Source organism: Pseudomonas sp. RW10S2, from assembly GCF_014268985.1.
In the GTDB taxonomy this organism is placed as follows: domain Bacteria; phylum Pseudomonadota; class Gammaproteobacteria; order Pseudomonadales; family Pseudomonadaceae; genus Aquipseudomonas; species Aquipseudomonas wayambapalatensis.
Window position 1 is genome coordinate 56,830 of record NZ_JABWRO010000003.1, and the last position, 56,434, is coordinate 113,263.

General features: G+C 62.8%; 45 protein-coding genes (1 of these 45 cut by a window edge). 24 read left to right on the forward strand and 21 right to left on the reverse strand.

What is annotated here, in order from left to right:
- The 5 genes from HU729_RS01595 to gloB form a co-directional block, all read right to left on the reverse strand.
- Positions 1-543, reverse strand: the 5' portion of a protein-coding gene (locus HU729_RS01595; RefSeq protein WP_186666183.1) for a microcin C ABC transporter permease YejB. It extends 531 nt beyond the left edge of the window; the window shows 543 of its 1,074 coding nt (coding positions 1-543); the start codon lies at positions 541-543; its stop codon lies beyond the left edge, outside the window.
- A 1-nt stretch (position 544) separates the two neighbouring features.
- Positions 545-2,386, reverse strand: a complete 1,842-nt coding sequence (locus tag HU729_RS01600; RefSeq protein ID WP_186708004.1) for an extracellular solute-binding protein — start codon at positions 2,384-2,386, stop codon at positions 545-547.
- The gene (locus tag HU729_RS01605; RefSeq protein WP_186708006.1) at positions 2,383-4,212 is read right to left on the reverse strand and encodes an extracellular solute-binding protein; all 1,830 of its coding nucleotides are present in this window, start codon (positions 4,210-4,212) and stop codon (positions 2,383-2,385) included. The genes HU729_RS01600 and HU729_RS01605 overlap by 4 nt, the downstream gene beginning before the upstream one ends.
- 183 nt (positions 4,213-4,395) lie before the next feature.
- Entirely contained in the window at positions 4,396-5,829 is a 1,434-nt protein-coding gene (locus HU729_RS01610; RefSeq protein ID WP_186708008.1) for a lytic transglycosylase domain-containing protein, read from the reverse strand.
- A gap of 100 nt (positions 5,830-5,929) precedes the next feature.
- Positions 5,930-6,709: a hydroxyacylglutathione hydrolase gene (gene gloB, locus HU729_RS01615; protein ID WP_186708010.1), complete on the reverse strand. Its 780-nt coding sequence runs from the start codon at positions 6,707-6,709 to the stop codon at positions 5,930-5,932.
- Between the two features lie 86 nt (positions 6,710-6,795).
- On the opposite strand from gloB, the gene HU729_RS01620 reads away from it, so the two are divergent.
- From HU729_RS01620 to HU729_RS01635, 4 genes are all read left to right on the forward strand, one after another.
- On the forward strand, positions 6,796-7,554 hold the full coding sequence (locus HU729_RS01620) for an SAM-dependent methyltransferase (protein ID WP_186666175.1): 759 nt from the start codon (positions 6,796-6,798) through the stop codon (positions 7,552-7,554).
- Between the two features lie 46 nt (positions 7,555-7,600).
- Positions 7,601-8,047 carry a ribonuclease HI gene (rnhA, locus tag HU729_RS01625; RefSeq protein ID WP_186666174.1) on the forward strand — a complete coding sequence of 149 codons (447 nt, stop codon included), beginning with the start codon at positions 7,601-7,603 and terminating at the stop codon, positions 8,045-8,047.
- A 97-nt stretch (positions 8,048-8,144) separates the two neighbouring features.
- On the forward strand, positions 8,145-8,897 hold the full coding sequence (dnaQ, locus tag HU729_RS01630; RefSeq protein ID WP_346655280.1) for a DNA polymerase III subunit epsilon: 753 nt from the start codon (positions 8,145-8,147) through the stop codon (positions 8,895-8,897).
- 72 nt (positions 8,898-8,969) lie between these two features.
- Positions 8,970-11,222, forward strand: coding sequence for an Orn/Lys/Arg decarboxylase N-terminal domain-containing protein (locus HU729_RS01635; protein ID WP_186708012.1), 2,253 nt, complete (start codon positions 8,970-8,972; stop codon positions 11,220-11,222).
- Here HU729_RS01635 and HU729_RS01640 read toward each other — a convergent pair.
- Positions 11,206-11,424 carry a hypothetical protein gene (locus HU729_RS01640; RefSeq protein ID WP_054894341.1) on the reverse strand — a complete coding sequence of 73 codons (219 nt, stop codon included), beginning with the start codon at positions 11,422-11,424 and terminating at the stop codon, positions 11,206-11,208. The two genes, HU729_RS01635 and HU729_RS01640, sit on opposite strands and share 17 nt — an antisense overlap.
- 156 nt (positions 11,425-11,580) lie before the next feature.
- On the opposite strand from HU729_RS01640, the gene HU729_RS01645 reads away from it, so the two are divergent.
- On the forward strand, positions 11,581-12,141 hold the full coding sequence (locus HU729_RS01645; protein ID WP_186708014.1) for an NAD(P)H-dependent oxidoreductase: 561 nt from the start codon (positions 11,581-11,583) through the stop codon (positions 12,139-12,141).
- An 84-nt stretch (positions 12,142-12,225) separates the two neighbouring features.
- Here the strand turns inward: HU729_RS01645 and phnX are convergent, their stop codons facing one another.
- Together phnX and HU729_RS01655 are read right to left on the reverse strand one after the other, a co-directional pair.
- Positions 12,226-13,053 (reverse strand): phosphonoacetaldehyde hydrolase, encoded by an 828-nt coding sequence (gene phnX, locus HU729_RS01650; RefSeq protein ID WP_186708016.1) that lies wholly within the window; start codon positions 13,051-13,053, stop codon positions 12,226-12,228.
- A gap of 35 nt (positions 13,054-13,088) precedes the next feature.
- A complete protein-coding gene (locus HU729_RS01655) occupies positions 13,089-14,195 on the reverse strand; it encodes a 2-aminoethylphosphonate--pyruvate transaminase (RefSeq protein ID WP_186666168.1) in 1,107 nt (368 codons plus the stop codon).
- Between the two features lie 110 nt (positions 14,196-14,305).
- On the opposite strand from HU729_RS01655, the gene HU729_RS01660 reads away from it, so the two are divergent.
- The 11 genes from HU729_RS01660 to HU729_RS01710 all read left to right on the forward strand — a co-directional run bounded on the left by HU729_RS01660 (position 14,306) and on the right by HU729_RS01710 (position 35,594).
- Entirely contained in the window at positions 14,306-15,169 is an 864-nt protein-coding gene (locus HU729_RS01660; RefSeq protein ID WP_186708018.1) for a LysR substrate-binding domain-containing protein, read from the forward strand.
- Positions 15,170-15,254: 85 nt separating this feature from the next.
- Positions 15,255-19,727, forward strand: coding sequence for an NEL-type E3 ubiquitin ligase domain-containing protein (locus HU729_RS01665; protein ID WP_186708020.1), 4,473 nt, complete (start codon positions 15,255-15,257; stop codon positions 19,725-19,727).
- 69 nt (positions 19,728-19,796) lie between these two features.
- On the forward strand, positions 19,797-20,834 hold the full coding sequence (locus HU729_RS01670; RefSeq protein WP_186708022.1) for an AraC family transcriptional regulator: 1,038 nt from the start codon (positions 19,797-19,799) through the stop codon (positions 20,832-20,834).
- A gap of 54 nt (positions 20,835-20,888) precedes the next feature.
- Entirely contained in the window at positions 20,889-24,515 is a 3,627-nt protein-coding gene (locus HU729_RS01675; protein WP_186708024.1) for a leucine-rich repeat domain-containing protein, read from the forward strand.
- Positions 24,415-25,344: an NEL-type E3 ubiquitin ligase domain-containing protein gene (locus HU729_RS01680; RefSeq protein WP_186708026.1), complete on the forward strand. Its 930-nt coding sequence runs from the start codon at positions 24,415-24,417 to the stop codon at positions 25,342-25,344. The genes HU729_RS01675 and HU729_RS01680 overlap by 101 nt, the downstream gene beginning before the upstream one ends.
- Before the next feature lie 100 nt (positions 25,345-25,444).
- Complete coding sequence (locus tag HU729_RS01685) at positions 25,445-29,899, forward strand: NEL-type E3 ubiquitin ligase domain-containing protein (RefSeq protein WP_186708028.1); 4,455 nt, start codon at positions 25,445-25,447, stop codon at positions 29,897-29,899.
- A gap of 139 nt (positions 29,900-30,038) precedes the next feature.
- Positions 30,039-31,685: an AMP-binding protein gene (locus tag HU729_RS01690; RefSeq protein ID WP_186666158.1), complete on the forward strand. Its 1,647-nt coding sequence runs from the start codon at positions 30,039-30,041 to the stop codon at positions 31,683-31,685.
- A 12-nt stretch (positions 31,686-31,697) separates the two neighbouring features.
- The gene (locus tag HU729_RS01695; RefSeq protein ID WP_186708030.1) at positions 31,698-32,465 is read left to right on the forward strand and encodes an SDR family NAD(P)-dependent oxidoreductase; all 768 of its coding nucleotides are present in this window, start codon (positions 31,698-31,700) and stop codon (positions 32,463-32,465) included.
- 12 nt (positions 32,466-32,477) lie between these two features.
- Positions 32,478-33,671 carry an acetyl-CoA C-acyltransferase gene (locus tag HU729_RS01700; RefSeq protein ID WP_186708032.1) on the forward strand — a complete coding sequence of 398 codons (1,194 nt, stop codon included), beginning with the start codon at positions 32,478-32,480 and terminating at the stop codon, positions 33,669-33,671.
- 8 nt (positions 33,672-33,679) lie between these two features.
- Positions 33,680-34,807 (forward strand): acyl-CoA dehydrogenase, encoded by a 1,128-nt coding sequence (locus tag HU729_RS01705; protein WP_186708034.1) that lies wholly within the window; start codon positions 33,680-33,682, stop codon positions 34,805-34,807.
- 13 nt (positions 34,808-34,820) lie between these two features.
- On the forward strand, positions 34,821-35,594 hold the full coding sequence (locus HU729_RS01710) for an enoyl-CoA hydratase (RefSeq protein WP_186666154.1): 774 nt from the start codon (positions 34,821-34,823) through the stop codon (positions 35,592-35,594).
- A gap of 36 nt (positions 35,595-35,630) precedes the next feature.
- On the opposite strand, the gene HU729_RS01715 is transcribed toward HU729_RS01710, so the two are convergent.
- A complete protein-coding gene (locus tag HU729_RS01715; protein WP_186708036.1) occupies positions 35,631-40,160 on the reverse strand; it encodes a DUF6543 domain-containing protein in 4,530 nt (1,509 codons plus the stop codon).
- Positions 40,161-40,531: 371 nt separating this feature from the next.
- On the opposite strand from HU729_RS01715, the gene HU729_RS01720 reads away from it, so the two are divergent.
- Both HU729_RS01720 and HU729_RS01725 read left to right on the forward strand, forming a co-directional pair.
- Positions 40,532-40,936, forward strand: a complete 405-nt coding sequence (locus HU729_RS01720) for a TraR/DksA C4-type zinc finger protein (protein ID WP_186666151.1) — start codon at positions 40,532-40,534, stop codon at positions 40,934-40,936.
- Positions 40,937-41,123: 187 nt separating this feature from the next.
- Entirely contained in the window at positions 41,124-41,318 is a 195-nt protein-coding gene (locus tag HU729_RS01725; RefSeq protein ID WP_186666663.1) for a hypothetical protein, read from the forward strand.
- Here the strand turns inward: HU729_RS01725 and HU729_RS01730 are convergent.
- A complete protein-coding gene (locus tag HU729_RS01730) occupies positions 41,315-41,512 on the reverse strand; it encodes a hypothetical protein (RefSeq protein WP_186666683.1) in 198 nt (65 codons plus the stop codon). The two genes, HU729_RS01725 and HU729_RS01730, sit on opposite strands and share 4 nt — an antisense overlap.
- A gap of 314 nt (positions 41,513-41,826) precedes the next feature.
- Between HU729_RS01730 and HU729_RS01735 the strand changes: the two genes are divergently transcribed.
- Both HU729_RS01735 and HU729_RS01740 read left to right on the forward strand, forming a co-directional pair.
- Positions 41,827-42,297 (forward strand): hypothetical protein, encoded by a 471-nt coding sequence (locus HU729_RS01735; RefSeq protein ID WP_186666150.1) that lies wholly within the window; start codon positions 41,827-41,829, stop codon positions 42,295-42,297.
- Positions 42,294-42,506 carry a hypothetical protein gene (locus HU729_RS01740; protein WP_186708038.1) on the forward strand — a complete coding sequence of 71 codons (213 nt, stop codon included), beginning with the start codon at positions 42,294-42,296 and terminating at the stop codon, positions 42,504-42,506. Before HU729_RS01735 ends, HU729_RS01740 begins: the two co-directional genes overlap by 4 nt.
- 30 nt (positions 42,507-42,536) lie before the next feature.
- On the opposite strand, the gene HU729_RS01745 is transcribed toward HU729_RS01740, so the two are convergent.
- From HU729_RS01745 to HU729_RS01775, 7 genes are all read right to left on the reverse strand, one after another.
- Positions 42,537-42,902, reverse strand: a complete 366-nt coding sequence (locus HU729_RS01745) for a Na+/H+ antiporter subunit G (RefSeq protein ID WP_186666148.1) — start codon at positions 42,900-42,902, stop codon at positions 42,537-42,539.
- Positions 42,899-43,177, reverse strand: a complete 279-nt coding sequence (locus HU729_RS01750; protein WP_054894322.1) for a K+/H+ antiporter subunit F — start codon at positions 43,175-43,177, stop codon at positions 42,899-42,901. The genes HU729_RS01745 and HU729_RS01750 overlap by 4 nt, the downstream gene beginning before the upstream one ends.
- Positions 43,174-43,662, reverse strand: a complete 489-nt coding sequence (locus HU729_RS01755; RefSeq protein ID WP_186708040.1) for a Na+/H+ antiporter subunit E — start codon at positions 43,660-43,662, stop codon at positions 43,174-43,176. Before HU729_RS01755 ends, HU729_RS01750 begins: the two co-directional genes overlap by 4 nt.
- Complete coding sequence (locus HU729_RS01760) at positions 43,659-45,335, reverse strand: monovalent cation/H+ antiporter subunit D (RefSeq protein WP_186666146.1); 1,677 nt, start codon at positions 45,333-45,335, stop codon at positions 43,659-43,661. The genes HU729_RS01755 and HU729_RS01760 overlap by 4 nt, the downstream gene beginning before the upstream one ends.
- Entirely contained in the window at positions 45,332-45,676 is a 345-nt protein-coding gene (locus HU729_RS01765) for a Na+/H+ antiporter subunit C (protein ID WP_186666145.1), read from the reverse strand. The genes HU729_RS01760 and HU729_RS01765 overlap by 4 nt, the downstream gene beginning before the upstream one ends.
- Positions 45,676-48,588 (reverse strand): monovalent cation/H+ antiporter subunit A, encoded by a 2,913-nt coding sequence (locus HU729_RS01770; RefSeq protein ID WP_186666144.1) that lies wholly within the window; start codon positions 48,586-48,588, stop codon positions 45,676-45,678. Before HU729_RS01770 ends, HU729_RS01765 begins: the two co-directional genes overlap by 1 nt.
- Before the next feature lie 150 nt (positions 48,589-48,738).
- The gene (locus tag HU729_RS01775) at positions 48,739-49,689 is read right to left on the reverse strand and encodes a DMT family transporter (RefSeq protein WP_186708042.1); all 951 of its coding nucleotides are present in this window, start codon (positions 49,687-49,689) and stop codon (positions 48,739-48,741) included.
- An 83-nt stretch (positions 49,690-49,772) separates the two neighbouring features.
- Between HU729_RS01775 and HU729_RS01780 the strand changes: the two genes are divergently transcribed.
- Positions 49,773-50,336 carry a helix-turn-helix domain-containing protein gene (locus tag HU729_RS01780; RefSeq protein WP_186708044.1) on the forward strand — a complete coding sequence of 188 codons (564 nt, stop codon included), beginning with the start codon at positions 49,773-49,775 and terminating at the stop codon, positions 50,334-50,336.
- An 8-nt stretch (positions 50,337-50,344) separates the two neighbouring features.
- On the opposite strand, the gene HU729_RS01785 is transcribed toward HU729_RS01780, so the two are convergent.
- Positions 50,345-50,893 carry a cysteine hydrolase family protein gene (locus HU729_RS01785; protein WP_186666141.1) on the reverse strand — a complete coding sequence of 183 codons (549 nt, stop codon included), beginning with the start codon at positions 50,891-50,893 and terminating at the stop codon, positions 50,345-50,347.
- A gap of 85 nt (positions 50,894-50,978) precedes the next feature.
- Here HU729_RS01785 and HU729_RS01790 point away from each other — a divergent pair, with 85 nt between their 5' ends.
- Positions 50,979-51,962: a helix-turn-helix domain-containing protein gene (locus tag HU729_RS01790; protein ID WP_186708046.1), complete on the forward strand. Its 984-nt coding sequence runs from the start codon at positions 50,979-50,981 to the stop codon at positions 51,960-51,962.
- Here HU729_RS01790 and soxR read toward each other — a convergent pair.
- On the reverse strand, positions 51,932-52,423 hold the full coding sequence (soxR, locus tag HU729_RS01795; RefSeq protein ID WP_186666139.1) for a redox-sensitive transcriptional activator SoxR: 492 nt from the start codon (positions 52,421-52,423) through the stop codon (positions 51,932-51,934). The two genes, HU729_RS01790 and soxR, sit on opposite strands and share 31 nt — an antisense overlap.
- Before the next feature lie 87 nt (positions 52,424-52,510).
- Here soxR and HU729_RS01800 point away from each other — a divergent pair, with 87 nt between their 5' ends.
- Together HU729_RS01800 and HU729_RS01805 are read left to right on the forward strand one after the other, a co-directional pair.
- On the forward strand, positions 52,511-52,891 hold the full coding sequence (locus HU729_RS01800; RefSeq protein WP_186666137.1) for an antibiotic biosynthesis monooxygenase: 381 nt from the start codon (positions 52,511-52,513) through the stop codon (positions 52,889-52,891).
- Positions 52,892-53,050: 159 nt separating this feature from the next.
- The gene (locus HU729_RS01805) at positions 53,051-54,859 is read left to right on the forward strand and encodes an aminopeptidase P family protein (protein ID WP_186666135.1); all 1,809 of its coding nucleotides are present in this window, start codon (positions 53,051-53,053) and stop codon (positions 54,857-54,859) included.
- A gap of 46 nt (positions 54,860-54,905) precedes the next feature.
- On the opposite strand, the gene HU729_RS01810 is transcribed toward HU729_RS01805, so the two are convergent.
- Positions 54,906-55,187 (reverse strand): hypothetical protein, encoded by a 282-nt coding sequence (locus HU729_RS01810; RefSeq protein ID WP_054894309.1) that lies wholly within the window; start codon positions 55,185-55,187, stop codon positions 54,906-54,908.
- 184 nt (positions 55,188-55,371) lie between these two features.
- The gene (rhtA, locus tag HU729_RS01815) at positions 55,372-56,259 is read right to left on the reverse strand and encodes a threonine/homoserine exporter RhtA (protein ID WP_186666133.1); all 888 of its coding nucleotides are present in this window, start codon (positions 56,257-56,259) and stop codon (positions 55,372-55,374) included.
- Positions 56,260-56,434: the final 175 nt, after the last annotated feature.

Sequence of the window (56,434 nt, forward strand, 5' to 3'; positions counted from 1 at the left end):
GATCAGCAGGATGGCGAAGAGGAACGCGGGGATGGCGTAGCCGACGATGATCGCCGAGCTGGTCCAGACGTCGAAGTGGCTGCCGTGGCGCACTGCCTTGGCAATCCCCAGCGGGATCGACACCAGGTACATGATCAATGTGCTCCACAGCCCCAGCGAAATCGACACGGGCATCTTCTCGGCGATCAGGTCGATGACCTTGGCATCGCGGAAGAAGCTGTCGCCGAAGTCGAGCTGGGCGTAGTTCTTGACCATGATCCACAACCGCTCGGGGGCTGATTTGTCGAAACCGTACATACGTTCGATTTCAGCGACCAGCGCCGGGTCCAGGCCTTGGGCCCCTCGGTAGTTGGAGCCGGCCACCGACACTTCGGCGCCGCCACCGGCGATGCGGCTGGTGGCGCCATCGAAACCCTCGAGCTTGGCGATCATCTGCTCGACTGGGCCGCCGGGGGCGGCCTGGACGATGATGAAGTTGATGATGAGGATGCCGAACAGGGTCGGGATGATCAGCAGCAGGCGGCGCAGAATGTAGGCAAGCATGTCAGTTTGCCTCGTCCACGAGTGGCACGCGTGCTTCGCTGATGGCAGGGGTCACGTCGGGCTTGATCCACCAGGTGTCGATGCCGATATCGTATTTGGGTGACACCTTCGGATGGCCAAGGTGGTTCCAGTAGGCGACGCGCCAGGTCTTGATGTGCCAGTTGGGGATGACGTAGTAACCCCACAGCAGCACACGGTCCAGCGCACGCGTGTGGGCGACCAGGCTCTGGCGCGAGTCGGCGTTGATCAGGTCTTCGACCAGTTGGTCGATGGCCGGGTCACGCAGGCCGATGGTGTTGCGGCTGCCCGAGCGGTCGGCGGCGGCGCTGGTCCAGTATTCGCGTTGTTCGTTGCCCGGCGAGTTGGATTGCGGGAAGCCGCCGACGATCATGTCGAAGTCGCGCGAGCGCAGGCGCGTGATGTATTGCGAGACATCGACGCGGCGGATGGTCAGGTCGATACCCAGGTCGGCCAGGTTGCGCTTGAACGGCAGCAGGATGCGCTCGAACTCGGTCTGTGCCAGGAGAAACTCGATCGACACCGGCTTGCCCTGGGCATCGACCATCTTATCGTTCTCGATCTTCCAGCCGGCGTCCATCAGCAACTGGTAGGCCTTGCGTTGCTGCTCGCGAATCATGCCACTGCCGTCGGTGACGGGGTTGTGGAACACCTCGGTGAAGACCTGCTCGGGAATCTTGCCGCGCAGCGGTTCGAGGATCTTCAGCTCGTCGGCGGAGGGCAGGCCCGTAGCGGCCATCTCGGAGTTTTCGAAGTAGCTGCCGGTGCGGGTATAGGCGCCGTTGAACAGCTGCTTGTTGGTCCATTCGTAATCGAGCAGCAGGCTCAGGGCCTGGCGCACGCGGATGTCCTGGAACACGGGTTTGCGCAGGTTGAAGATGAAGCCCTGCATGCCGACCGGGTTGCCGTTGGGCAACTCTTCCTTGATCAGGCGCCCGTCGCGCACCGCCGGGACGTTGTAGGCGGTGGCCCAGTTCTTCGCGCTGACTTCCAGGGCATAGTCGAACTGCCCGGCCTTGAGTGCTTCGAGGGCGACGGCGGTGTCGCGGTAGGAGTCGAAGGTCATGGCGTCGAAGTTGAACATGCCGCGGTTGATCGGCAGGTCCTTGGCCCAGTAGTCCTTGACCCGCTCGTAACGGATCGAGCGTCCGGCCTTGACCTCAGCGACCTTGTACGGGCCACTGCCCAAGGGGATCTCGAGGTTGCCGCGGGTGAAGTCGCGGGTCTCGTACCAATGCTTGGGCAGCACCGGCAATTGGCCCAGGATCAGCGGCAGCTCACGGTTGTTGCTGTGCTTGAACTTGAACAAGACACGCAGCGGGTCCTCGACGATCACCTCCGAGACATCACCGTAGTACTGGCGGTACAACGGCGCACCTTGCTGGGTGAGGGCGTTGAAGCTGAACACGACATCTTCGGCGCGCATGGGATGGCCGTCATGGAAGCGTGCTTCAGGTCGCAAGTAGAAGCGTACCCAGCTGTTGTCGGGGGCCTTTTCGATCTTGCCGGCGACCAGCCCGTACTCGGTGAAGGGCTCGTCCTGGCTCTGGCGCATCAGGGTGTCGTAGATGATGCTGATGTTGTCGGCCGATACACCCTTGTTGATGAAGGGGTTGAGGCTGTCGAAGCCGCCGAAGCTGGACTGGCGGAAGGTCCCGCCCTTGGGGGCATCTGGATTGACGTAGTCGAAATGCTTGAAGTCGGCGGGATACTTGGGCGGTTCGTCGTAGAGCGTCAGGGCATGTTGCGGGGCGGCCAGAGCGGGCAGGCTCAGGCAGGCGAGCAACAGGCTGCAGGCCAGGCGCAGGCGAGGCGTCGGCATCATTTGGCTTTCTCCGAAGTCTTGAGCCACCAGCTGTTCAGGCCCAGGGTGTAGGGCGGCGTGGTGACGAAGGCGAACCGGTTGCGGTAGGCCAGGCGATGGTTGTCCAGGTACCAGTTGGGAATCATGTAGTAGTGCCACGACAGCACCCGGTCAAGCGCGCGTGCAGCGGCGACCTGGTCATCGCGGGTGCGGGCGGCCATGAGCGTGTCGAGCAGGTGATCGACCACAGGGTCCTTGATGCCCGCGTAGTTCTTGCTGCCCTTGACGGTGGCCTGGCTTGAGTGGAAGTACTGCCACTGCTCGAGTCCGGGGCTGAGGGTCTGGTTCAGGGTCATCAGGATCATGTCGAAGTCGAATTGGTCCAGCCGTTGTTTGTACTGGGCTCGGTCTACCGTGCGCAAGCGCGCGTCGATGCCGATGCTGGACAGATTTTCGACATAAGGTTGCAGGATGCGTTCCAGATTCGGGTTTACCAGCAGCAACTCCAGGCGCAACTGGCGGCCTTTTGCATCGACCAGGCGCTGCCCGTCGAGCTTCCAGCCGGCTTCGCCGAGCAGGCCCAGGGCTGTGCGCAAGGTCTGGCGGTCGATGCCGCGCCCGTCGGTCTGGCTGACCTGGTAGGGCTCGGTGAAGAGCTTGGCGGGCAACTGTTCGCGAAACGGTGAGAGCAGCAGCCATTCCTTGCCGGTGGGCAGCCCGCTGGCGGTGAATTCACTGTTGGGGTAGTAGCTGGTCGAGCGACGGTAGGCGCTGCTGAACAGGGCGCGGTTGGTCCACTCGAAATCGAGCATCAGCCCCAGGGCCTGGCGCACCTTCGGGTCGGCGAAGGCCTCGCGTCGGGTGTTCATGAACAGGCCCTGAGTCTGGGTCGGGATCCGGTGCGGGATTTGCGCCTTGATCACATCGCCACGGCGGATTGCCGGGAAGTTGTAGCCATTGGCCCAGTTCTTGGCCTGGTGTTCGATGTAGATATCGAACTCGCCAGCCTTGAAGGCTTCGAAGGCCACGGTAGCGTCACGGTAGAACTCGAACTCCACGCGGTTGAAGTTGTACTTGCCGCGGTTGACCGGCAAATCCTTGCCCCAGTAGTTCTTCACCCGGCTGAACACCAGGCGCCGACCGGGCTGCACTTCGGTGATGCGATACGGGCCGCTGCCCAGCGGAGGCTCGAAGGTGGTGGCCTTGAAGTCACGGTCTTGCCAGTAGTGCTTGGGCAGCACTGGCATTTCGCCCAGGCGCAGGATCAGCAGCGGGTTGCCGGCGCGCTTGAAGACGAAGCGGATACGCAGAGGCCCCAGAATGTCGACGCGCTGCACTTCCTGCAGGTTGGTGCGGTACAGCGGGTGACCCTCCTTGAGCAGGGTGCGGTAGGAGAAGGCCACGTCGGCCGAGGTGATGGGGTGTCCGTCATGGAAACGCGCCTCGGGACGCAGGTTGAACACCACCCAACTGCGGTCTTCGCTGTATTCCACCGAGCGGGCGATCAGGCCGTAGCTGGAGGTCGGTTCGTCGCCTGAAGGATCGTACTGGCCGGTGCCGACCATCAGGGTCTCGTTCAGCTCGTTGACGCCGTACTGCTGGAAGTTCGGCGTCGAAACAGGGCTGGTGCCCTTGAAAGTGTAGGGGTTGAGCGTGTCGAAGGTGCCGAATGCCATGGCCCGCAAGGTTCCGCCCTTGGGCGCCTGCGGATTGACCCAGTCGAAATGGGTGAACGTGGCCGGGTACTTGAGCGTGCCGAACTGCGCATAACCGTGGCTTTCGGTCACGGTGGCGGCTGCGGGGAAGCTCAAGGCCAGGCTCAGTGACAGGAGGAGGGGTCTTATCAAGTCTGGGATCCGGTCAAGGCGGCGTTGGGCTTGGTCCGGCGTACAGTAACAGCTTGTCTGGAATGGAAAAAGGGTGGGGCGGGGGCGGTTGTGGGAGCGGGCTCGCCCGCGAAAAGTACACCGCAATGCATGGCGCCTGCTCTGCCGGCGGTTCGCCGCTCTCCCAAGCCCGTGCCTACACAGTCAGCGCGTCAGGTAGACGGTGAGGGTCTGGCCGGGCTTGAGTGCCTGGCCGCTGCGCGGGTTCCAGCGTTTGAGGTGTTTCATCTCGACGTTGAAACGTTTGGCAACCAGATAGTACGAGTCGCCCTTGCGCACCTTGTACTGGGTAGAGCGCTGCTTGGCTGCCGCGACACGGTTGGCCGCGGCGCTCGGGGCATTGCCACCGCGCAGGGCCAGGACCTGACCGACTTTCAGGCTGCTGCCCGAGAGACGGTTCCAGCGCTGGATGTCTTTGACCGACACACGGTTGGCCTTGGCGATGGCGCCCAGGTTGTCGCCGCGCTTGACCCGGTAACTGCTGGTCGCGGCCGGTGCCTTGGCTTCGGCGAGGGCAGCCTGGAACACGGCCTTGTTCGGTTGCAGGCTGACCAGTTGCTCGGGCTTGAGATTGGACAGGCTGCTGGTCAGCAGTTGCGCCTTGGCGGTGGGGACGAGCAGTTGCTGCGGGCCATCGACCGTCATGCGTTTCTTGAACGCGGGGTTGAGCTGGATGAGTTCGTCTTCGTCGATGTTGGCGAAGGCGGCGACGCGGGTCAGGTCGAGGCGATCGTTGATGGCGACGGCTTCGAAGTAGGGCTCGTTGGCGATGGGGCTGAGGTTGACGCCATAGGCCTGTGGCGTCAGGACCACCTGCGACAGCGCCAGCAGCTTGGGCACATAGTCGCGGGTTTCCTGGGGCAGCGGCAGGTTCCAGTAGTCGGTCGGCAGGCCGAGGCGCTCGTTGCGCTCGATCGCCCGGCTGACGGTCCCTTCACCGGCGTTGTAGGCGGCCAGGGCAAGCAGCCAGTCGCCATTGAACATGTCGTGCAGGCGGGTCAGATAGTCCAGCGCGGCGTTGGTGGAGGCGGTGATGTCGCGACGGCCGTCGTAGAAGTTGGTCTGGCGCAGGTTGAAGTGGCGCCCGGTGGACGGAATGAATTGCCACATGCCCGCCGCGTGGGCGCGGGAGTAGGCCATCGGGTTGTAGGCGCTTTCAATGGCCGGCAGCAGGGCCAGCTCAAGCGGCATGTCGCGTTCTTCGAGGCGCTCGACGATGTAGTGCAGGTAGAGGCTGCCACGCTCGCCGGCGTTCTCGAGGAAGCTCGGGTTGCTGGCGAACCACAGGCGCTGTTGCTCGATGCGCGGATTGACGTCGATGCCATCTTGCAGGGCAAAGCCCTGGCGCATGCGTTCCCAGACATCCTCGGGGGCTTTCTGCTCGGCCGGCTTGATCATCAGCGGCGCCGGTTTGTGCTTGATCCGGGCCTGGTAGTTGTGCGCGCGAACGCTGTCGGATTCGTCGACCTGACGGGTGCTCTGGCAGCCCACGAGGGTGGCAGCCAAAGCGAGTGCGCTAACCTGGGCCAGGCGCGTCAGGGCGGCGGAATGAGCGGTGCGGCGGCTACGGGAAGACATCGGCGGACACGGTTTTCCGGGCAAAAAATTTCGGCGATTCTAGAAACCGCATCCGGTTGGGTCAACCTTGGATGTCCTCCTGCGATATATCGTGAGGTTATCAGAAGCCGTCTTTCCAAGACCTCAAGGCAGCAAAAACAGCGGGTTGGGATTCGTTTGAATGTCCCTTCCATTCGTCTGCTTTTTGTTTAACGGATGTTTCAGTTGTGCGAAGAAACGGATTGGTCAGCCGCTCCAGGCCGATGGTCGAGGGCAGGGTGATGCGATTGTCGGCACGCAGGCGGGTAACCTCGTTGAAACGCTGGAGAACATCCTGGTTCTCCGGCTCTACGGCCTTGGCAAAACGCAGGTTGCTCAGGGTGTATTCGTGGGCGCAGTACACCTCGGTCGCCTCCGGCAGCTCGGCCAGGCGCTGCAGGGCAGGTTGCATCTGTTCGGGTGTGCCTTCGAACATTCGCCCGCAGCCGGCGGCGAACAGGGTGTCGCCGCTGAACAGCAGCGGGGTCGGATTCTGTGCGCTGTAATAGGCGATGTGGCCGAGGGTGTGGCCAGGTACGGCGAGCACCTCGAAGGTCAAGCCCAGTGCCGTCACGCTGTCGCCGTCGTCCAGCGCCACGTCGCGGGCCGGAATGCGTTCGTTGGCCGGCCCGTAGACTTTGGCGCCGGTCGCCTGCTTGAGCTTCTCGACGCCGCCGACATGGTCGTTATGGTGGTGAGTGATGAGGATATCGGTGAGCGTCCAGCCGGCATGGGCCTCGAGCCATTGCAGCACCGGGCCGGCGTCGCCGGGGTCGACCACCGCGCACTGGCGTTTGGCAGTATCCTGTAACAACCAGATGTAGTTGTCGGAGAAAGCGGGAAGGGCATCGATCTGTATCATGGCGCGGATCCGAATCATCTGGCGTGGGACATGAAGGCATCTTAGCCGCGATGGCGTGGCCGGAGAAACCTTCGAGGGAGAATGCAATGACCGACCAAGCCTTTGCCCAGGCCGACCCCGAGTGGTTGGAGCTGATCAGCCTGGCCCGCGACTGGTTCGCCGGGCCCATCGGGCAACTGATGCTCAAGGAAGAAGAGAAACTGCTCGAAGAGGAGCTGGGCCGCTTCTTCGGTGGTTTTCTCGTGCACTATGGGCCGAGCGCCGAGACGCCGCCCAGTGCCCCGCAGGTGCAACGCACGGTACGCCTCGGCGCGCCATTGCCCGGAGTGGAGATCGTCTGCGAGGAACAGGCCTGGCCGCTGTCCGAGCATGCGGCCGATGTGGTGGTGCTGCAGCATGGCCTGGATTTCAGCCTCTCGCCCCACGGTCTGTTGCGCCAGGCTGCCAGCGCAGTACGCCCGGGTGGGCACCTGTTGATCGTTGGCATCAATCCTTGGAGCGCCTGGGGCGCGCGGCACTTTTTCGGCCGTGGAGCGCTACGCAAGGCGCGCTGCATCTCGCCGTCGCGGGTTGGCGACTGGCTCAACCTGCTGGGGTTCGCGCTGGAGAAACGCCGCTTCGGGTGCTATCGTCCGCCGCTTTCCTCCCCTGTCTGGCAACAGCGCCTGGCGGGGTGGGAGCGGATGGCCGGGGGATGGCAGACCGCAGGCGGGGGTGTTTACCTGCTGGTGGCGCGCAAGATGGTAGTAGGCCTGCGACCTCTGCCCATGGAGCGTCGCGAGCCGATGGGCAAGCTGTTGCCCCTGCCGCTGGCCAAGGTCAATCGTCGTCACAGCGAGCCCTGACCGCGCCGTCCGCGATCGATAACCTGCAAGCGAACGAAGGCGGTACATGAGCGATAGCGTCGAGATCTACACCGATGGTGCCTGCAAGGGCAATCCTGGCCTGGGTGGCTGGGGCGCCCTGATCGTCTATAAGGGCGTCGAGAAGGAACTGTGGGGCGGCGAGCGTGACACCACCAACAATCGCATGGAGCTCATGGCTGCGATCTGCGCGCTGATGGCGCTCAAGCGCGAATGCGACGTGGTGTTGACCACCGACTCGCAGTACGTGATGAAAGGCATCACCGAATGGATGGGCAACTGGAAGAAACGTGGCTGGAAGACCGCCGCGAAGGAACCGGTGAAGAATGCCGACCTGTGGAAGTTGCTCGATGAACAGGTCAACCGGCACAAGGTGACCTGGAAGTGGGTGCGCGGGCATATCGGGCATCCGGGTAACGAGCGGGCCGATCAGCTGGCCAACCGCGGGGTCGATGAGTTGCGCGCGCAGGGGTGATGCAGCCTCACCTTGAACGCATCCCGCGCGCTGGAAAGTCTGAAACCCGTTTGATGTATACTCGTCCCCTTTCCCAGAAGTCGCTTGGAGCCCCCGCGTGGAGCAGCAGAACACCCGACTGATCGTCCTCGATACCGAAACCACCGGTATGCCGGTCAGCGAAGGCCACCGGATCATCGAGATCGGTTGCGTCGAGGTCATTGGCCGGCGCCTGACCGGGCGCAACTTCCACGTCTACCTGCAGCCGGACCGCGAGAGCGACGAGGGCGCCATTGGCGTTCACGGCATCACCGACGCCTTCCTGCTCGACAAGCCGCGCTTCGCCGATGTCGCCGAAGAATTCTTCGAGTACATCCAGGGCGCGCAACTGGTCATCCACAACGCGGCGTTCGACGTTGGCTTCATCAACAACGAATTTGCCTTGATGGGCCGGCAAGACCGCGCCGACATCTCCCAGCACTGCACCATCCTCGACACCCTGATGATGGCGCGCTCGCGCCATCCGGGCCAGCGCAACAGCCTCGATGCGCTGTGCAAACGCTACGGCATCGACAACTCAGGCCGCGACCTGCACGGCGCGCTGCTCGACTCGGAACTGCTGGCCGACGTCTACCTGGCGATGACCGGTGGCCAGACCAGCCTGTCGCTGGCCGGCCAGGGCGCTGAAGACAACGAAGGGCAGGGCGGCAATGGTAGCGAGATCCGCCGTATCGTCGGGCGTCAGCCGGGGCGGGTGATCATGGCCAGCGAAGAGGAGCTCGAGGCACATTCCGAGCGTCTGGCAGCAATCGCCAAGTCGGCGGGGGCGCCGGCCATGTGGCAGGCACTGAGCGAAACGCCAGCAGGCTGACACTGCCCATACAGTTGCCCTGAGGCTCGACTACCCTGAAATGGACACGCGTCCTTCGGAGGTAGCAGCCTGATGTACAAGGACCTCAAGTTCCCCATCCTCATCGTCCACCGTGCGATCAAGGCCGACAGTGTCGCCGGTGAGCGCATACGGGGTATCGCCGAGGAGCTCAAGCAGGATGGCTTCGCCATCCTCGCCGCCGCCGACCATGCCGAAGCGCGTCTGGTCGCCGCCACCCACCACGGCCTGGCCTGCATGCTGATCGCCGCCGAAGGCGTCGGTGACAATATCCATCTGCTGCAGAACATGGCCGAGCTGATCCACCTGGCGCGGCTGCGTGCACCGGATCTGCCGATCTTTGCCCTGGGCGAGCAGGTTACCCTGGAAAATGCACCTGCCGAGGCGATGAGCGAGCTGAACCAGTTGCGTGGCATCCTCTACCTGTTCGAAGACACTGTGCCGTTCCTGGCCCGACAGGTGGCGCGGGCTGCGCACAATTACCTCGACGGCCTGCTGCCCCCTTTCTTCAAGGCGCTGGTGCAGCACACTGCGCAATCGAACTATTCCTGGCACACGCCCGGCCACGGTGGTGGCGTGGCGTATCGCAAAAGCCCGGTGGGCCAGGCCTTTCACCAGTTCTTCGGCGAAAACACCCTGCGTTCGGATCTCTCGGTCTCGGTGCCGGAGCTGGGGTCGTTGCTCGATCACACCGGGCCGCTGGCCGAAGCCGAGGCCAGGGCTGCGCGCAATTTTGGTGCCGATCATACGTTCTTCGTCATCAATGGCACCTCGACCGCCAACAAGATCGTCTGGCACGCCATGGTCGCGCGTGACGACCTGGTGCTGGTGGACCGCAACTGCCACAAATCGGTGGTGCATGCGATCATCATGACCGGTGCCATCCCGTTGTACCTGTGCCCGGAGCGCAACGAACTGGGCATCATCGGGCCGATCCCGCTCAGCGAGTTCAGCCGCGAGTCGATCGCGGCCAAGATCCAGGCCAACCCCCTGACCCGTGGTCGTGCGCCGCGCATCCGCCTGGCGGTGGTGACCAATTCCACCTATGACGGTCTGTGCTACCACGCCGGCCAGATCAAGCTGGCCCTGGGTGCGAGTGTCGAAATACTGCATTTCGACGAGGCCTGGTTCGCCTACGCTGCTTTCCACGATTTCTTCCGCGGGCGCTATGCCATGGGCACCGCCCGCGAGGCCGACAGCCCGCTGCTGTTCAGCACGCACTCTACCCACAAGCTACTGGCTGCCTTCAGCCAGGCCTCGATGATCCACGTGCAGGACGGCGCCCTTCGCCAGCTTGACCGCGATCGCTTCAACGAGGCGTTCATGATGCATATATCGACCTCGCCCCAGTACAGCATCCTGGCATCGCTGGATGTTGCCTCGACCATGATGGAAGGCCCGGCCGGGCGATCACTGTTGCAGGAGATGTTCGACGAGGCCCTGAGCTTTCGTCGCGCGCTGGCCAACCTGCGCGCGCACATTGCGACCGATGACTGGTGGTTCAGCATCTGGCAGCCGCCGGCGGCCGAAGGTATCCAGCGCCTGGACGCGCAGGACTGGTTGCTGGAGCCCGGCGCCCAGTGGCACGGCTTTGGCGACGTGGCACAGGACTATGTGCTGCTCGATCCGCTCAAGGTGACCCTGGTGATGCCAGGGCTGACCGCCGAGGGCGTGCTCGGCGAGCATGGGATTCCAGCGGCGGTGGTGAGCAAGTTCCTCTGGGAACGTGGGTTGGTGGTAGAGAAGACCGGGCTGTACAGTTTCCTGGTGCTGTTCTCCATGGGGATCACCAAGGGCAAGTGGAGCACGCTGCTGACCGAATTGCTCGAATTCAAGCGCCACTATGACGCCAATACGGCCCTGCAGCTGTGCCTGCCCAGCGTCGTGGCCGTCGCACCGTTACGATATCAGCGGCTGGGCCTGCGCGACCTGTGCGAGCAATTGCACGACTGCTACCGTGCCAATGCCACGGCCAAGCAGCTCAAGCGCCTGTTCACCCGCTTGCCGGAAGTGGCCATGAGCCCGGGGCAGGCGTACGACCGGATGGTCAAGGGGGAGGTCGAAGCGGTGCCGATCGAGCAATTGCTCGGGCGCATCTCGGCGGTGATGCTGGTGCCTTATCCGCCAGGTATTCCGCTGATCATGCCGGGCGAACGCTTCACCGAGGCGACCCGTTCGATCCTCGACTACCTGGCCTTCGCCCGAGCCTTCGACAGGGGCTTTCCCGGCTTCGTTGCCGATGTCCATGGCCTGCAGCATGAAGGCGAGGGGCCCTACACGGTGGATTGCCTCACGGAATGCGGATGATCTCGACGCCGCTCTGGGCCAGTTCGAAGCGGTCTTCACCCAGGTAATTGACCCGGTCGCCGATGGCCAGGCGATAGGTGGTGATCGGCGCGCCAAGGGTGCTGCCGTCCGCCTGCAAGGTCGACTCCTGGAATTCATGCACCGGGTAGATGCGGCCTTCGGCGTCGCGGGCGTGGAATTGGCCGACCAGTACTGCTGCCATGTAGGTTGAAACCTCTGAAATATGGAGAAATATCTGCAGACATAGACCAGCGAAGGGGGCGGGAAGTTTTCTTGTTACGGAAAAAAACCTCGAGGGTGGAGAAGGGTCATCTATAACTACACAGTTCCCCTTTCCCAGCAGAGGATGCAAATCGCCATGAGCCAGGTCTATTCGGTAGCGGTCGTTGTCGGCAGCTTGCGCAAGGACTCCTACAACCGCAAGGTGGCCCGCGCCCTTTCGGAGCTGGCGCCGTCCAGCCTTAGGTTGAAAATCATCGAGATCGGTGATCTGCCGTTGTACAACGAGGATGTCGAGGCCGCGGGCGTGCCGGCACCCTGGCAGCGTTTTCGCGACGAGATCCGCCGCAGCGATGCAGTGCTGTTCGTCACCCCGGAGTACAACCGCTCGGTGCCGGGGGCGTTGAAGAACGCCATCGATGTTGGCTCGCGACCTTACGGGCAGAGTGCCTGGGGCGGCAAGCCGACGGCGGTGGCCAGTGTGTCGCCGGGGGCGATCGGTGGCTTTGGTGCCAACCATGCATTGCGCCAATCGCTGGTCTTTCTCGACATGCCCTGCATGCAGATGCCCGAAGCCTACATCGGAGGCGCGGCGACATTGTTCGACGAGGCGGGCAAGCTCAGCGACAAGACTCGGCCGTTCCTGCAGGCATTCATTGACCGGTTTGACGCGTGGGTGAAGCTGAATCGGGCGGTCTGATAGCGCTCGTTATCCTTTTCGCGGGCAAGTCGCAGTGGCTGTTCGCCGCTGCGACGTGCCCGCGAATGCGTCATTGCCCATCCATCACACGCCTTGCGGCATTTCCCCCTTGGCCAGCCGCCGATTGATATCGGCCACCACCTCCGGCAGCTCGTTGATGGTGTCGATCAGGTAGTGCGGTCGCGAACCCTCGAACAGCGTATGAATGTGCTTGCGCTCCTGCTCCAGTTGCTCGGCACTCAGCGCCTGGTATTGCTCCCAAGTCAGCCCCAGCGCATTGCCCGAGCACACCAGCGCCACTGTCCACATCCCGGCACGACGGCCTTCCAGAATGCCCGGTACGGTGTCGTCCACCTTCACGCACGCGGCGACATCGTCGATGCCCAGGGCAATGACGTTGGCCAGGGCCTGGGCCGGCCATGGGCGACCGTTGGGCGTTTCGTCGGTGGCCACCACGTGATCGGCGACATAGCCATTGCGTGCTGCCAGCTCTACCACCTTGTCCATCACCACTTTCGGGTAGCCCGAACACGAGCCGATCTTCAGGCCCTCGTTGCGCAGCCCGGTGAGAGTGTCCAGTGCACCGGGAATCAGCGCCGAATGCACGGCGATCTTCTCGATCTGCAGGGGCATGAAACGTTCGTAGATGGCCGTGACGTCATCATCGGTCGGGGTACGGCCAAATACCTTGCGGTAACGCTCGGCGATTTCCGGCACATCGCACAGGGTGCGGATATGGTCCCACTTGCCCATGCCCATCGGCCCGCGGGCCTCATCGATGGATACCTCGACATCGAATTCGGCAAAGGCCTCGACGAAGATCTGGGTCGGGGCGAAGGAGCCGAAGTCGACGACGGTGCCGGCCCAATCGAGGATGGCGGCTTGCAGCTGGGTGGGGTTGCTGTAGTTCATGTGCGCGATTTCCTTCAATGAGGTGGGCAAAGGGGTCAGATATCCAGCACTTCCATTTCCCGCAGCACCTGTGCCACGGCATCGACGGCGGCCTGCATGCCCGCCGCACCGACCACACCGATGCAGCCGACGCGGAAGGTCTCGACCTGGGTCAGCTTGCCGGGATAGAGAATGAAACCCTTGGCCTTGACCCGCTCGTAGAAGTCCTTGAACTGGTAACGGGCGTCCGTGGGGGCGTGGAAGGTGACGATGATCGGTGCCTGGATGTCGGTGGGCAGGAAGCTGCGCAGGCCGATCCTGGCCATGCCGTCGAGCAGGGTCCGGCAGTTGTTGGCGTAGCGTTGATGGCGCGCTGGCAGGCCGCCTTCTTCAGCGTACTGTTGCAATGCTTCGTGCAGTGCCGCGACCACGTGGGTCGGCGGGGTGAAGCGCCACTGGCCGGTCTTGGCCATGTAGGTGTGCTGGTCGTGAAGGTCCATGGCCAGCGAGTGGGCGTTGCCTTCGGCAGCGGCCAGGGCATTTTTTTCGGCGAAGACGAAGCCCATCCCGGGCACACCCTCCAGGCATTTGCCGGAGGCGGCGATCAGTGCTTCGAACGGCACTTCACGGGCATCGATGGGTAGCGCGCCGAAGGAACTCATGGCATCGATGATCAGGCGTTTGCCGTGGTGCTTGACGACCTGGGCGATTTGGTCGAGCGGATTGAGAATGCCGGTGCTGGTTTCGCAGTGAATCAGTGCCACGTGGGTCACGGCCGGGTCGGCGGCGAGCAGGCGATCGACGTCGGCGGCGGTGGTCGGTTGGTCTTCGGCGGTTTCGAAGGTGCTGTAGTTGCGGCCCAGCACCTTGCAGATCTTCGCCAGGCGCTGGCCATACGCACCGTTGATCAGTACCAGGACCTTGCCATCACGCGGCACGAGGGTGCCGATGGCCGCTTCCACGGCAAAGGTGCCGCTGCCTTGCAGGGGCACACAGTGGTGGCTGGCGCTGGCGTCCAGAATCGCCAGCAATTGCTCGCAGACGCTGGCGGTCAGTTGGTTGAAGTCACGGTCCCAGGAGCCCCAGTCCACCAGCATGGCCTGGCGGGTGCGGATCGAAGTGGTCAGTGGGCCGGGGGTCAGCAGAATCGGGGCGCTGGTCATTGCGGGGCTTCCTCGCAGGCAGTGGGCTGAAATGACGGGGCTAGGTTGCAATTCGCTCAGTCATCAATCAAATTGTTTGTTGTTATGCCAGCCATAAGTCAGGCCGATAAATGAACCTGTTCCAACTCCGTGCCTTCGATGCCGTTGCCCGCGAGGGCAGCTTCACCCGTGCTGCGGCGCGCCTGTTCATCAGCCAGCCGGCGGTGACCGGGCACGTCAAGGCGCTCGAGGAGCATTACCAGATCACCCTGCTGCGCCGCACCGCACGGCGTGTCGAGCTGACCGAGGAGGGTACGCGTCTGGCGGCCATTACCCGGGCCATGTTCGGCCTGGCCGAAGAGGCCCAGGCGATGCTCGAAGCGAATCGTCAGTTGCTGACCGGGCGTCTGGAGGTCGCAGCAGACGGGCCGCACCGGGTCATGCCGATGCTGGCGCTATTGCGCGACCGCTACCCTGGCATCACCGTCAACCTGCGCCTGGGCAATGCCCAGGAAACCCTGGCGGCGTTGCTGTCCGAGCATGCCGATGTGGCGGTGCTGACCGAGGTGGAGCCGCGCAAGGGCCTGTATCTGCAGAGCCTGGGCGAGTCGCGTCTGTGCGCCTTGCTGCCGGTCGGTCATCCCTGGGCCGCCGAGCCGGGGGAGCTGGCGCTGAGTGCCCTGGACAAGCAGATCATGGTGCTGCGTGAGCCTTCGTCGATCACGCGGCAAACCTTCGACCAGGCGTGTGCCCAGGCCGGGGTGCAGCCGCGCGTGCTGCTGGAGCTGGACAGCCGAGAGGCTGTGACCGAGGCTGTGGCGGCCGAACTGGGCATCGGTATCGTTTCGTCGGTGGAAGTGGCGCACGATCCACGGGTGGTGGCGCGGCCCATGCTTGGCGAGGGACTGCTCAACCGGCACATGATCGGCTGTCTGGAGCGTCGCCGTGAGTTGCGCCTGATTCAGGCATTTCTAGGATTGGCCGTAGCGATTTGAGGACGAGCATTTGCGGTAGCTTTTCCTGCTGAACCTCGAGTGGCGTCTTGTCGATGGTATGGCCTTTACCCAAGGAGTCATGCCCATGCCTGCTGCTGAACAGAGCGTCGATATGCTTGACGAATTCATCGCGGAAAACCTTCCTGATTGGCTAAGCAAAGCGTCTGTGGAGGAGATCACTGCGCTGCGCGCAGCCTACGCAGAGCACCGGGCCAGCGAAGAGTTGCTGGTCCAGTCCTTTGCCGATGTGCAGCCACCCCATACATTCGCCAAGACGTTGCTGCAGGATGCAATCAGGGAGAGTACCGGAAAGACGCTAGATCTGGACCATGCGCTGTGGCGGGAGCGCTGGCAGAACTACAGCCTTCTGGGCGGTGAGGAACTGATCGTTCACCACAGCTTCGAACCGGCGCTTGATCACCTGATGCAGAATTTCGTCGAGAATCAATCCTTCGATGGCCACAGCGGACTGATCCACGCCGCGCCGGGTCAGCCCCTTGACACGGCGCCATTGTTGATCGACAGCAAGATACTGTCAGGTATTTGCCGCAGCGTAGACGTTGGCAAACACTACCAGGCACTCCTCGACAAGGTCGTGGACGGTGCGCTCAGCCTGGAACTGCGCGAAGAAAAGCGCCAACGGTTGGCGCTTGCAGTGGCGCTTGCCGTCGTCAAGAAACAGTTGAGTGCCGCAGACGTGGCCATGCTGCGCCAGGTGCTGGCTGGTGTGTCACCTTCCCATCCCGACAGCGCTTCAGTAAGTGTGAAACGCTTGCGGATACTGGGTTGCAGCTTGGCCACGGGCGTGACGTTCGAGTTGCTAGGCACCCCGCCGGGCAGTTTGCCTGCCGATGCTACGCGCACCGTTGGCATCATTCTGTACTTGGCCCATCGGCCCCTGCAGCGGTTCGCCTCGTGGGGCGACCTCAATACCTACTGCCAACAATTGCTGGCAGACCAACAGGGCCTGACACAGATACTGTACAGCCTTCAGATGAAGGATCGTGCCTCCTTCCTGACCTTGTTGCGCAAACGTCTGAAAGATCCCAAGCCCGACCTCGAAGTGACAGGCCATGCCCTGAGCAATGGGTTGTTCAACGACCTGACCTCATTGCATATCGCACAGTTACGGGCCGATTCGGCGTACCTGCTGGTATCGAACGCTACTGCAGATGAAAAGAACAAGCGGTCGCGCTTGGATACCTTGGAGTCGGTGGGTAGCAGCTTGCTGCAAATGGCCAGCTTCTTCGTGCCTGGACTCAACGAATTGCTGCTGGCGCAGATGGTGGTCGAAACCCTGACGGAGACCTATGAGGGCGTCACGGATTGGCATCGGGGGCATCAGCACGAAGCGCTCGAGCACTTGCTCGGGGTCGCCGAGACGGTGGCGGTCAACGCCGTCCTCGTCGCTGGCGGTAAGGCAGTGGCACAGGGTTTCAAGCGCAGCGCCTTCGTTGAAGCGATGGTGCCTGTTCAAACCAGCGCCGGTGGGCGTCTTTGGGTACAGGATCTGGAGCCCTATCGCAGTACAGACAAACCGGCGAACACCAAGTGCGGTCACGACGGTCTGTATCGCCATGGTGACCGTGCGTGGTGGCGGTATCAGAACCACGATTATGAAGTGCGCAACGATCCTCAGCGCGCGCAGTGGCATATGGTGCACCGTGCCGGCAACCGCAGGTTCAACCCTGGCCTGCAGTGGAATGGCGAGTGTGGCTGGCGGCTTGCCTGGCAAAAGCCGCAGCAATGGCAGGGCGCGCGGGTGCTGCTGGAGCACCTGTGGCCTCAAGCCTCGGAGTTGGATGCACAACAGTGTTCACAGGTCCTGACCATCGCCGACATCGACGAGGACGGCTTGTACGAGCGTGTCGCGCAGCAGCAGCGGCTCCCGGTGGCGCTACGCGATACCCTCGAGCGCTATGTGCTGGATAAACGTATAGACACCTTCTTCGCGGCCCTGCACAAGAATCAGCCGGCAGGTGACGAAGCGCTGATGCAGGCGTGTATCGATCAGCTGCCTGCCGAGGACCGAGTGGCTGCACGTCGTCGGCAGTCCATTCTGGACCGGGAGCACGAGTTGCGTGCCTGGGTGATGGACAAGCTTTCTGGCGATTATCTGCAGCGCGACGCCTTGATGGTGATCGTGACCAAGGATTTCCCGCGGTTGCCCGATGTCTATGCCCACGACATCGTGCAGCAGGCAAGCGTCGACCAGCGGCAACACATGGCGTTGAAGCTCGCCTTGCCGCTGGCATTGTCCGAGCAGGCGCGACAAGCGCTGGTAACGTCGCGTGTTTGCCGAATGCTGCAGGGCCTGTATCTGAAGAATGCCTATTCCGACCACTTGCCGGATCTGGTGTTCGCGTTATTGCGACGTGTCACGACATGGCCGTCGCGGACCAATTTCGAAGTGCGCCGCGACTCGCTGAGCGGGCATGTGCTCAGTCGCATGCACACCCTCGACCCTGCCTACCCGCCTAAGGTTCTGGTCCACCACCTTGGCCAGATGCAGGTGTACGAGGGTGGCCGTCGTCTGTTCACCGACGGGCAGCCGGCGCCTGGCGGCCTGCTGGAGACCTTGCTGCACTTCCTTCCCAAAACCGAATGCGAGCGCTTGGGCTGGACCGGCAGCGAGGCCATCGCCAAGATGCGCGCCGATCTGCAGGCCCGCCTGCCAGAAGGCCGCGGCCACCTGCTGGCGATGATGGGTATCAGCACCACGAAGCCCCGTTTCACAGCGCCGCGGCGCGTGTCAGGGGGGCGCTTCGGTTATCTGCTCAGTGGCCGGGGCGATGCCAGCCGTCTTGTCGAGCGCACGCTACAGGACCGTTTGCGCAGCTTGTACCCAGGCTTCGATGCCCAACAGCTCATGGCTCACTTGAGCTCGCTGGAGCGTCAGCCCGGTTCGACGTTCAGTGCTTTGCTGCGTGAGGAGGAAAGCTTTCGCCAGCTCGACCAGACACTGAATATCTGGTCCGAGGCAGCGAGCAGTGCGGTGCAAAGGCCGATTCGTCGCGTCGTTGCCGATGAACTGCGTCGTTGTTGGCGCAGGCAGGGTGTGGTGGCTCGCAACCGTGCAGATGGCCAGCCAGGTATGGCGCTGGTGCTGACCGGCCTCGGCGTGCGGGAGCTCCCTGCGCTGGCAACACAGACGGGTTTTCTCCATATAACCGAAATGACGCTGGTGAACATGCAGTTGCAGACGGTGCCTGCCGAGTTCCTACGACCGTTTGGCGAGCTATTGACCTTGAACCTGGACAACAACAACCTGACGACCTTGCCGAGCGGGCTTGCGCATCTGGGACAACTGCGTGAACTGACCATGGCCGGCAACCGCTTGCAACTCACTGCGGATGACTACACGACGCTGGCCGGCCTGCAGCAGTTGCGCGTCCTGGACCTTGGCAACAACCCGTTGTCGACGTTCTCTCTCGGCCTGGCAGGCCTGCCGCGCCTGCGTCAGCTTGGCTTGCGCGACACCTCGTTGACTGAGATCCCCGAATCGCTGGGCCTGGGGGTCTCGTTAGACTATGTCGATCTACGCGACAACTTGATCGACACCTTGCCACAAGGGCTGGGCGACTCCCGTATTTCGCTGCGTCGTGGGCTTGCCTTGCATGGCAATCCATTGCCGCTGGACTACCAGCAGCGTTGGTTGGGAATCCAGACCCCCTCTGAAAGCGATGCGAGCCTGGAGGGCGAGCCTGGCTCGATGCAGGTCTGGCAGGATGGACTCTTGGGGCCTGAGCGTGTGTCTCGGGCCATACAGTGGGACAGATTGAGCGACGAGCCGGGCAGCGGCGATTTTTTCCAGTTGCTGCATGATTTGGCGCGTACCAGTGATTTTCGCGTGGCGCGCTCGAATCTGCAGGAGAGGGTCTGGTCGGTGTTCGATGCGCTGGAGCAGAACACAGCGCTACGAAGGGAGTTGTTCGAATTGGCAAGCCTGCCGCGCTCCTGCGTCGACAGCGTCATTTCCTCGTTCGGGGCCTTGGAAGTGCTTGCACTGTCCTCCACGGCCGTGAGTGATATGACCAACGTTGGCGAGGCGCAATTGTTGAGTCTGGCTCGCCGCCTGTTTCGTCTGGACCGCGTCGAGGCCTATGCCCGCGAAGATATGCAGCGCCGCCGCAACGATGGGCGCGATGTCGATGAGGTGGAGGTCAGCCTTGCCTACCGGGTTGGCCTGGCGAGTGCGTTGGATCTGCCGGGACAGCCGAGCAGTATGCAGTTCGAAACGGTCGCTGGAGTGTCAGAGAGCGATCTGGCTGCTGCACGTGCGGCGGTCCAGGAGTCCGAGGCAGGCGAGGCGCTGATCACCTACATCAGTGAACGGGACTTCTGGTCCCGCTATCTGCGCCAGCAACACAGCGATAGCTTCGACGCGCTCGAGACGCCGTTCTGGGAGCGCATGGAAGCGCTGGATGCCCAGCGAAGTACCATGGACGACCAGACGTACCTGACGAATGTCAGCAAGCTTGCGAGCGAGCGTGAGCAGGTCGTGATCGGCGAGGCCAAGCGCCTGACCCGCGAGGCTCTGGCCCGGCTGGCAAACTGAGTGGCGCGCGGGACTGGCGTTTTTCGCCTGGCGGCCTAAGATGGCCGCTGGGCGAGCCCGGGACAACTGATGACCGAGAAAGACACCATCTCCATGCAACTGGTGCGCGAAGCACTCTTGCAGACCTGCCCGCAGGGCAGGGGTGATCCTGTGTTGCTGGCGCGTGCTGGCATCGACCCGCAGCAACTCGACCAGCCTCATGCTCGGGTCGGTGCCGACGCCTATGCGCGCCTGTGGCGCCTGCTGGCGCGGCGCTGCAACGATGAGTTCTTCGCCATGGACCCGCGTGGCCTGCGCAGCGGCAGCCTGGCCTTCCTCTGTCGGGCAAGCATGGCGCAGCCCACGCTCGGCGCCGGGCTGGAGACTGCCTTGGGGTTTCTCTCGTTGATGCTCGAAGACCTGCAGCCGGGGTTGGTGCGCCAGCAGAGCCTGGCCGAGATCGCGATCAACGAACCGCGCGATGAGCCCCGGCGTGCCTTCACCTATTTCACGTTCTGGATGATCGTCCATGGCGTCGCCTGCTGGCTGGCGGGCCGCCGCATCCCCATCCTCGCCATCGACCTGCGCTGTGCCGAGCCGCCGTTCTGCGACGACTATCGGGTGATGTTTTCCGAGAACCTGCAGTTCGAGCGCCCGCGCACGCGCATGATCATTGCCGCCGATTGCCTTGACCTGCCCCTCAGGCGCACGCCCGAGGAATTGCAGAAGTTTCTCGCCGAGGCTCCGGGCAACATCCTGGTCAAATACCGTGACCCTGAAAGCCTCGCCCGGCGCGTGCGTCGCATCCTGGGCCAGCTCGACCCCGGCCAGTGGCCCGACGCCGAACGCATGGCCCGCGACTTGTGCCTGTCGTTATCGACCTTACGCCGTCGTTTGGCAGAGGAAGGGCAGACTTATCAGGGGCTCAAGGATAGCGTACGCCGACAGCTGGCGATCGACTGGCTGAGCGAGGGCTCGCTGGCGATGAGCGATATTGCCGAACGCCTGGGGTTTGCCGACGCCAGTTCGTTCTATCGCGCGTTTCGTAAATGGTTTGGCTGCAATCCTGGCGGGTATCGAGCCTTCGTATTGGAGGGCACGCAGGTACAAGGCAAGGATTCCGGCTGAATACCGGGTGTCGCCTGCACCAAGGTGGAGGTTCCCAACATGAGGACACCTTCGATGACCACCCCTCTGGCGGCACCCAAAGCAGACCCTGTCGATGAGTTCATCGGCGAAAACCTGCCCGAATGGCTAAGCAAGGCGCCGCCGGCGCGGATCAAGGCTCTGCGAGAGGGTTTCGCCGCCCATCGTCGAACCGAGCAAGGCCTGGCAACAGCCTTGCAGCGTCTGGTGCCTCTGCAAGCGTTTGCCCTGCCATTGCTGCAGCAGGCACTGGAGCGCGATCTGGGCCTGAAGATCGACCTGCTGTCGGTGTTGTGGCGTGAGCGTTGGACCAAGTTTTCGTTGCCGGGAAACCAGGCGTTCGATACCTACCAGTCTCATCACCCGGCCCTCTACCACTTGTTGCAGAATTTTCCCGACGATGCCGAGTTTGGCGAGGGCAGTGGGTTCGTCGCCAAGCAGTCCGACGACCGCAATGTCCCGCTGTTGTTCGCTGACGCCAAGGGAGTGGCTCAGGCTTGCAACCGCTTGGACATCGGCAAACGCTATCAGGCCCACCTGACGGAGGTGTTCGACCCGTCCACCCTTGCGCTGTTGGTCGAAGACAAGCGCCAGCGCTTCGACCTCGCCATCGAAATTGCCGCGTTGAAAAAATCATTGGTGCGAGCCGACCTGGATCTACTGCGCTTGGTCAGTGCCGGCAAGCCCGTTTTTCACGTCAGCTACGACATCGTCAAGGTGCGGCAATTGGCATTGCTCGGCTACCCGCTGGAGGGAGCCTTGACCGTCGAATTGGGCAACGTCTGGCCGCCACGGGTGGTGCCGGCGAGCTTGCGCGTCGAGGCTGTGTTGCTGTACCTGCCAGATCAGCCGCTATGCCGATTCGACTCTTGGCGTGCATTGCAGGATGCACTGGTGACGCGCCTGCAGAGCCCCACGACCCAGGCGAAGCTCATCGAACGCATGGCCCTCAAGGATCGGGCGAGTTGTCAGCAACGCCTGAGTGTCCGTCTGAAAGATGCCAAACCCGACCTGGAGCCCAAGGGCGAGCTACTGACAGGCAATGTCTTCGTCGCCCTGGCCGACGCGCAGGTGAAAAGGCTGCGCAGCGATGCGCGCTATCTTGCGGTTCCGACCCAGCACGTCAATGACGATCGCAAATGGGCCAAGCTCCGAGCCCTGGAGCGCGTGGGTGAAACCTTTGTGCAGTTGGCGGGGTTGTTGGTTCCGGCGCTCAATGCGGTGTTGATCGGCGCACTGGTGGTGCAAGTGCTCGAGGAGGTGTTCGAAGGTGTCGATGACTGGACACGCGGTCACCAGCATGAGGCACTGGAGCACCTGTTCGGGGTGGTCGAAAGCGTGGCGGTCAATGCCGCGCTGGCGGGTGCGGGGCATTACGTCGCGCGGACCTTCAGCCGCAGCGCTTTCGTCGATGAGCTGGTGCCGGTGTCTACCCAGGCGGGCACCCACCGCCTGTGGCATGAAGATCTGTCACCTTTTCGAGTGCAGACGTTACCCGCCGGGGCGGTGCTGGGCGAGAACGGTCTGTACAGCGATGGGGTGAATCACTGGTGGCAGCAGGAGGGATACTTCCATTCAGTGCATCAGCCCGACACGCTCGGTGAGTGGCAACTGCGCCGTATCGATGGTCATGCGGGTTTTGCACCTTCGCTGTTCGGTAATGGCAAAGGCGCCTGGCACCTGGCTTGGCAACGACCAAGAGAGTGGCAGGGGGCGCGCACCCTGCTGACGCACTTGTGGCCTTGGGCAGTGGGGCTCGATGACCTGAAGACCGCGCAGGTTCTGCGGATCTGCGGTATCGACGAGGCCGCTTTGCGAGGGTTCGCCGTGGAGCGGCGCCCTCTGCCCGCTGTGCTTCGCGATACGTTGCTGCGCTTCACGGCCAGTGCACGCATCGATACGTTCTTCAATGCGCTCGAGCAAGATGTCGCACACGGCGCGGACGCGTCGTTGTTCGACTACTGCCTGGAGCAATTGGCGGATCCGGCGCTGGACGTCGAGAAACATGCTGGACAGATGATCGACGATGCGCCGCGGCTGCGTCAGGCGCTGATGACGCACCTGTCTACGCCAGCGTTGCCGGACGGTGCAGACCTGAGCCTGATCCGACGTGACTTTCCCGGATTGCCCGAGGCCTATGCGCTCGATCTGCTGTCTCAGGAAAATGCCGCGCTCGTCGAGCAGATGAACAGCCGCAAGCGCATTCCGCTGGCTCTCGCCGAGCAGGCGCGTGAAGCCTTGCAGTCGGCACGTATTGCCCGGGCGATCGAGGCACTGGTGCTCGGCAACAGCTACAGCGATGATTTGCCTGAGCTGGTGTTTGGCCTGCTGCGTCGCCATGCAGGGTGGCCTATGCAGATCAACTTCGAGGTGCGTGAGGGCAGCGCCTTCGGCCGCTTGACCAGTCGCCTGTTTCCCTCCGCTGCGACGGGTGAACTGAGGACGCTGGTCTGGAAAGAGGGGGCGCTGCGTGTCTACCAGGATGGCATCGACGCGGACGGGGCACCTGAGCCGCCCAGCGATCTGTTTGCCAGCCTCCTGGCCTTCCTGCCCGGCGAGCACCTCGAGCGCCTGGGGTGGTCTGGCGAGACCGGGACCACAGTCATGCGCACCGATCTGCTCGGCTGGTTGCCTGCCTCGCATGACGAGGTGGCGACCCTGTTGGGAATGACGGCTATTCGTCCCAGGTTTCGTCCTGGCAGACGTATGCCGGATGGTCGTTTTGGTTATCCGCTCAGTGGTCGCGGCAGCGCTGGCTCGCCGGCGGCGCGAACCTTGCGCACCCGTATACGGGCACTGTATCCGGGCTTCAGCGACCAGCAGGTTGAAACCTATGCCGAGCTGCTCGAGGGCCAGGGTTCCGCATTCGCAACCCTGCTTGGCGAGGAGCTGGAATTTCGACGCTTGGACCGAGCCTTGCGAACCTGGATTCAAGTTCCGGGGCTGGCCCCGGCGAGGGCGGCACGACAGGTGGTAGCCGATGAGCTGCTGCGGATCTGGCGTACAGAAGGCCCGGTCGTACACCACGGGGGCGATGCAGGCATGCGTTTGAGCCTGGTTGGAGTACCGGTCGGTGAGCTGCCGACCTTACCCATGAATACCAATTTCCGGCATGTCCAGGAGTTGGACCTGGTCAACCTGCGACTCTCTTCATTGCCTGCAGGGTTTCTCAAGTATTTTGGCCGACTGCGCAGCCTCAACCTCGCTAACAATTCACTCTCCAGTCTGCCGGGGGAGTTGGAGCGTTTGAGCAGCTTGCGCATTCTCAACCTGTCACGCAACAACTTGCGGTTGGGGGCGTCGGCGTACGGGGCGCTGGGGGGGCTGCGGCATCTGCGCGTCCTGGACCTCAGCCGTAATCCGCTAGGGTCGTTCGCCCTGTCGCTGCGCTCCTTGCAGCGGCTTCACGAGCTCGATCTGCGTGCGACCCAGCTGACGGTGTTTCCTGCGGGGCTGGAGCAGGCCGAATTGCTGGAGAGTGCCGATTTGCGTGACAACGAAATCAGCGCACTCCCCGATGGCGTGCTGCAAGCGCCCACTGTGCTGCGCCAGGCTTTGCGGCTTGAAGGCAACCCCTTGCCCGACGATTACTCCCAAATTCTATTGGGAGCACAGAGCCAGGCCGGGGCGTCGGCATCTGGATGCTCGCACGCTCTGGCTTGAACACTTCGAGGATACCGAGCGTGAGCGTCGCGCGGCACAGTGGGACCGGCTGCTCGAGGAGGACGGCAGTGAGGAACTGTTCGCGTTGCTCGGGCGTTTGGTGCAGAGCAGCGACTTCCGCTTGGCCCGAACCAACCTCGAACAGCGTGTCTGGACGCTGCTGGACGCGATACAGGGCGATACGCAACTGCGTGAAGACATCTTCAACCTTGCAGCAAACCCTACCACTTGCGTCGACAGCGTGGCTTCCTGCTTCAGCGCCCTGCAGGTCCGGGCGTTCGTTGCCAGCGGTTTGCGCGATGTGCCCGCAGCGCAAGCGCAAAGTACCCGACTGATGCTGGGGCGCAGGCTGTTTCGTCTCGACAGGGTCGAGCAGTACGCCCGTGCCGACATGATGCAGCGAGTCGCGGATGGGGCCGGGGTCGACGAGGTCGAGGTGAGTCTGGCCTATCGGGTGGGGTTGGCCCGCGACCTGGACCTTCCCGGTCAGGCTCGGAGCCTGCAGTTCGAGACGATTGCCGGCGTGACCCGCGCGGATCTTGATGCCGCGGCGGCACGGGTACGTGAAGCCGAGGCCAGTGACGAGCTGGCCCAATTCATCAGCGAACGCGACTTCTGGCTCGATTACTTGCGAACAACCGAGCCTGCACAGTTTGCGGCCATCGAAGAACCCTCGGACGATCAGATGTCGGCACTCGACGACCGCAGGGACGGGCTGACCGACCTGGAGTACCTGGCCGAGGCCAAATCGTTGAAGCAGTCGCGTGAAGCCGAGTTGCAGGCATTGGCGTTGCGCTTGACCCGCGATGCTCTGGGCGCGGGTCGCTAGATCGCTCGGTTGCAGGCCATGGTTGGAGTTCATTCCTCCTGCCGTGGCTTGAGGGGGCCGGCGATAGTGCATGGCGAAGTTTGCGAAAGGAGCCTATCCCATGACATCTGTTTCTCCCCCGACCGTCGGCAAACCCAGCGTTGCCGAGGCAGTCGATGACTTTATCCGCACCGGGTTGCCCGACTGGCTCAAGCGCGCCTCGCCGGCCCAGATCAACCGCCTGCGGGACCGCTTCAAGAGCAGCCGGGCCAGCCAGGACAAGGTACGTGCGGCAACGCTCGACCTGATCCCGCTGCACACCTTCGCACTCGAGCAGTTCACGGCCTTGCTCGGCGGCCGGTTGCCGAAGGGCAGTACGCTCGATCAGTTGCAATGGCTGGATGTCAGGCGCGAGTTTGGCCTGGTTCCGGGCGTGCATTGGCCGTTCTATCGACCGGATTACAAGCGCCAGCCAGGGTTGTTGCGACTGATGCAGAACTTCCACGCCGATGACGCCGTACTCGAGGGCAGCGGGCTTGTGCATCCGGGGGCCGATGCTGTGCTGTCAGGCCCGGCAAGCGATCTGGCACGCGACTGTCGCAAGAAAAACGTCGGCAGCCTTTACCAGGCGCAGTTGGAAAAGGTTTTCAGTGCGTCGAACTGCGCGCTGCTGGCCGAGGACAAGCGCTCGAGCTTGAGCCTTGTGATCGAGATTGCAGCGCTCAAGGGGGAGATATCGGCGCTTGAGCAGGTCGCCCTGCAGGATATCGCCCAAGGTCGACCCGAGCAGCACGAGACGCTGCTGCGAGGCTATCCCGGCATGCTGACGGTGTTGGGATACCGTATCGTCGATGGCTTGACTATCGCTCTGCGCGACGCTGCAGGTGTGAGCAAGGGCATCATCCTGTACCTGCCCAGCGACCCACAACATGCCCTGCGTCGCTACGACTCGTGGGAAGACTTGTGTGCCGCCCTGATCACTGCGCTTGGGGACAAGACCTACCTGGTGTTCTTCAGTGGCCTGATTGCGCTCGAGCAGCGCCCGGCGTTCCTGCAGACACTGGGCAAACGCTTGGCCGATGCCAGCCCGGACTTGCAGATCGAAGGCAGTACAGCGCAGGGCGAGCTGTTCGCGGAACTGGTGGCACAGCAGGTCCGACGGGTGAAGTCCGACGCGCGTTACCTGTTGGTGCCGACTGCTGATGCTGATCATGCTGCGACCCAGTCACGCCTGCAGGCGTGGCAGTCGGTCGGGCTTGGCCTGGCCAATCTGGCGGGGCTGTTCATTCCAGCGATCGGGGCGATGCTGTTTGGCCAGTTGGTGGTGCAGACCCTTTCGCAGGTGTTCGAAGGGGTCTTGGACTGGACCCGTGGTCATCAACACGAAGCCCTTGAGCATCTGTTCGGGGTGGCCGAGACCGTTGCTGTCACGGCTGCGGTGGCGGGAGGCGCAGCGGTGGTTGCGCGCGGGTTCACCCGCGCCAGTCATGTCGATGGCCTGGAACCTGTCGCTGTGCCGGGCGTCGGCATGCGTCTGTGGTCAAACTCGCTGGCCCCTTATGTTGCCGAGCCGCAACAGCCGCGCCTGCAGGATGATGGGCTTTATAGCAGTGCCGACACGCGCTGGCTGCGGGTTGGCAAACGTTTCTTCGCAGTGCACCAACCCTCGGCTAAAGGTGGCTGGCGCGTGCGTCATCCGCTGCGTGTGGCTGCCTATGGGCCGGCACTGGAAACCCTTGGCGAGCGTGGCTGGCGGCTGCACCTGGAGCGACCGCTGGAGTGGTCGGACGAGGCACGGATGCTGCAGAGCCTGTGGCCCCAGGAGCCGCTGTTGACCCGCACCGAGGCGATGGCCGTTCTCGACATGGCGGACATGAGCGTCGAAGAACTGCGTGGCTTGCTGGTGGACAACCGTGAGCTTCCGGCCAATCTGCGCGAGACGTTGCGACGCTTCGACGCGGACCGGCAGGTCTCGGCATTCTTCACGGCGTTGGCCGCGGATCAGGCACCCGCGGACGATGCGCGCATCGAGGCGTGGTGCCTGGCATTGCCAGGTTCGCGCAAGGCGGACAAGGCCACGCTGCGCACGACCTTGCTGGCGCAGGGATCCGCGCTGCGCCACGATCTGTTCCGGTATCTGGTGGCCGAGAACCTGCCTGCAGACCCGTTGTGTACGCTGTTGCAGCGCGACTTTCCCGGGTTGCCTGCCCGCTATGCCCAGCAGGCAACTGCCAGGGTGTCGAGCCATCTGCGCAAGATCGCCCTGGCTGAATCACGTGTGCCGTTGGATGTGGCGAACGACGCCCGCGGCCTGTTGCAGCTGGCCCGCCTGAACCGCGCTTGCGAATCGCTGTACCTGGACAATGTATACAGCGACGAGGGCGCCGAGCTGATCCTGGCGCTGGCGGCACGGCTACCCGGGTGGCCACAGGCGTTACGCCTGGTGCTGCGCGAAGGAGCCCTTGATGGGCGGGTGGTCAAGGCTATCGGACCGGTTGCCGACGCTGCCTCCCAGGTCACATTGGTGCACAAGGACTGCCAGTTCCAACGCTATGACCATGACGCACGGAAGCAGGGTGAACCTGCGATGTCCCTGGGACAGGCGCTGATCGACGCGCTGTCGGTCGAGGTGCGGACCGAACTGGGACTGGCAGGTGCAAATGCAGATTTGCTGTTGCGCACGGCGTTGCGTGCACAACTGCCGGGCACACGCAGTGAGCGTGTGCACCTGCTGGGCTGGACCCTGGGGAAACCGTGGTTCAACCCCGGACGGCGCATGGCCGATGGGCGTGTCGGGTATCCGCTCAGTGGGCGTGGGCAGCCCGGCTCGTCCTGGCAGGCGCTGCTGGATCGTCTACGCGCGATCTACCCGGATCTCTTGCCCGCCCAACTCGAGGCACGGCTGAGCCAGATGCAGCAGGTGTCCGGGTCTGTGTACCGGCGACTGGCCGAGCTTGAGCATGATTACGAACGGCTGGAGAGTGCACTCACGGGGTGGCTCAGCGCCGGGCTTGGCGGCAGCAGCCACGCCGCTCGCGTCCAGGCTGCCGAGCGCATGCGCCAGGCCTGGCGCCTTCAGGAAGGGCAGCAGACCCTGGTGCTCAGTGGCGCACAATTGCAGACCTTGCCCGCTTTCGCCCAATCGACTACGTTCGACAACGTTACCACGCTGGTGATCAGCGACACCTCGCTCAACCATATACCGTCCGATTTCCTGCGTTGCTTCAGTGCCCTGCGCGAGCTGGACCTGGGGGGCAATCATCTGCTGGCGGTGCCGCGAGGTATCGCCTGTCTGGTTGAGCTGCGTCGCCTGCGCCTGGCAAGCAACGCCATTCGTCTCGATGAGGCGGGTATCCAGGCGTTGACCGGCCTGCCACATTTGAGCCAGTTGGACCTGAGCAACAATCCGCTGGGGGCGTTGGTCCTGCGCTTCAATCACTTGCCGCAACTGCGCGAGGTCAGTGTGCGCCATTGTCGATTGGGCGCCTGGCCGGACGGTCTGGAGCAGTGCGGGTTTCTCGAGCGCGCCGACCTGCGCGACAACCAGATTCGTGTTGTGCCAGCGGCCGTCCTGCAGATGCCGAATGTTTTTCGCCGCGGCTTCATGGTCGACGGCAATCCTTTGTCGAACAGTGAGCTGCAAGGGCTCTATGGCCTCGACACGATCCAGGAGCACCTGCACCTTCCCGAGCGAATGGCCCGGCAGAATATCGACACCGTGCGCGCCGCGTGGTTGGACAGGGGCGATGCGGAGTTGCACAACGCGCGGCTGTTCCAGTGGAACACGCTGCAGGCGATGCCCGACAGTGACGGGTTCTTCCAGTTGCTGGGTTGGTTGACGCTCACCCAGGACTACGCCCAGGTGCCTGAGGTGCTGTCGACGCGGGTGTGGTCGGTGCTCGATGCCATCAGCGCCGACGCTGACCTGCGCAACCGGCTGTACGCGCTGGCCGATGAGAACCTGACCTGCCTGAATGCGGTCAGTGACCGTTTCAGTGACTTGCAGCGCTATGTAGCGATTGCCCGTGCCGATGCCAACACCTTGCATGAGCGGGGCATTGAGCTGATCACGCTCGGTCAGGGGCTGTTTCGCCTGGACCGGCTGGACCTGTTCGCCCGTGCCGACATCCGTCGCCGGGTCGAGGCCCGTGACAGTGTCGACCAGCTTGCGGTGCGCCTGTACTACCGCGTGAGCCTGCGGGAACGCCTGAGCCTGCCTTTCACTTCGCGGTTCATGGCCTATGCCTCGGCGGCCGAGGTGACAGATAGCCAGCTTCAGGATGCGTTGGTGGCGGTGAGGGCCGCGGAGTCGATCGAAGCCTTGGGTGAAAGCCTGAGCCAGCGTGCGTTCTGGCGACGCTATATGCTCGAGCGCCATGCTGCGGTCTTCGACGGCGTCGAAACGGCCCATCAGGCGCGGTTGGTGGCGCTGCAGGCCAGGGCTGACCAGCTTTCGGCCGAGGACCTTGCCCTGGAGATCGAGGCGCTGGGGGGGCAGCGGGACGTCGAGGAACTCGAGATGATCCGTGAGATGACCCGGCAAATGCTGAAGGGCAGGGAGCGAGGGCTTGGCTGAATGCTCTGGGCGCTGACGCCACAGTGACCAAACCGATCATGCCTGATGAGCGCTTTTGCCATTGTCCGCAAGCTCAGGCAGCGCGACTATCGTCGGACCAAGGGTTCAACTCCAACAACAAGAAACCAGGAGTCCGACGATGCGTGATTACGCCGAGGCCGCGCGAGCATTCGAATATGCCCGGGTTGCCGCAGCCGCCTTGCAGGGCAACCTGCAGGCACTCAATGCCTGTGTCGAGTGCTGTGACCGGCATGTAGGCGGCAACCTGCCTGCGCTGATCTGTGAAGACCAGGAGGGTAACGGCGCACGCTACAGTTTCGAGCAACTGCAGGCCATGGCGGCACGCATGGGCAATGTCCTGAAGGATCAGGGCGTGGGGCCCGGGGACCGGGTCGCCGGCCTGATGCCACGTACCGTCGAACTGCTGGTGACGATTCTGGCGACCTGGCGCCTGGGGGCGGTGTACCAGCCGTTGTTCACCGCGTTCGGCCCCAAGGCCATCGAGCACCGCCTGGAGCAGTCCCATGCCCGGGTGGTGGTCACTGATCGCAACAACCGCCCCAAGCTGGACGATGTCAGCGGATGCCCGACGATCATCACGGTCGGTGCCGCAGCGCACGAGCTGGATTTCCAGCAGGCGTTGGCGGCAGCGAGCGATCACTGCGAGCCGGTTATGCGCAGCGGCGACGACCCCTTCCTGTTGATGTTCACGTCCGGCACCACAGGGCCGGCCAAACCGCTCGAGGTCCCGCTGCGCGCGATTATCGCCTTTCAGGGCTACATGCGCGATGCCATCGACCTGCGCCCCGACGATACCTTCTGGAACCTGGCCGATCCGGGTTGGGCCTATGGCCTGTACTACGCTGTCACCGGCCCACTGGCGCTGGGACATGCCACCACCTTCTACGATGGTCCGTTCAGCGTCGAGAGCTGTGCACGGATCATCGACAAGCTGGGCATCAGCAACCTGGCCGGCTCGCCTACCGCCTATCGCTTGCTGATCGCAGCCGGTGAGGCGTTCTCGGCACCGATCCAGGGGCGCCTGCGGGTGGTCAGCAGTGCCGGTGAGCCGCTCAATCCCGAGGTGATCCGCTGGTTCGCCGAGGCCTTGAACGTGACCATCCACGATCACTATGGCCAGACCGAGTTGGGCATGGTGTTGTGCAACCACCATGGCCTGGTGCATCCGGTGCACTTGGGATCGGCTGGTTTCGCCATCCCCGGGCATCGCATCGTGGTGCTGGACGAAGCCGGCAACGAGCTGCCGGCCGGTCAGCCAGGGATACTGGCAGTCGACCGCGAGCAATCGCCGCTGTGCTGGTTTGGCGGTTACCACGGCGTCCCCACCAAGGCGTTCATCGGCAAGTACTACCTTTCCGGCGATACCGTCGAGCTCAACACCGACGGCAGCATCAGCTTCGTCGGTCGCAGCGACGATGTGATCACCACCTCCGGCTACCGCGTCGGCCCGTTCGATGTGGAGAGCGCGCTGATCGAACACCCTGCGGTGATCGAGGCGGCGGTGGTGGGCAAGCCTGACCCGCAGCGTACCGAGCTGATCAAGGCCTTCGTGGTGCTGGCTGCAGACCATAGCGCCAGTCCCGAGCTGGAAGAGGCCCTGCGCCAGCATGTGCGCCAGCGCCTGTATGCCCACGCTTACCCGCGTGAAATCGAATTCGTTGGCGAGCTGCCCAAGACTCCGAGCGGCAAGCTGCAACGCTTCATCCTGCGCAATCAGGAAATCGCCAAGCAACGCGCTGCGCAGGCCACCCCTGCTGGCGCCTGAAGGAAGACCTCCATGAACGTTCAACGCAAAAGTTTCATCGTCACCGGCGCCGCCTCTGGGCTGGGCGCCGCTACCGCACACATGCTGGTCGAGGCCGGCGCCCGTGTGATGCTGGTCGACCTCAACGCCGAGGCGGTCGAAGCCAAGGCGCGGGAGCTGGGTGACAACGCCCGTTTCGCAGTGGCCGACATCAGCAACGAGCAGGCCGCCCAAGCGGCGGTCGAGGCTGCCGTCAACGCCTTCGGCGGCCTGCACGGGCTGGTCAACTGCGCCGGTATCGTCGGCGCCGAAAAGGTCTTGGGCAAACAGGGACCGCATGGCCTCGCAAGCTTTGCCAAGGTGATCAACGTCAACCTGGTCGGCAGCTTCAACATGCTGCGCCTGGCCGCTGCGGCCATGGCTGAAGGGCCTGCGGACGAGGGGGGGGAGCGGGGCGTGATCATCAATACCGCCTCCATCGCCGCCTATGACGGGCAGATCGGCCAGGCGGCCTATGCCGCCTCCAAGGGCGCGATTGCCAGCCTGACACTGCCGACCGCCCGTGAACTGGCGCGCTTCGGTATCCGCGTGATGACCATCGCCCCCGGCATCTTCGAAACACCGATGATGGCGGGCATGACCCAGGAGGTGCGTGACTCGCTCGCCGCAGGCGTTCCCTTCCCACCACGCCTTGGGCGCCCGCAGGAGTACGCCGCGCTGGCCCGCCACATCATCGAGAACAGCATGCTCAACGGCGAGGTGATTCGCCTCGACGGCGCACTGCGCATGGCTGCCAAGTAAGGAGAAATACCCATGACCCTCGCCAACGATCCGATTGTCATCGTCAGTGCCGTGCGCACGCCCATGGGTGGCCTGCAGGGCGACCTGAAAAGCCTCACCGCACCGCAACTGGGCAGCGTGGCGATCCGTGCTGCAGTCGAGCGGGCCGGCCTCGATGCCGGCAGTGTCGAGCAGGTGCTGTTCGGTTGCGTGTTGCCCGCCGGACTCGGCCAGGCACCGGCGCGTCAGGCGGCGCTGGGTGCAGGCCTGGACAAGCACACCACCTGCACCACCCTGAACAAGATGTGCGGTTCCGGCATGCAGGCGGCGATCATGGCCCATGACCTGCTGCTGGCCGGCAGTGCCGATGTGGTGGTGGCAGGTGGCATGGAAAGCATGACCAACGCCCCGTACCTGCTGGACAAGGCTCGCGGTGGCTATCGCATGGGCCATGGCAGGATCATCGACCACATGTTCATGGACGGCCTCGAGGATGCCTACGACAAAGGCCGCCTGATGGGCACCTTCGCCGAAGATTGCGCCCAGGCCGGCGCCTTCAGTCGCGAGGCCCAGGATAACTTCGCCATTGCCTCGCTGACCCGCGCCCAGGACGCGATCAAGAATGGCCGCTTCAGCGCCGAGATCGTGCCGGTTGAGGTCACCGAGGGCAAGGAGAAAAGGGTTATCAAGGACGACGAACAGCCGCCCAAGGCCCGTCTGGACAAGATTCCCCAGCTCAAGCCGGCCTTCCGCGAGGGGGGCACGGTGACCGCTGCCAACTCCAGCTCCATCTCCGACGGCGCCGCGGCCCTGGTACTCATGCGCCGCAGTGAAGCCGACAAGCGTGGCCTCAACCCGCTGGCGGTGATCCACGGTCACGCAGCCTTCGCCGATACGCCTGCGCTGTTCCCGACCGCGCCGATCGGCGCCATCGACAAGCTGGTCAAACGCACTGGCTGGAGCCTGGCGGATGTGGACCTGTTCGAGATCAACGAAGCCTTTGCCGTGGTCACCCTGGCCGCGATGAAGCACTTTGACCTGCCCCACGACAAGGTCAACATCCATGGTGGCGCCTGTGCTCTGGGCCATCCGATCGGCGCTTCCGGCGCGCGCATCCTGGTGACGCTGCTGTCGGCCCTGCGCCAGAACAACCTGCGCCGCGGGATCGCGGCCATCTGCATCGGCGGCGGCGAAGCCACGGCGATCGCGGTCGAATGCCTGTACTGAGGTGAGCCATGCTGGTAACTGACGAGCAACAACAGATCGCCGATGCGGTGAAGGACTTCGCCCAGGAGCGCCTCAAGCCGTTTGCCGAGCAATGGGACAAGGCGCATCGCTTCCCGCGCGAGGCCATCGATGAGATGGCCGGGCTTGGCCTGTTCGGGATGCTGGTGCCGGAGCAGTATGGTGGCAGCGACACCGGCTATGTCGCCTACGCCATGGCCCTGGAAGAGATCGCCGCCGGCGACGGGGCCTGCTCGACCATCATGAGCGTGCACAACTCGGTGGGTTGCGTGCCGATCCTGAAGTTCGGCACCGAAGCGCAGAAGCAAGGTTACCTGGTGCCGTTGGCCAGCGGCGCGATGCTCGGTGCCTTCGCCCTCACCGAGCCCCAGGCGGGCTCCGATGCCAGCAGCCTGAAGACGCGTGCGCGCCTGGAGGGCGATCACTACGTGCTCAATGGCAGCAAGCAGTTCATCACTTCCGGCCAGAACGCCGGGGTGGTGATCGTCTTCGCGGTCACCGATCCCGAGGCGGGCAAGCGCGGGATCAGTGCGTTCATCGTGCCCACCGACACGCCGGGCTATCAGGTGGTGCGGGTTGAAGAAAAACTCGGCCAGCACGCCTCCGACACCTGCCAGATCGTCTTCGATGATGTGCGGGTGCCGGTGGCCAATCGCCTGGGTGAAGAGGGGCAGGGCTACAAGATCGCTTTGGCCAACCTCGAGGGCGGACGTATCGGCATCGCTTCGCAGGCCGTCGGCATGGCCCGTGCGGCGTTCGAGGTCGCGCGTGACTACGCCAAGGAGCGCCAGAGCTTCGGCAAGGTACTGGTCGAGCACCAGGCCGTGGCCTTCCGTCTGGCCGACATGGCCACGCGCATCGCCGTGGCCAGGCAGATGGTGCTGCATGCGGCAGCCCTGCGCGATGCCGGGCGCCCGGCATTGGTGGAAGCGTCGATGGCCAAGCTTTTCGCCTCGGAAATGGCCGAAAAGGTCTGTTCGGATGCCTTGCAGACGCTCGGCGGATATGGCTATCTGAAGGACTTCCCGCTGGAGCGCATCTATCGCGATGTGCGGGTTTGCCAGATCTACGAAGGCACCAGTGACATTCAGCGCATGGTCATTGCGCGCAATCTTTGAAGGAGCAGCTTGCATGGCATTCGAAACAATCCTGCTGGACATCCACGGCAAGGTCGGCCTGATCACCCTCAACCGTCCCCAGGCGCTCAATGCCCTGAACGCGCAGATCGTGGCCGAGATCAACCAGGCCCTGGATCAGCTCGAGCGTGATCCGAACATCGGTTGCGTGGTCCTGACCGGTTCTGCCAAGGCCTTCGCCGCGGGCGCCGACATCAAGGAGATGGCCGAGCTCAAGTACCCGCAGATCTATGTCGACGACCTGTTCAGCGACGCCGACCGCATCGCCAATCGGCGCAAACCGATCATCGCCGCGGTGTCGGGTTTTGCCCTGGGCGGTGGCTGCGAACTGGCGATGATGTGCGACTTCATTCTCGCCGGGGACAACGCCAAGTTTGGCCAGCCGGAGATCAACCTCGGCGTGCTGCCGGGCATGGGCGGAACCCAGCGCCTGACCCGCGCCGTGGGCAAGGCCAAGGCCATGGAGCTGTGCCTGACTGGCCGTCTGATGGGCGCAGAGGAGGCCGAGCGGGCAGGGCTGGTGGCGCGCGTGGTGCCCCAGGCCGAGCTGCTGGAAGAGGCGCTGAAGGTGGCGGCGACCATCGCCAGCAAGTCGATCCCGGTGAGCATGATGGTCAAGGAAAGCGTCAATCGTGCTTTCGAGGTGAGCCTGAGCGAGGGTGTGCGGTTCGAACGTCGCGTGTTCCACGCGGCGTTTTCCACGGAAGATCAGAAGGAAGGTATGGCAGCGTTCATCGCCAAGCGCGAGGCGCAGTTCAAGGACTGTTGAGGTTGAGGGGCAGCGCCAGGGCGCTGCCCCGCTGTTTCAGTCCGTGAAGAAGTATTGTTTCGCGTCGGCCAACGAGATCGGGCTGCGGTACACCTCTTCCTGAATCAGCGTCTGCGGGCTGGTGACCGTCTTGCCCTGGGCAAAGCGTTGGCTGGCCAGCTTCAGATGGCCGGCAACGAAATCCACTTTGGCGGCGGTTTTCGAGCGATAGTGAAAGTGGGCGTACCAGATCGCCTGCTCGTCGTGTTGCACGACATATTCGTCGAGGAAATCAGCAGGCCTGCCCTTGACCTTGGTCAGGGCTTTGCGCGTGCCAACAGGACTGATCGTCACCTGGTTCTGCTTGATCAGGAATTGCAGCTCACCCATGCGCGGTTTTTGCTTGAGTGCCGCTTTGGTACGCAGCCTGAGGCTTTCGGTCGTGAGCTGTGCCGCAAGGTCCTCGATCTCCTTGATGACGACCGCCGCGTCGCTGTCTGCGCTGGCCTCATCGGTGGCATTGTCCGCAGTGAGACGGCGTTCTATGGCCTCGCGGGCGCTGTCGAGGCTGGCGCGATGGTCGGTGAGAATTTCCTCTATCTCCACCGGCAGGTAGTTATTCGAGTACGACTTGCCTAGGCGTACCAGCTCCATGCGTGCCGCAGCCATGCAGGACTTGCCGCTCTTGAGCAGGCGCTTGAGCTTGGGCGGTTGTGCCGGAACAGGTGCTGCCTCGGGCGCTGCTACTTCCAGCTCGACCCAGCGATCGTCCTGGAGTGTGTAGCTGCGAGAGGGTGTCTCACTTGCGGGGGTGGGGATGTCGACGATGTTCGGATTGCCTTCACGTACTGTACCTAGCAGGATGCCATGCTCCTGTGTCTCGATCAGCCCGGGCAGTTGCGCTCGCAGTTGCTGGACCGTGCTGACCGGGATGAACTCAGGCAGCTCGTCGGCCTCCTTGGTCACGTCGTTCGTGAACGCATCGAAATCCTGTTCCATGCGCTTTAATTCATCATGGCTGCGCTCTGGGTCCATATGGCTGATCAGATTGTTCAGTTGTCGCCGAGCCGTTCTGAGCTGGCCGGTGATGCTGTGCAGGACCCGGGCGGTAACTTCCTCTCCCGGGCTCTTCAACCTGGCCAGTTGCAGGTGCTGGGTGATGCTCATCTGCAGGTTGTTCCAGGCGCGCTTCATCCAGAAGGAGCCGTCCTCATCCAGTTGCTGGAGCATGGTCATGCGGTTGGTGCAGGCTTCGATGCGCATCCAGCGCAGCACCAGGTTCGAGGGGGGCTTGATGCCACCTTGGTCCACCACCTCGATGTAGCTGCTGATCTCGGGCTGGTGTTCGCTGCGCAGCTTTTCGAGTTGTGCTCTTTGCTCGGTGAGCAGGGAGCCGTGCTCTACCATCTGGTCCAGCAGCAACAGTATCTTCTCGATGCATTCGGTGAGGGTGGTGGCCTCTGCAGGGGTTATCTCATGGCCGCTGTTCTGCCGACCGTACATTTCGAGCATTCGAGCGCGTAGTGGTTCATGCAAGCGATTCAGTGCACGGAAGACCTCCTGTTCGCAGCGCACATGCTGGCTGAGGGCAAACGCTCGGCGGATCTTGTACTTCTCCAGTACTGCGCGCTCGTTGCGTTGTCTGAGGTGCTCCAGGTGTTGTCCCCAGAAAGTCGAGCATTCCTTGGCGGTCCCCAGGTACTTATGCAACGACGCTTCATCCTCCTTACCCCCGACTTCCTTCACTGCATCGACCAGCATCTGCTGACGGCTTTGAGATTGCGCGCGTTCCTCGATGATTGTCGCGTTCAGCGTTGCCAGGGCCTTTGCGTTTTCGGCCCTGAGCTGTGTGATTCGCTTGCCCAGGGGCATGCCACCCTTGAGGTGCAGACGCAGGTCCAATCCCCAGCGGCCATCCTCCTCGCGGCGAATCCAGGGGCCCAGCTTGTCCGGGTTGGCGGTGTCGATGATGCGCTGACGCTGTGCGACAGGATCCAGTTGTACCTCGTAGACACTGCCGCCGAGTGAGACCCAGGTGCGTGCGTCATGCAGGAACAGGCCCTGCAATGCACCCTGAGGTATCGGAGGCCCCAGTTCGTCGATCTCATAGGGCGCCCGCAGCGCCAGCAGCGACTGACGCTGGGTACTGTCGAGCTTGAACAAAGGATTGCTCCAGGAGAAATCGGCCAGAGGATCGGCGCTCCCGTTTACCAGCGTCGGCAACTGATCGCGGTTGGGCGTGGCCAGCGGGTCGACGATAGGGGGCTCCAGCGGTCGTTGTAGGTCGATCCTTCGACGAGCATGGGCGAACAGCAGTGTGGCGAGGTTCAGCAACAGTTCCACCAGGCTGGCGGCACGGTCACTGGTGTCCTGTGGCCGGTCGCTGGTTGCCTGGAGGAAAGTGGTTTCCATCTGCACGATCCAGCCCGCAGTAGCCACGGATTCGGGCGCGAAAGGCAGTACCGTATTGAGCAGCAGCCAACCCAGTGTCTGCCAGCGTGCCCAACGTGCCTGTTCGCTGCTTTGCGCATGGCTGCTGAATTGCGCAATGGTTTCCTCTACGCAGGCCTTGTACAGCGCTGATGCGGGGTCTGGGCAGGGTGGTTCGATCGACAGCGACGCAGGGGCGGGCTTGCCGAACGGCACCGCCCAATCGTCCTCTCCTGGATGAAACAGGTGCGGTTCGCGAAAACCGCCGTAGGCGTATACCTTGCGCGCCTGTTCCGGGAGCCGTTGCAGGATGTCGTCCTGCAGGTCGCCAGGTGTGGCGAGCGCCTCGAACAGCGCCATGCGGTCCTGGAAGTACGACAGGGGGGTGGCCAGCAGCGGGCGATAGAGCAGGCATGGGCCACCATTGTAGGCATTCTGCTCGATCAGCCAGGTATTGCTCACAGGATCAGGGCTGGCATCGAGGCTCGACAGCAACGCGAAGGGTCGAAGGTACCACTGAGCCGACTGGGTCGGCGGGGTGGCAAACACTTCGGCGATCTCTCTGGAGAGGTCGGGGCCCGACGTCAGGCCGCGCAGGTTCAGGTCCATGACCAGCAGCGGCAACTGGCTGCGCAACTGTTTGCGCAGCAGCGCTGTGCGACGCTGTGCGGCTTGCGGGTCCTCGAGCAACTTGGCGCGCAGCATTTGCGGGTAGTGCTTTGCGATGTCCGCCTGGGTGATCAGTGCGCGTAGGTAGGATTCGTCGAACCATGCCGGCACGTCACTGCCATCGATGGATTCGACCACCACTTTGCCAGGTTGCAGCAGGCCCAGGTTGGCAATGGCCAATTGCGCGAGATCGAATCGTTCGACGTGAATGCTGCCACTGGTTACCAGGGAACCTGCCCCGGGTATTGCGACGGCAGTGACCTGATGGTTCGCGACGCGCAGTTGCTTGAGGTCAAGGTCGAAATCGGGATGGTTTTTCAGGATGCATTGGTAAAGCTTGGCATAGGCAAATGCCTGTGCGTCGAGAATACCGTCCAGCCAGCCCTTCCTGCCGGCGCCTTCGTAGGTCTGTGCGATATCGGTCAGTACCAGGGCATAGCGCTGCAGTTGCTCCGGTTGTGCGTTGCGTAACCACACCGGCAACTCCGCGGCCAGGCGGTCATGGGCTGCAGTGTCGTCGATACCGCACAGGCTCAGCATCGAGGTGATGCGGTCGAGCGCCAGTGCGAGTTCGTTGGGGCGTTGAAGTCGGTCGGGTATCGAAGTGACAGTGAGTGAGCCATGCAACTGTTGCTGTAACAGGCCGCTGGCCTGGTTGTCGAACGGTCGACCGGGGATTCCGATCAGGCGCATCATTTTCAGTGCAGGCGGTAATACGGCGGGTAGACGCCGCCTGGCCCGGGCCAGCATCGCGTTACGGCTTTGATACTGCAGTAATCGACCACTGGTGGTGAACAGCAAGGTGACCGCCTCTTTATCTTCAGAGGCCGGGCTTTCGATCAACAAGGCACTGGCAAGGTCCGGGTCGAGTTGCCAATTGTCCAGCATATCCAGGCGCACGTTGTGCAGAACGGGATCCTGAGTATCCGAGGTGCCGTCCAGCAGTTGTTGGGCAACCGCCAGCGTCCTGTCGTCCATCCACTGCTCCTTGCGGTGCTCGTCCAGTGCTTTTTTGTAGCGCTCACGCAGGTATTGGCTGCACCATTGCCAGGGCGACTTGCCGTCATGTTTGTCTGCATCCACCCAATAGTCAGTCAGCGCCTGGCGATATTCCTTTAGTAGAAACGGTGCGGTTTCGTTGATCAGGGCCTCGATCGGGTGCAGTGGGGTTTCCAGTGTCTTGTCGTCAAGGCCTGGCTGAGTTTGGACCAGTGTGTCTTGCAGTGGTGTGAGGTTGAGGGTCGTCTTGAGGATGTGGCGCTGTATCAGCATGCTGGTCAGGGAGTGCTGGTAGGGGGCTGTACCGGCCTTGCCTGTGCTGCGAATGGACAAGGTCGCAGGATCGAGTGAGGGATCCAGTTTGCAGGCCAGCCATTGCTGCTTGAGCATACGACTGGCTACATCCTGAAGCGAGGGTCTTGTCTGGAAGTGCTTGGCAATCTCGCAATCCAGGTCACCGACCTGTGGGTGGGGGCTAGAAAGGCTCATGGCCGAGGTTCCTTTATGAAGGGGAACCCCAGATGATCATCGTCGACAGGTGGGGTAGAGGTAGCTTGTCACTACCTGGAGCGGGGCGTTCGGCGTTGCAGCTGCAGGCTGACAGCATGGCGCTGTTGCTGCATATTATCGGGGCGTGCGTTGCCATCCGTGCTGGTGCCCACCCCCGGGTATGATCCTGGGGTAATCCGTCCGATTCGGCAGATTCCTCTGTCATTTCTGTTGCCCCACGGGGCCGCGCACCTTAGACTGCCGCCCCCTGTAAAAGAGTGCCGGTTGGCGCTTGAAGAATTCCGTTGCCTGCGAGCCATCGCCGGTGGCACCCGAATCGCCCAAATGCACATTTTTTCATAGAGAAATCGATGACCAAGGAACAGTTGCTGGCCATGTCGGCCGATGACTACATGAATGCCGATCAGCTCGGGTTCTTTAGCGCGCTGCTGCAAGCGATGAAAGTCGAGACCCATGAGCGCATCGAGCTGAGCCGCGCCACCATCGAAAGCTTGGACACGCCTTCTGATCCGGCCGACGTGGCCTCGGTCGAAGAAGAGCGTCATTGGCTGGTCAATGCCATCGAGCGCGATCAGCGCCTGCTGCCGCAGCTGGAGATGGCCCTGGGCCGTATTGCTGACGAGAGCTTTGGCTGGTGCGATGACAGCGGCGAGCCGATTGGGCTGCAACGCTTGCTGATCAGCCCGACCACCAAATACTGCATCGAAGCCCAGGAGCGTCACGAGCAGCTCGACCGCCACCAGCGGCAGATCTGAACGGACACACTCGGCGCAAGGCCCTGCGGAGCAATCCGCGGGGCCTTTCGCGTTTCCGTAGGGGCTGAAAACATGTCGATTTGTTGCGATTGATGCAATACAGCTCTACGGGCGAGTGCTTTTTCTCGGCTTTGGAGGACCGTATTCTACCCATGTAGTTAGCTTGCTAATTAAGTGGAGAGAAATGATGCAATCCCGGGTCAATGTGGCAGTGATGATAGGTTCCGGCGTACCTGCGATGCTGCGGGCCCGAGGGCAACGGGCGTGCTGGGTGGTGTTGGTCGATGGCGAGCGTCGTGGTACTGCCTTCGCCAGCCGGGCTGAAGCGTTGGAGTGCCAGGCCGCCTGGTTGCAGCAACTGGCGAAGGGATATGCGGCTTAGCGGTCCAGGCTTCGCGCCAGCTCGCAGGCTGCCAGGTGGCTGCGGCGAAACCCCATGACCCGGCCAGTGGTACGCTCGGTGATGTGGAAGAACGCGACGCCGGCGGGAATTACCACGAAACGTGCGACGTTGCGTAGAGGTCGGATGTAAGAAATGTTCGAGACCTCTCGACGGATTTCGGTGTTTTCGTGCATATTCTTTCCCCTGTAAATGCATGGACGAATATCGGACCCATTCTGCCGAGGGGCCTGGCTTTATCTATTGCATCTTTTCTGGCGGCATTGTTGTCAGACAAAACTGTTCCCCATGCGGGATCTATGCCGAGTGTTCTCCAGGGGTTTTGTTGGCGTGCGAGTGTAAAAAATCCTACTTGCCGTATCGATGAGCCCCGCAGACGCTTCAAGCATTGTGTCACTAACCTTTCAGACATCACTTTGAAATGGCCGCCGCGTCACGCCTTCACGACTTCGTGTGGCGGCGGGAAACAACCGGTTCGAGGATCACTTCATTGGCAGTTAGTACTCTGGATACCCACGCCCTGTTCGCTTTGGGCGACTTGCGGGCCAAGTTGGTCAAGCTCTTTCAGGGCCGTTTCATCTACGTCACCGAGCAGAACCCCGATGGCCTTTACATGGCCGAGATCGATACCGACAACGCGATGGTTGTCGATGACAAGCAACGTCTGGAACTGAAGGTCGGGGATCACTTCCGTGCCGCCGTCCTGCCCAGCCGCGAAGGTGGCAAGCTCGAGCTTCGTTTTCGCGAGATCAAGTTCAATGTATATGGGGTGGGTGACTATGCGTTCGTCTCGGTGCCCGAGGGCGACGGCATTGTCTTCCGTGACGGGCAGGGCGTGATGCTTGTGTTCGCTGCCCAGTCCCAGGTGGCGGAAGGCCTGGGCAAACTGCTCAAGGCGGTGACCGGCAAGGTCGCCAAATGGCGCAAGGGCGAGCTGACCACTTTCAAGGCCAGTGAATGAGTGGCGACGATGCGTTGCCTGCGGGGCGCGCCGAGTTTCACCAGCGTCACAAGGCTCAAGCCATTCGGGACGCCGAGCGCCTGATCGCCCATCGAGCACAGTTGAAAGAAGGCTGGCTGTCCTGGGTAGCGGGTGAGCTCTATCGGCTCGGCCCGCCTCCTTATGTGGCCATGGTGCGGCGCGAGCTGCAGCGCCTGACCCAGCACTGACAGCGTTGACCATTCAGATCCGACTGGCGCTCAGTTGCCCCGGTCGCCACCGCTGCTGACCTCATCCGGCACCTGCTCTCCAGACATGCGTTTGCGGAACAGGGCGGCCCGCGCGAGCAACAGCGTAGTCACCGGCACGGTAATCGACAGCAGGATCGGTATCAGCCAGGCATGCAGCACCGGCCCCTGCTTGAGACCGGAAAAGTACAGGATTGAGGCGAGGCTGACGCACCAGGCGCCGATGGTCGAGGCCAGTGCCGGGGGATGCATGCGTTGGAAGTAATCCTTCAGGCGCACCAGTCCGATTGCACCGACCAAAGCGAACAGGCTGCCTGTAAGCAGCAGTACGGCCGTGGCAAGCTCCAGCCAGAACGGTAGTTCGACAGTCTGGATCATTCGATCACCTCTCCGCGCAGCAGGAACTTGGCCAGGGCAAAGGAGCCGACGAAACCGAACAGGGCGATCAGCATCGCACCTTCGAAGTAGGTATCACTGGCATAGCGGATGCCCAGTACCAGCATCATCAGCATGGCCAGGATGTACAGGTAGTCCAGCGCCAGGACCCGGTCCTGCGCCGAAGGGCCGCGGAACACCCTGACCAGCGCCAGGGCCATGGCGATGATGAAGATGAACAGGCTGGCGAGAATGGCGTTGGCGAGCAGGCCAGTCATTCGAAGATCTCCATCAGCGGGCGTTCGTAGGTGTGCTTGAAGTGTTCGATGAAGGCGGCTTCGTCGTCCAGGTCGAACACATGCAGCAACAGGATGCTGCGATCCAGGGCCAGCTCTGACCAGACCGTGCCGGGCACCACTGTGGTGATCATCGACAGGGCGGCCAGGCCATGGGCGTCGCGCAGCGACAGGGGGATGTGCACGAAGGCAGAACGTGGTGGATGGCTGCTGGCTCGCAGCACGCCTCGGGCAACCTGCAGGTTGGAGAGGATCACATCCAGGCCCACACGGCCGATCAAGCGTGCAATCACCAGCGGGCGGCGGATATGGGCGTGTTGCGGGCGCAATGGCGCCATCAGCACGGGTGCAAGGATGCCGAGGGCGGCGCCAAGCAGCAGATTGCCAGGGCTGACGGAAAGGTTCAGCACCAGCCACAGCACGAACAGCGCCAGTGACAGTAGCGGGGCGGGGAACAGCCGGTTCATGGTTGTACCTGCGTCATGGTGGTCGGCCCAGGCACGGGGCGGGTGGACATCACCGCTTGGATATAGGCGTCGGGTGCCTGCAGGCCAGCGGCGGTGTCCTGGGTGTAGCGCAGCAGCGGCTCGGCCTGGATGCTGAGGGCAATGCACAACCCCAGCAGTAGCACGATCGGTACGCATTCATAGCGGCGCAGCAATGGCGATGGCCGCTCCTCCGGTTTCCAGAAGCGCTGGATGCCCACGCGGCCGAAGGCGATCAGCGATGCCATGCCCGATAGCAGCAACAGGGCTACCAGGCACCAACCCGCCGCTGACAGGGGCTGCTCGGGTGGCATGCCCAGGCCTTGCGGGTTGAACAGTGCGCTGATCAGGTTGAGCTTGCCGATGAAGCCGGACAGCGGCGGCATGCCAATGATCAGCAGTGCGCAGGCGATGAAGCTCAAGCCTAGGAAGGCCATGGTCCAGGGAATGATCTGACCGATCACTGCCTTCTGCTCGTCGTCGAGGTTGATGCCCTTGGGTGGGTGCAGGGACTCGAGCGGCGGCGGGATGGCGTCCTCTTCGTCGTCCAGGGGCGCTTCGTTGGCCGAGCGCGAGCGCTCGATCAATTCGGCCAGCAGGAACAAGGCGCACAAGGCCAGGGTGGAACTGGTGAGGTAGAACAGTGCCGCGCCGGTGAGGGCCGCCTGACCAAAACCGACCGAGGCCAGCAACGTGCCAGCCGAGACCAGGATGCTCAGCGCGGCGAGACGCTCCAGGCGCTGGGCGGCGAGGATCGAGACGGCAGCCACCGCGAGGGTGACGAGGCCGCCGTACACCAGCCATTCCCCACCGAAATTCGCCGAGGCGCCTGCCTGGCCCGAGAACAGTAACGTCCACAGACGCAGCACTGCGTACAGGCCGACCTTGGTCATGATGGCGAACAGTGCAGCGACCGGTGCGCTGGCCGAAGAGTAGGCAGGCACCAGCCAGAAGTTCAGCGGCCAGACACCGGCCTTGACCAGGAATGCCATGGCCAGGATCGCCGCTCCGGCGTGCAGCAAGCCGCGATCGGCCTCTGCAACCAGCGGGATCTTAAGTGCGAGGTCGGCCATGTTCAGTGTGCCCGTCACGCCATAGAGCATGGCCGCGCCGACCAGAAACAGCGACGAGGCGAACAGGTTGATGGCGATGTAGTGCAGCCCGGCCCTGACCCGCGCGCGTCCCGAACCGTGCAGCAACAGACCGTAGGACGCCGCCAGCAGTACCTCGAAGAACACGAACAGGTTGAAGAGATCGGCGGTCAGGAACGCGCCGTAAAGGCCCATCAGCTGAATCTGGAACAGTGCGTGGAAGCTGGCGCCGGCACCGTCCCAGCGGGCACGGGCGAACAGCAGGGCGCTGACGCCGATGACTCCGGTCAGGGTAAGCAGCAGTGCGGACAGGTGATCGAGTACCAGCACGATACCGAACGGCGCCGGCCAGTTGCCGGGCAGGTAGACGCCGATGGACTCGGCCTGGCCCTGGCCGCGTACCCACATCAGCAGCGTCACGGCGATACCCAAACCGATCAGGCTCGACAGCAGGTTCAGGCGCGCCTTGAACTGGCGGTGCTTTTCGCCGATCAGCAGCATGATCGCAGCGGTTACCAGTGGTAGCAGGATCGGGGCGACAATCAGTTGATTCATCCAGCTCATTCCTCACGCTCCCGGCCATCGACATGGTCGGTGCCGGTCAGGCCACGCGAGGCCAGCAGGACCACCAGGAACAGGGCAGTCATGGCGAAGCTGATGACGATGGCAGTCAACACCAGTGCCTGCGGTAGCGGGTCGGTGTAGTTCAGCAGGTCCTGTGGGACGCCGTCCTTGATGATCGGCTCCTTGCCGATGAACAGGCTACCCATGCTGAAGATGAACAAATTGACGCCGTAGGAGAGCAGGCACAGGCCCATGATGACCTGGTAGGTCCGTGGGCGCAGTACCAGCCAGACTCCGGAGGCGGCCAGTACGCCGATGGCGACTGCGATGACTTCTTCCATCAGGCGGCTCCTGTCTGGCTGGATTTAGGATGGCCTGGGCGATAGGCACGTACCGATTGGTGTGCCAGGGCGGTCAGGATCAAGAGCGTGGAGCCGACAACCACGGTGTACACGCCGATATCGAAGAACAAGGCGCTGGCGACATGGATGTCACCGAGCAACGGCAGATGCAGGTGCGCAGTGTGGGTGGTGAGGAACGGATAACCCAGCAACATGGCGACCGCGCCGGTGAGCGTGGCGCACAGCAATCCGGTGCCCATCCAGCGCAGCGGCCGTAGGCTCATCTGAGCCTCGACCCACTGGGTGCCCGCGACCATGTACTGCAGGATGAACGCCACCGACATCACCAGCCCGGCGACGAAGCCGCCGCCTGGTTGGTTGTGGCCACGCATGAACAGGTACATCGAGACCAGCAGGGCGATCGGCAGCAGCAGACGTACCAGCACCGCAGGCACCATCATGAAACCCAGTGCGGTGTCGGTCACATGCCGTGGGTTGACCAGGTCGGTGATCACGTCCGGCGCCAGTTGGCGCTGCTGTGTCGGCAACTGCATGCTTTCTTTCGGCGGGCGGAAGCGGCGCAGCAGGGCGAAGACCGTTAGCGCCACTGCGACCAGCACAGTGATTTCACCCAAGGTATCGAAGCCGCGGAAGTCCACCAACATCACATTGACCACGTTGGTGCCGCCGCCTTCGGGGAGTGCGCGGCTCAGGTAGAACGATGAGATGTCGTTGGGCGTGGGGCGCGTCAGCATGGCGTACGACAGCAGCGCCATACCGCCGCCGACCAGCACTGCAAGTAGCAGGTCGCGCAGGCGTCGCAGGCGTGCACGCTCCTGGCTACCAGGCAGGGGCGAGACACCTTCGATTCGGCGCGGCAGCCAGCGCAGGCCCAGCAGGATCAGCACCGTGGTGACGACTTCGACCACCAGCTGCGTGAGTGCAAGGTCAGGAGCAGAGAACCAGACGAAGGTGATGCAGGTCATCAAGCCGCAGACGCTGACCATGATCAGCGCCGCCAGACGGTGGTACTTAGCCTGCCAGGCTGCGCCGATGGCGCAGGCAATTGCTATCAGCCACATGGCGACGAATACACCGGACCCGGGGATCTTGGGGCGGTCCCCCCAACTTATGCCGCTGTACAGCATGGGCGTCAGCCCGGCGAGGAAGGCGGCAACGACCAGCATGAACAACTGAGTCTGCAAGCGGCGGCTGGTCAACAGCCCTTCTAGGTGCCGGGCCAGCAGCATCAAGCGTACCAGTCCATGCTCGAACAGCCGCTTGCCATTGAAGCGTTCGATCAGCGGCGGGTAGGGGAAGCGGCCCAGGCGCAATTGTTTGCGCAGTAACAGGTAGAGCACTACGCCGCCGCACATGGCGATCAGGCTCATGATCAAAGGCGCGTTCCAGCCGTGCCAGATGGCCAGGCTGTATTCTGGCAGGGTGCCGCCTACCACCGGCAACGCTGCGGCAGCCAGCAGCGGGCCGACCGACTGGGCAGGGAAGATGCCAACTACAAGGCAGGTCAGGACCAGCAACTCGACCGGAGCGCGCATCCAGCGCGGTGGTTCGTGCGGTGTATGCGGAAGGTCCTGGGCGGTCGGACCGAAGAATACGTCGACCGTAAAGCGTAGGGCGTAGGCAACACTGAACGTGCCTGCGAGGGTGGCGATCACCGGCAAGGCGGCCTCGACCCAGGCACTGGAAGTAATGAATACGGTTTCGGCGAAGAACATTTCCTTGGAAAGGAAGCCGTTCATCAGAGGCACGCCGGCCATGGAGGCACTGGCGACCATGGCCAGGGTGGCGGTATAGGGCACCAGGCGTATCAGTCCGCTGAGACGGCGGATGTCGCGGGTGCCACTTTCATGGTCGATGATGCCGGCGGCCATGAACAGCGAGGCCTTGAACGTGGCGTGGTTGAGAATGTGGAACACCGCCGCAACTGCTGCAAGCGGGCTGTTCAGGCCCAGCAACAGGGTGATCAGGCCCAGGTGGCTGATGGTCGAATAGGCCAGCAAGCCCTTGAGGTCATTCTGGAACATCGCCGCGAAGGCACCGAGCAGGAGGGTACAGGCGCCTGCCCCGCCGACGATCCAGAACCACTCCTCGGTGCCCGACAGCGTTGGCCATAGGCGTGCCAGCAGGAATACCCCGGCCTTGACCATGGTCGCCGAATGCAGATAGGCCGAGACTGGCGTGGGAGCAGCCATGGCATGCGGTAGCCAGAACTGGAAGGGAAATTGCGCACTCTTGCTCAGGGCACCGATCAGGATCAGCGGTAGCAACACAGGATAGAGCGCGTGCTGGCGGACGGTTTCGCCAGCGGCCAGGACCTTGTCCAGGTCATAGCTGCCGACCACATGGCCGAGCAGCAAGGCGCCGACCAGCAGGCACAAGCCACCTGCGCCCGTGACCATCAGCGCCATGTAGGCACCGCGGCGGGCATCGCTGCGGTGGTGCCAGTAGCCGATGAGGAGGAAGGAGAACAGGCTGGTCAGCTCCCAGAAGAACACCAGCTGAATCAGGTTGCCGGAAATCACCAGCCCGAGCATTGCGCCCATGAAGGCCAGGAAGAAGGCGAAGAATCGGGGCACGGGGTCTTGGGGCGACATATAGTAGCGCGCATACAGCGACACCAGCGTACCGATACCCAGCACTAGCAGCGAGAACAGCCAGGCGAAGCCATCCATGCGCAGCACGAGGTTGAGCCCGAGGCTGGGCAGCCAGAGGAATTCTTCGCGGATCACGCCGCCATGGGCGATCTGCGGGTACAGCAGCGCTACCTGGACAGTGCCGACCAAGGCCACGAGCCCGGCGAGAATGGACTCGGCGTTACGCGCATTGTGCGGCAGCACGGCTGCCAGGCAACTGCCGATGAAGGGCAGAAGCAATAGCACTATCAAAGACATAGCGTTCTAATCTACAGAGGTTTGCCATGGATCATACGTGCCACGCTGGTGATCACCAACACGCAAGCTGTGGCAGAATCCTACAAAAGCGCTGTGACAAGCTGTTTTTTTATAACAGTTTTTTTCAGAGCATAGCCGCTGATCAGGAGTTCAACGCCCTGTCTCGCTTTCGCTTGGCGTCAGGCCTTGCGGCTCTGGAAGGGGATCGCGATCGCGGCGAATCTTCAGTTCGCTGACGACTACGGCGATCACGATCAGCAGGCCACCAATAAGCGCCACACCTGGCAAGCGGTCCCCTGCGATACGGCCAACGATGCCGGCCCAGACGGGTTCGCCGGCATAGATCAGTGTGGCGCGGGTTGGCGAGACGGATTTCTGCGCCCAGTTCATCGCTACCTGGATTACCGCGCTCATGGCACCCAGGCCAAGGGCACTGGCCAACAGCAGCCAGGAAAAGTCCGGAATGCGTTCCTGGGTCGGAACGATCATCAGGAATGATAGCGCCGAGGCAGTTGCCAGTTGCACCACGGTGACCCGGCGCACGTCGACCTTGCCGGCATAACGACTGATCAGGATGATCTCGCCGGCGATGGCCACAGCGCTGACCAGGGTCACGATTTCGCCTTCGCTGAAATGCAGCGCACCGCCCTCAGGGCCGGCCAGCAGCATCAGTCCGACGAAGGCCAGGCAAATGCCGATGCTTGGCATCAGGCCGGGCCGACGCCCCAGCACCAACCACTGCAGCAGCGGCACAAAAGGCACGTAGAGTGCCGTGATGAAGGCCGATTGGCTGCTACTGATGGTTTGCAGGCCCATGGTCTGCAAGCCATAGCCGAGCATGATCGATACACCGATCACCACGCCAGCTTTCAACTCGGTGAACGTCAGGCCCGAGAGCGCTCTCGCCGATACCAACCCGACGAAAAATGCCGCTGCCGCAAACCGCAGGCCGACGAAGAACATCGGTCCGCTCACGGCCATGACGTTGTGCACGATCAGGAACGTGCCGCCCCAGAGCATGGTGATGAACACCAGCACCCATTCGGCTTTGCTCAGGCGAAAGGATACGGACGGCCGTTGGCTGCTGGTGGTTTGGGTCATGGTCTTGCGCACTCGGAAGGGGCGGCGCACAATCGCCGCAAAGTGGGCAGTATACTGCGCAATCCCTACCAGTGAGCAATATAGTGCACAAAGATTCTTCGCACCGTGCTTCGGTGCTGCAGCACGTCAGTCAGAACATTCGCCGCTTGCGTAACGACAAAGGGCTTAGCCAGACTGCTCTGGCCGAACACTCTGGTGTGAGTCGGCGCATGCTGGTCGCCATCGAGGCGGGCGAGAAGAACGTCAGCCTCACCACCCTCGACCTGATCGCCGAAGCGCTGGGGGTGGCGTTCAGTACGCTGATCCAGGCGCCCGAGCAGCGCGATCCTGCACGCATCAACGAGCTGGCCTGGGCCGGCGAGCAGCCTGATAGCCGCGCAGTGCTGCTGGGTAGCAGCCCGGCGCGGCGCGAGGTCGAGCTCTGGGAATGGACCCTGGCACCGGGCGAGCACTATGCCAGTGAGGCTGACGCCGAGGGTTGGAGCGAGCAGATCTATGTGGTCGAGGGCTGCCTGACGCTGTTGATCGAAGGGGGTGAACTGCACCTGCGCGCTGGGGAGTTCCACATCTTCCCCAGCGACTGCCGCTATGCCTACCGCAACGACGGCGACCAGCCCACGCGATTCGTGCGTAATGTGGTGATCTGAATCCCCGCCTACCTGGCCAGCAGCGTGTCGGTACTTTCGACAGTGGCAAAGGCGAAGGCCAGCGCTGCCATGGCTGAGTCGTGCACATGCGATGCGGGCACCGTCTGTCCATTGAACTCCAGGGCCAGCGTAGCGCAGGCGTCGTGCGCCACCGAGACCTGGTAGCCGAAGTCAGAGGCGGCGCGGGTGGCCGAATCGATGCACATGTGGCTCATGGCGCCGACGATGGTCAGTGCTTTCACCTCATGCTTGTCGAGCAGCGATTTGAGCTCGGTGTCGCGAAACGCGTTGACCTGATGCTTGAGTACCACCGGCTCGTTGCTGACCGGCAGCACCTTGGCGTGGATCTCGGCGCCTGGCGAGCCGGGGGCGAAGAACGGCGCATCGGCTGATTCGAACTCGTGACGCACATGCACGACCAGGTCGCCGCGCTTGCGGGCAGCGGCGAGCAGGCGGGCAGCGTTGTCGGCCGCCGCGTCGGCGCCATCGAGAGTCCATTTGCCACCGGGGAAGTAATCGTTCTGGATATCGATGAGAATCAGGGCCTGTTTGTTCATGTCGCGTGCCTCCTTGGGCGTGGTCGTGGTGTGACGATAGTTATAGGCTTGAACGAACTACATGAGGATTGGCGCGATCGACACAATGAAGGCAAAAACTGACATCGGCGTAGGCCTGGAAATCGGCGTGCTGGTCTATCCCGAGGCGCAACGTGCCGCCGTGCATGGATTGACGGATCTGTTCACGGTCGCCAGTCGGGTCGCCTGCGAACTCGGTGGTGGGGAGCAGCTGCGGATCCGCGTCAGCCACTGGCAACTGGATCAGGCCGGCGAACTCTGCGAGGTTTACGACAGCCTGCCGGGCGTGCCCCATGATCTCAAGGTATTGGTAGTGCCGCCCAGTCTTGGTCCGGCACCTGCACCTGCGCTGCTCGAGCGGCACCGCGCGCACTTGTGCCAATGGCATGCACGCGGCACGGTGCTCGCGTCGGTGTGCATCGGCGTGTTCTTCATCGCGGCCAGTGGCCTGCTGGACGGGCGCTCGGCGAGCACCCACTGGAACTACGCCCAGACCTTGGCCGAGCGCTATCCCCAAGTACGTGCCGACGCCAGCGTATCGGTACTGGACGACGGTGACATCATGACGTCGGCCGGCCTGATGGCCTGGACCGAACTTGGGCTGCGCCTGCTGGAGCGTTTCCTTGGTGCGACTCTGGCGCGCGAGACCGCCCGCTACCTGGCGGTCGATCCGGTACCGACCCCGCTGCCCGGTGCGTTGTTCGCGCCGAGGCTGGATCACGGCGATGAAGCCGTGCTGAAGGTGCAGCACTGGCTGCAGGGGAGTGGCGCGCAAGAAGCCAATCTGGCAAGCATGGCCGGATGTGCCGGGCTTGAAGAGCGCACATTTCTGCGACGCTTTCGCGCGGCGACTGGGCTGCGTCCTACGCAATACTGCCAGCAGGTCCGGGTAGGGCGTGCCTGCCGCCTGCTGGAGTTCACCCGGCGCAGCGTCGACCAGATTGCCTGGGGCGTGGGCTACCAGGACCCCGGTGCCTTCCGTAAGGTGTTCCAGCGCATCACTGGCCTTACACCCAGTGACTACCGGCGACGTTTCGCTGTGGTTGCCTGAGCGTCCGCGCCTAGCGGGTGAGGCCCAGGACCTTGCTCGGCGAGACGGTCGTGGTGGTTGCGCAGCGGACATTCCTTCAAAGACATACAGCCGCAGCCGATACAACCATCCAGCTGGTCGCGCAGCATCATCAGTTCTTCGATGCGGTGGGTCAGGTCTTCTCGCCATTGCGCGGAGAACCGCTGCCAGTCTTCGGCGGTCGGTGTGTGCCCTTTGGGCAGTGTATTGAGCGCCTCGGCGACGTGTGCCAGCGGCACCCCGAGGCGCTGCGCCATCTTGATCACCGCTACCCGGCGCAGCATGGCCCGTTCGAAGCGGCGCTGGTTGCCGTTGTTGCGCGTGCTGTGGATCAGTCCCTTGCTTTCATAAAAGTGCAGCGCGGTCACCGCGACGCCGCTGCGCGCCGCCAACTGACCTACGCTGAGCAGGCGCTCCGGTGCCGCCACAATCTGGCTGGGCATGTCGAAATATTCCTTGACCTTGACTTAACTCGAGGTTTTACCCTGCTCGCCATCACGCTGCAAGTACCCCGAGCAAGGAGACTGTTCATGGCGGCCACCCCCCATTCCCTATGGTTTACCCAGATGATCGAGTACGAAGTGCCGGCGATTCGGCAACAGGCCCTGGCCGAGGCTTTGGTCCTGCGGGCCGAGGAGATCGCCAGCCGTTGCGATGGTCTGCTGGGTGTCAGCATTCAGGCCAGTGTCGATGGCAGCCGAGTGCTGCAGTACCTGCAATGGCAATCGCGCCAGGAGTGGGCGGCTGCCGCGTCCTGTTTCGTCGAAGAGCCGTTCCTCGACCTGTTGCAGCGTCACCAGGCGCGCGGCGTCAACTTCACGGCCTACCAGACCCTGCGTAGCCTGGTGCGGGGCCTCGATGGCGGCTTGCACTGCGAGGTTGGTGAGGCCCAGGTTCATCAAGGGGCGTAGTACTGCATGCCATTACCGGCCAATCCTGTTGTTCGCGGGATTGGCAGGGGGCAGTCCGGGCAATCGCAAGGCTGTTGCGGACGATCCGATTGCGGGCGCTGACGGCGTGTTCCATTATCCCGATCTGGAACCGTCCAAGATGTGATCGCAGGAGAGCGCATGAACAGTCTGAACCCCCTTCAAAAATCCATACCGGCACGCCTGGCGCGTGTGCGCGAGGTCATGGTCAGGGAGGGTATCGATGCCCTGTTGGTGCCCTCAGCCGACCCACACTTGTCCGAGTATCTGCCCGGCCATTGGCAAGGGCGCCAATGGCTGTCTGGCTTCCAGGGCTCGGTCGGCACGCTGGTGGTGGCCGCGGGGTTCGCCGGGTTGTGGGTCGATAGCCGCTATTGGGAGCAGGCAGAGAAGGAGTTGGCGGGCAGTGGCATCGAGCTGATGAAGCTGCTACCGGGCCAGCCAGGTGCATTGGACTGGCTGGGTGAGCAGGTTGCCAGCGGCGGTGCTGTGGCAGTTGATGGTGCGGTCATGGCGCTGGCCTCTTCCCGTCAATTGGCAGAGCGCCTGAGCGCGCGCAATGTGAGGCTGTTGACCGATCGGGACCTGCTTGGTGAGGTCTGGAGTGATCGTCCGGCCTTGCCCGGCAACCCCGTCTATCAGCACCTGCCTCCCCAGGCTACGGCCAGTCGCGCGCAGAAGCTCGTTGAGCTGCGTCAGGCCCTCGACAGCAAGGGCGCTGACTGGCATTTCATCGCTACTCTGGACGACATCGCCTGGCTGTTCAATCTGCGTGGCAGTGATGTTTCGTACAACCCGGTGTTCGTTTCCTTCGCCCTGATTAGTCGTGATCAAGCCACGCTCTTCGTCGGTCAGGACAAGATCAATAGCCATCTGCGTCAAGTACTGGCTGCCGACGGTATCCAGGTGCGTGACTACGCGGAAGTTGGTCAGGCACTTGCGGGTCTCGTTGGCGGCACTCGCCTGCTGGTCGATCCGGCGCGTGTCACCCATGGCCTGCTGGACAATCTCGACGAGCGAGTCGTGCTGGTCGAGGGCATCAATCCGACCACGCTGAGCAAGTCGCGCAAGAGCGAGGCGGATCTGGTTCATATTCGCCAGGTGATGGAGCAGGACGGTGCAGCCTTGTGCGAGTTCTTCGCCTGGTTCGAGGCGAACCTTGGGCGCGAGACCATCACCGAACTGACGGTCGATGAGCAACTGAGCGCGGCACGTGCACGGCGTCCTGACTTCGTCTCGCTGAGCTTCTCGACCATCGCGGCGTTCAATGCCAATGGTGCCATGCCCCATTACCGCGCCACCGAGCAATCGCATGCGGTGATCGAGGGTAATGGCCTGCTGCTGATCGACTCGGGCGGCCAGTACCTGGGCGGGACCACCGACATTACCCGGATGGTGCCCATCGGTACACCCAGCCTGGAGCAGAGACATGACTGCACGCGGGTGCTCAAGGGAGTGATAGCGCTGTCGCGGGCGAGTTTCCCGCGGGGCATTCTTTCGCCGTTGCTCGATGCCATCGCCCGGGCACCGATCTGGGCCGATCAGGTCGACTACGGCCATGGCACCGGGCATGGCGTGGGCTACTTCATGAATGTGCACGAGGGGCCGCAGGTCATTGCCTATCAGGCGGCAACTACGCCGCAGACGGCCATGCAGGTCGGGATGATCAGTTCGATCGAGCCGGGCACATACAGACCTGGAGCCTGGGGCGTGCGAATCGAGAATCTCGTAGTCAATCGGGAGGCGGGCAGGAGCGCTTTTGGCGACTTCCTGGCCTTTGAAACCCTGACGCTTTGCCCGATCGACACACGGTGCTTGCTGCCCGAGCTGCTCGATGTTTCGGAGCGCCTATGGCTCAACCGTTATCACGAGACCGTGCGTGAGCGATTAGCGCCCCTGTTGCAAGGCGACGCACTGACTTGGTTGAGACTGCGTACGCAACCGGTCTGATCGACCGACTCGAACGAGAAAGGGCAGCCTGAGGCTGCCCTTTCGTTTATTTGCAGATGACGATCATGCTTCGGCTGGTGTAGCCGGCGGGGTTGATCCCGAACACGTAGTCGCCCGGTTCTTCGTCGCTGTCGCTGGAGCGAGCGATCACCTTGTACCCCTTGCTGCCGCAGGACGCCTGTGCATTGGCGTAGCACTTGTCCCAGGATGATGAAAGGCCGGAGCAGTTGATGTGCAGGCCTTTCTTCCCCCGCTTCACCTCGGTCTTGGCTGTAGCGGCACACCCAGCAATGGCCAAGATGGCCAGGATGAGAAAAATACGTTTCATTCCTGTCCTTATCTGGGCGGTGAGTAGTGTCCGCCCTTCTAGTGATGACTCGTTCTTCCTGAAATTCCCCTGCTTCCGTGCCCGGTTCAGTAGATCGTCTGAAGATGATGATGCCGTGACAGCTTAAACAGCCTGGCAGACAGGTACAAGGCTGAAGCTGTTCCAAATGAAAGTATTTCTCAAATCAGTCAGCCGCTACGGGAGGGCTGCTTTCCTTGCGCATCGAGAGTGTGGCCCCTACCGAGGCAGTAATGATTGCCAGGATCGCCAGCCACTGGGTCAGGCTGAGAACTTCACCAAGGAACAAAAGCCCCGACAATGCGCCGAATGCGGGCTCGATACTCATCAGTGTGCCGAAGGTTCGCGCGGGCATCCGCGTCAGTGCGACCATTTCCAGGCTGTAGGGCAGGGCGGTAGAAAGGATTGCCACCGCAAGTGCGACCGGAATCAGCGCAGGGGTGAGCAAGGCGCTGCCGGCATGGGCGATGCCGATGGGAGCAACGAACAGCGCCGCGATCAATACGCCCAGGGCCGCAGTCTGAATGCCGTTTTCCGCGCCGGCGCGCTGGCCATATAGAATGTAGAGCGCCCAGCAGACGCCGGCACCCAAGGCGTAGGCCGCGCCGGTCAGGTCGAGGGATGCTCCCGTCTGGCCTGTCGGGATGAGCAGTAGCAGGCCGACGATGGCGAGCGCGATCCAGAGAAAGTCCAGGGCCCGGCGCGAAGCGAAGATCGCTACTGCCAGCGGACCGGTAAACTCCAGTGCCACGGCGATGCCTAGCGGAACGCTGCGCAATGACATATAGAAGAGGAAGTTCATCCCGCCCAAGGCCAGCCCATAGATGATGACGCTGCGCAGGGTGCTGGCATTGAACCTCGCGCGCCACGGACGCAGCAGCGCGAGCATGATGATGCTCGCAAAGATCAGGCGCAGTGTTGTGGTGCCCTGGGCGCCGACAACCGGAAACATGCTCTTGGCCAGTGATGCTCCGGACTGGATGGAGGCCATGGCAATCAACAGCAGGCCGATAGGGAACAGCGTAGCGGCCAGGCTGCGGGGCTGGGTGTTCATTTGGGGGAGACTGTCCTAATAAGAAGAAAAGGTGATCTGCGCAATATAGTGCGCAAATCCCGGTGGCGGGTGCAACTGCTCTTGAGGTATGCGCAGGCTAAGCCATTCATTCTGATTAAGATTTTGTGAAATAAAAGGTTGACGGCCTCTCAGATCCCCTTATAATGCGCCCCAC

Coding starts and splice junctions, on each gene's coding strand:
- HU729_RS01610 (WP_186708008.1), bottom strand. CDS start 5,829: ATGTCTTCCCGTAGCCGCCGCACCGCTCATTCCGCCGCCCTGACGCGC.
- HU729_RS01695 (WP_186708030.1), top strand. CDS start 31,698: ATGAACGTTCAACGCAAAAGTTTCATCGTCACCGGCGCCGCCTCTGGG.
- HU729_RS01785 (WP_186666141.1), bottom strand. CDS start 50,893: ATGAACAAACAGGCCCTGATTCTCATCGATATCCAGAACGATTACTTC.
- HU729_RS01740 (WP_186708038.1), top strand. CDS start 42,294: ATGAGTGGCGACGATGCGTTGCCTGCGGGGCGCGCCGAGTTTCACCAG.
- HU729_RS01760 (WP_186666146.1), bottom strand. CDS start 45,335: ATGAGCTGGATGAATCAACTGATTGTCGCCCCGATCCTGCTACCACTG.
- rnhA (WP_186666174.1), top strand. CDS start 7,601: ATGAGCGATAGCGTCGAGATCTACACCGATGGTGCCTGCAAGGGCAAT.
- HU729_RS01645 (WP_186708014.1), top strand. CDS start 11,581: ATGAGCCAGGTCTATTCGGTAGCGGTCGTTGTCGGCAGCTTGCGCAAG.
- HU729_RS01720 (WP_186666151.1), top strand. CDS start 40,532: ATGACCAAGGAACAGTTGCTGGCCATGTCGGCCGATGACTACATGAAT.
- HU729_RS01765 (WP_186666145.1), bottom strand. CDS start 45,676: ATGGAAGAAGTCATCGCAGTCGCCATCGGCGTACTGGCCGCCTCCGGA.
- HU729_RS01685 (WP_186708028.1), top strand. CDS start 25,445: ATGACATCTGTTTCTCCCCCGACCGTCGGCAAACCCAGCGTTGCCGAG.
- HU729_RS01750 (WP_054894322.1), bottom strand. CDS start 43,177: ATGACTGGCCTGCTCGCCAACGCCATTCTCGCCAGCCTGTTCATCTTC.
- HU729_RS01600 (WP_186708004.1), bottom strand. CDS start 2,386: ATGATGCCGACGCCTCGCCTGCGCCTGGCCTGCAGCCTGTTGCTCGCC.
- HU729_RS01770 (WP_186666144.1), bottom strand. CDS start 48,588: ATGTCTTTGATAGTGCTATTGCTTCTGCCCTTCATCGGCAGTTGCCTG.
- HU729_RS01725 (WP_186666663.1), top strand. CDS start 41,124: ATGCAATCCCGGGTCAATGTGGCAGTGATGATAGGTTCCGGCGTACCT.
- HU729_RS01665 (WP_186708020.1), top strand. CDS start 15,255: ATGCCTGCTGCTGAACAGAGCGTCGATATGCTTGACGAATTCATCGCG.
- soxR (WP_186666139.1), bottom strand. CDS start 52,423: ATGCCCAGCCAGATTGTGGCGGCACCGGAGCGCCTGCTCAGCGTAGGT.
- HU729_RS01715 (WP_186708036.1), bottom strand. CDS start 40,160: ATGAGCCTTTCTAGCCCCCACCCACAGGTCGGTGACCTGGATTGCGAG.
- HU729_RS01635 (WP_186708012.1), top strand. CDS start 8,970: ATGTACAAGGACCTCAAGTTCCCCATCCTCATCGTCCACCGTGCGATC.
- HU729_RS01745 (WP_186666148.1), bottom strand. CDS start 42,902: ATGATCCAGACTGTCGAACTACCGTTCTGGCTGGAGCTTGCCACGGCC.
- HU729_RS01755 (WP_186708040.1), bottom strand. CDS start 43,662: ATGAACCGGCTGTTCCCCGCCCCGCTACTGTCACTGGCGCTGTTCGTG.
- HU729_RS01800 (WP_186666137.1), top strand. CDS start 52,511: ATGGCGGCCACCCCCCATTCCCTATGGTTTACCCAGATGATCGAGTAC.
- HU729_RS01660 (WP_186708018.1), top strand. CDS start 14,306: ATGAACCTGTTCCAACTCCGTGCCTTCGATGCCGTTGCCCGCGAGGGC.
- HU729_RS01775 (WP_186708042.1), bottom strand. CDS start 49,689: ATGACCCAAACCACCAGCAGCCAACGGCCGTCCGTATCCTTTCGCCTG.
- HU729_RS01670 (WP_186708022.1), top strand. CDS start 19,797: ATGACCGAGAAAGACACCATCTCCATGCAACTGGTGCGCGAAGCACTC.
- gloB (WP_186708010.1), bottom strand. CDS start 6,709: ATGATACAGATCGATGCCCTTCCCGCTTTCTCCGACAACTACATCTGG.
- HU729_RS01675 (WP_186708024.1), top strand. CDS start 20,889: ATGACCACCCCTCTGGCGGCACCCAAAGCAGACCCTGTCGATGAGTTC.
- HU729_RS01790 (WP_186708046.1), top strand. CDS start 50,979: ATGAAGGCAAAAACTGACATCGGCGTAGGCCTGGAAATCGGCGTGCTG.
- rhtA (WP_186666133.1), bottom strand. CDS start 56,259: ATGAACACCCAGCCCCGCAGCCTGGCCGCTACGCTGTTCCCTATCGGC.
- HU729_RS01710 (WP_186666154.1), top strand. CDS start 34,821: ATGGCATTCGAAACAATCCTGCTGGACATCCACGGCAAGGTCGGCCTG.
- HU729_RS01705 (WP_186708034.1), top strand. CDS start 33,680: ATGCTGGTAACTGACGAGCAACAACAGATCGCCGATGCGGTGAAGGAC.
- phnX (WP_186708016.1), bottom strand. CDS start 13,053: ATGAACTACAGCAACCCCACCCAGCTGCAAGCCGCCATCCTCGATTGG.
- HU729_RS01805 (WP_186666135.1), top strand. CDS start 53,051: ATGAACAGTCTGAACCCCCTTCAAAAATCCATACCGGCACGCCTGGCG.
- HU729_RS01655 (WP_186666168.1), bottom strand. CDS start 14,195: ATGACCAGCGCCCCGATTCTGCTGACCCCCGGCCCACTGACCACTTCG.
- HU729_RS01690 (WP_186666158.1), top strand. CDS start 30,039: ATGCGTGATTACGCCGAGGCCGCGCGAGCATTCGAATATGCCCGGGTT.
- HU729_RS01810 (WP_054894309.1), bottom strand. CDS start 55,187: ATGAAACGTATTTTTCTCATCCTGGCCATCTTGGCCATTGCTGGGTGT.
- HU729_RS01620 (WP_186666175.1), top strand. CDS start 6,796: ATGACCGACCAAGCCTTTGCCCAGGCCGACCCCGAGTGGTTGGAGCTG.
- HU729_RS01730 (WP_186666683.1), bottom strand. CDS start 41,512: ATGCACGAAAACACCGAAATCCGTCGAGAGGTCTCGAACATTTCTTAC.
- HU729_RS01700 (WP_186708032.1), top strand. CDS start 32,478: ATGACCCTCGCCAACGATCCGATTGTCATCGTCAGTGCCGTGCGCACG.
- HU729_RS01640 (WP_054894341.1), bottom strand. CDS start 11,424: ATGGCAGCAGTACTGGTCGGCCAATTCCACGCCCGCGACGCCGAAGGC.